We start from the raw sequence: 54,653 nt of genomic DNA, 5'->3' as shown, positions 1-54,653 counted from the left end.
GCCGTCCCATTTGGTCAGGCCCGAGAAGAAGAACGGCACCGCCAGCGCCAATCTGAGGCCCAGCAGCGGCAGGGCGGGCGGGATCGCCGCCAGCAGTCCCTCCGCCCGGCCCACCAGCCTTGGCAGGGCGGTACGCGGCGCCGGGGGCGCGGAGGCCGAAGGGCCGGAGGCGGAGGAGCGCTCAAAGGCGGAGGTCATGGAACGTCCCCTTGCAAATCGGCGAAGGCGCCGAGGGTGAGAAGGCCGACAAGTGCGGCACCGACATCAAAGTCCGGCCCGGCCGCCAGCGCGGCCTCCGCCGCGACGCCGAGCGCTTCGCCCGCGAACAGGGCGGCGGCGAAGGGCGCGTCGGCGGGCGGCAGCACATGGATGTTCACCGCGAGTTCCGGCCGCACCACCAGCATGGTCTCGGCCTCCCACGCCTCCAGCGGAGTGATCGCAGCCGACTGATGCGCCGCCCAGATCGAGCCGGCGGGATGGGCGGAGCGTAGCAGCGTCGCCGAGGGGTGCGGGACGAGCACCAGCCCCGCCAGTCGCTCGGGCGGCACGGCGGCGAGCCGCCCAGGCGCCAGCGGCGCGGCGTCGGCGGCGTGGTAGGCCCGCGTCCAGGCCACTTCCAGCCGGGCGACATCGGCGAGATAGGGCACATCGTCCGCCGGTGCGAAGCCGGCGATGAAATCGGGGAAGTCGTCGCCATAGGCGAGTATCAGCGGCGAGGCGGGCTTGTGCTGGCGCACATAAGCCTGTGCCATCCCCGCGAAGAAGGCGGAGCCGACCAGCTTTTCCGTGACGGGAAAGCGCTGCGCCAGCGCGCGGGCGAGGCCGACATGCACATTGTTGCGATAGACGGCGAAGCGGGCGGCATCCGTCGTGCCGGACGCGCCGGCAAGGCCCGGCGGCGGGGGAACATCGGCATCGAGCAGCGCCTCGGCGAAGGCGTTCTGGCGGGCGGCGGCATCCATGGGTCAGGCGGCCTCCACCCGTGCGTTGCGCCGGGCGGTCTCGGCGGCGATCCGCGCGTCCACCCGCACCGCTTCGGCGTGCAGCGTGGAGAAGTCCGGCACGTCATTGTCCCATTCGATCAGCGTCGGCCGCGCGCCGCTGCGCGCCAGCGTGTGGTCGTAGAGCGCCATCACATCGGTGCGGATCGCTGAGCCATGGGTGTCGATCAGCAGCCGGTCGCCGGCGCCGTCCACCGTCTCGTCATAGCCGGCAAGATGGATTTCCCCGACGCGCTCGACCGGGAAGCGGTCGATATAGGCGGCGGGGTTGATCCGGTGGTTGACGCAGGAGACCATGACATTGTTCACGTCGAGCAGCAGGCCGCAGCCGGTGCGCGCCGCGACGGCGTCGAGAAAGTCGATCTCGTCGATCGTGCTCTCGGCGAACAGCACATAGGTGGAGGGGTTTTCCAGCAGCAGCCGGCGCCCGATCGTCTGCTGCGCCTCGTCGACATGCGCGCTCACCCGCTCCAGCGTCTCCGGCGTGTAGGGCAGCGGCAGCAGGTCGTTGAGAAAGCCGCTCTCATGCGTCGACCAGGCGAGATGTTCGGAAAAGCTCTGCGGCCGGTAGCGGTCGATCAGCCCGCGCAGCCGGCGCAGATGCGCCTTGTCGAGCGGGCCCGCCCCGCCAATGGACAGGCCGACGCCGTGCAGCGACAGCGGGTAAAGGCACGCCACCGCTTCGAGATAGCGGTGCGGCGGGCCGCCGGCGCCCATATAGTTCTCGGCATGAACCTCGAAGAAGCCGATGTCAGGCCGCTTCTCCAATATGTCGCGGTAATGTTCGGGCTTGAGGCCGAGCCCGGCGCGGGCGGGCAGGTGATCGGCGGGGGTCATGGCGTGTCTCGCGGCGTGGGGTGCGGGAGGGGAGGCCCGCCGGGGCGAGCCTCCTGAGCCGGCTCAGCTCTTGATCGGGGTCAGCGAGCCCATATGACCGCCGCCCTTCATGGTCACGCAGGTACCCTTGGGAACCGCCTTCCAGGCATTGCCCTGATAGTCCTTGGTCGAGGTGCCGGCGCAGGTGGTGCCCGGCCCGGCGGCGCAGTCATTCTGGCCCTTGAGGGCGATGCCGTAGCACTTCTCGTTGCCGGCCATCTTCTCCGGCGGCAGCGGGCCGGCGGCAGCCGCCGTGGCGAGGGCGGTGGCGAGCGAGCCGGCGAGGGCGAGAGCAAGGGTCGAGCGGTTCATCAGTGGTCTCCTGAGGGCTGGGCGCGGCCGACCTCGGCCGTGCCCTCAGCCTTTCGGGACCGGCGCCGGCGATGTTACGCTCCACCCTGTCACGAGGCCGTGATCGGCTGTGGCCGGCTCTTGGCCAATCTTTGCGCCGCGCCGTAACAAATCGCCCCGGGCGTGCGAACAGGAGAGACCGTGAACGGCCGGAAGGAGCGCGACCACGAACGCGAGCTCGCCGATCTGCTGCGCGCCGCGCTGGCGGGTGACGAGCGCGCCTATGCGGCGTTTCTCGCGCGTGTGGCCGGGCTGGTCCGCGCCTATGTGCGCGGTCGGATCAGTCATGGCGGGGTCGAGCCGGAGGATGTGGTGCAGGAGGTGCTGCTGGCGATCCATCTGAAGCGGCATACATGGCTGCCCGAGGCGCCGGTGCTGCCCTGGGTGTATGCCATTGCGCGCTTCAAGCTGATCGACGCCTTTCGCCGGCGCGGCCGGCGGGCGGAGATCGACGTTGATGACATCGCCGAGACGATTCCCCAGCCGGAAGTCGAGACGGTGAGCGCGCGCGACATCGGCCGGGCGCTGGACGGTCTCGCCCCCGGCCAGCGCTCGGTGGTGGCGGCGATCTCGGTCGAGGGACAGTCGGTCGAGGAGGCGGCGCGGCGGCTGAAGATGACGGAGACGGCGGTGCGGGTGGCGCTGCACCGGGGACTGGCCGCGATCGCGCGGCGATTTGGAAGCGACTGACATGAAGACCGACGATCTCATCCGGGCGCTCGCCGCCGATACACGCCGCTCCGCGCCGCCGCTCGGCACCGTCCGGCGCGCGGCGCTCGTGCTGGCGGTCCTGCTGGCGGGGGCGGTGTTCTCGCTCAGCCTCGGCCCGCGCCCGGATGCACTGGCGGCGCTGGAGACGGTGCGCTTCCTGTTCAAATTCGTGGTGACGCTGGCTCTCGCGGCGAGCGCCTTCGTGCTGCTCGGCCGGCTGGTGCGGCCGGGGGAGGCGGCGCGCGCCCCGCTCGGCTGGCTGCTGGCCGGGCCGCTGCTGCTCGTCATCGGCGTCGGGCTGGAACTGCTGGCGGTGCCGGCCGCCGAGTGGAGCACGCGGCTCGTCGGCGTCAATGCCCGCACCTGCCTCACCTTCATTCCGCTGATCGGCGCCGCCCCGCTCGTCGTCTTCCTCGCCGTGCTGCGCCATGGCGCGCCCACCCGGCCGGTGCTGGCGGGAGCGGTGGCGGGGCTGCTGGCCGGGGGGCTGGCGGCGGCGTTCTACGCCGCCCATTGTCCCGACGATTCCCCGCTCTTCGTCGCGAGCTGGTACAGCCTGGCGATCGCCGGCCTCGCCGCGGCGGGGGCGCTGATCGGCCCCCGCGTGGCGCGCTGGTAGGCGCCGCTCTAGCCGCGTATGTCCGGCTCGACCAGCCGGGCGAGATTGTCGAGCGATTGCTGCCAGCCCAGATAGCAGGCTTCGGGCGGGATGATGTCGGGCACGCCCGCCTGCACGATCTCCAGTTCGGTGCCGACCGACACCTCCCGCAAGGTAACGCTCACCTGCATCTCGCCGGGCAGCGCGGGGTCGTCGAAGCGGTCAGTGTAGCGCAGGCTCTTGCCCGGCACGAGTTCCTCATAGGTGCCGCCGAAGGCGTGGCTTTCCCCGGTGGTGAAGTTGCGGAACGACATGCGGAAGCTGCCGCCCACCCTCGCGTCCAGTTCGTGCACCGTACAGGTAAAACCGTGCGGCGATATCCATTTCGCCTGCGCGTCCGGCTCGATGAAGGCGCGGTAGAGCTTCTCCGGAGAGGTTGCGAGGACACGGTGCAGGCGTATCGTGCTGGGCATGCGGGTGGGCCTCCTGTGGGACATCCTGCCCGAGGACGAACGACCTTCGCCAGCGCCGACACGGCCGGCACATTTTTTCCCGGACGCTGTCGGTTCGCGCCGCCGCCCTTCGTCCTTGGGCCGTCAAGGACGGACCACAGGGAGAACCCGTGATGAACGTGCAGGCCTATCTGATGTTCAACGGCCGCACCGAGGAGGCGCTGGCGTTCTACGGGCGCGCCATCGGGGCGGAGGTCACGGCACTGATGCGCTTTGGCGAGGCGCCGGAGGCGCCGCCGCCCGGCATGATCCCGGAAGGCTGGGACGACAAGGTGATGCATGCCAGCTTCCGCGTCGGCGCCGCCGAGCTGATGGCGTCCGATGGCTGTCAGTCGGACGGCGCGGGCTTTGCCGGCATCTCGCTGGCGCTCTCCGTCGCCTCGCCGGCGGAGGCGGAGCAGCGCTTCGCCGCGCTGTCCGAGGGGGGCACCGTGACCATGCCCCTCGGCCCCACCTTCTTCGCTCCCGCCTTCGGCACCCTCACCGACCGGTTCGGCGTGTCGTGGATGGTTGTCGTGGCGACGGCTTGAGGGAGGCGAAGATGGCCCGGCAGGTCTTCCTTCTCGTCGGCACCCGCAAGGGCGCCTTCCTCGCCGAAAGCGACGCGGCTCGCCGCTCCTGGGCCCTGCGCGGCCCGTTCTGCGAGACATGGCCGACCAATCATGTCGTCGCCGATCCCGCCAGCGGCACGCTCTATGCCGGTGGCGGCAATGAATGGTTCGGCCCGGCGGTGTGGAAATCCACCGATCTCGGCGCGAGCTGGACCCATTCGAGCCAGGGCCTCGCCTATGAGGGCGGCGAGGCGCCGGTAAAGGCGGTGTGGAGCCTGGCGGTGGCCGGCGACGGCACGCTCTATGCCGGCGTCGAGCCGGCCGGCCTGTTCCGCAGCACCGATGGCGGGGAGAGCTGGACCCATCTCGACGGGCTGCAGAAGCACCCGACCCGGCCGGAATGGCATCCCGGCGGCGCCGGGCTGATCCTGCACTCGCTGGTGCTCGATCCCGCCGATCCGAACAAGCTCTGGGTCGGCATCTCCGCCGCCGGCGTGTTCGCCAGCGAGGATGGCGGCCTCACCTGGGAACCGCGCAATCGCGGCACGCGGGCCGATTTCATGCCGGAAGGGCAGAACTACCCGGAATTCGGCCAGTGCGTGCATTGCCTCGTCATGGCGCCGGGCGGGCGGGGGCGGCTCTACCAGCAGAACCATTGCGGCATGTACCGCTCCGACGATGGCGGCCATAGCTGGCAGAGCATCGAGCGGGGCCTGCCCTCCTCCTTCGGCTTTCCGGCGGCGGTGCATCCGCGCGACCCGGACGGGCTCTATCTCATCCCGCTCAACGGCGACATCAAGGGCCGGTTCATGCCGGAGGGCAACGCCGCCGTCTGGCGCACCGGTGATGCCGGCGCAAGCTGGCGGGCGCAGCGCGCCGGGCTGCCACAGGGCGGCGCCTATTTCAACGTGCTGCGCCAGGCGATGGCCACCGACACGCTGGAACCCGCCGGGGTCTATTTCGGCAGCAATGCTGGCGGGCTCTATGCCAGTGCCGATGAGGGCGAGACCTGGGACTGCATCGCCCCGCATCTGCCGACCATCACCTCGGTCGAAACGCTGGTGCTGGAGCGGTGAACGCGCGGGCGGGGGAGTGGCAGGACGAGGCGCCGGCGCCCGTGCTGGTGCGCCTGCCGCCGCATCTCGTCGTGCTGTTTCCCGGCGCCGAGCGGCTGGTGGCGCTTCCCGCCGCCAGCGTCGCGGAAATGGTCGACAGGCTCGACGCGCTCTGGCCCGGCATGCGCGAGCGCCTGTGCGACGAGACGCCGGCGATACGGCGCCACATCAACGTCTTCGTCGAGGGAAGGCGCGCCCGGCTTTCCACGCCGCTCGACCCCGGGGCGGATGTCTTCGTCATCACCGCGATCAGCGGTGGCTGATCTTTAGCATATCAGAGGTACCCCATGTTCTACGCCCTGCTTTGCTACCATAGGGAAGATGTCGTCTGCGGCTGGACCAAGGAGGAGGACGACGCCGTCATGACGAGGCTCGGCGTCGTGCACGAACGGCTGGCGGCGGCTGGCAAGCTCGGCCCGGCCGCGCGCCTGCTGCCGACCACGGCCGCCACCACGCTGCGCAAGGACCAGGATCCGCCCCTCATTCTCGACGGACCCTTCGCCGAGACCAAGGAGCAGCTTCTGGGCTTCTACGTGCTCGACTGCGAAAATCTGGAGGAGGCGCTCGACATCGCCCGCCAGCTCGGCGTGGCCAATCCCGGCGGTTGCTATGAGGTGCGTCCGGTCGGCCTGTTCCTTGACGGCGGCGCGCGGGCCTGATGGATGCGGCGCGCAGGATCGGCGCTGTGCTCGCTGCGGCGCGCCCGCAGGCACTCGCGGCGCTGCTGCGCTATTTCCGCGATCTCGACCTCGCCGAGGAGGCGTTTCAGGAGGCGTGCCTGCGCGCGCTGAAAAGCTGGCCGCAGAACGGCCCGCCGCGCGATCCCGCCGCCTGGCTCATCTTTGTCGGGCGAAATGTCGCGCTTGACGGCGTGCGGCGCCAGGCGAAGCAGACGGCGCTGCCGCCGGAAGATGTCCTCTCCGACACCGGGGATGCCGAGGCGGAAGCGGCGGCGCGGCTCGACGGGGCGCATTATCGCGACGACGTGCTCCGCCTGCTGTTCATCTGCTGCCATCCCGAACTGCCGGCAACGCAGCAGGTCGCGCTCGCTTTGCGCATCGTCTCCGGGCTCTCGGTCGGCCAGATCGCCCGCGCCTTCGTGGTCAGCGAGGCGGCGATGGAGCAGCGCCTCACCCGGGCCAAGGCGCGCATCGCCCGCGCCCAGGCGGGAGAGGGCGGCGTGCCCTTCGAGCCGCCGGGGCCGGTGGAGCGGGCGGAGCGGCTCGGTGCCGTCGCGGCGATGCTCTATCTCGTCTTCAATGAAGGCTATTCCGCCGCCGGGGACGCCACGGCCGCGCGCGACCCGCTGTGCGAGGAGGCGATCCGGCTGGCGCGGCTGCTGTTGCGTCTCTTTCCGTCCGAGCCGGAAATCATGGGGCTGACCGCGCTCATGCTGCTGCAGCACGCCCGCGCCCCCGCCCGCTTCACCGCTGACGGGACGGTGATCCTGCTGGAGAACCAGAACCGCGCGCTGTGGAACCGGGCGATGATCGGCGAGGGGCTCGCGCTTCTCGACAAGGCGATGCGCCACCGCCGGCCCGGCGCCTATCAGGTGCAGGCGGCCATCGCCGCGCTGCATGCGCGGGCCGCCACCGCCGAGGACACTGACTGGGCGCAGATCGACCTGCTCTACGGCACGCTGGAAATAATGACTCCCTCGCCGGTGGTGACGCTCAACCGGGCGGTGGCGATTTCCAAGCTGCGCGGCCCCGAGGCGGCGCTGGCCATGGTAGAACCGTTGGGTGAGCGGCTGTCCGACTATTTCCATTATCACGGCCTGCGCGGCGCGCTGCTGATGCAGCTCGGCCGCAAGGCCGAGGCGCGCGCGGGCTTCATGGCGGCGATCAGCCTCGCCACCACCCCGGCCGAGGCCGCCCATATACGCAGCCATCTCGACGCTCTCGCCTGAGGCACTATTCGCTTTTCCGCCGGGGGCGCCGGGAGCGGGCGGGGGTGAGTTCGATCCAGGCCGGGGCGTGGTCGCTCGCCTTGTCCCAGCCGCGCACCGCACGGTCGACCCCGGCGGCGACGAGGCGCGGCGCCAGGGAGGGGCTGAGCAGGAGATGGTCGAGCCGCAGCCCGGCGTCGCGCTCGAAGGCGCGGCGGACATAGTCCCAAAAGGTGTAGAGGCGCTCATCGGGATGCAGCGTCCGCAGCGCGTCCGTCCAACCCTGTGCGGTGAGAGCGTGAAAGGCCGCTCGCACCTCCGGCCGGAACAGCGCGTCGTCGGTCCAGCGCTCGGGCCGGTACACGTCGAGTTCGGTCGGCATCACATTGTAGTCGCCGGCGAGAACCACCGGCACGTCGAGCGCCTTCAGTTCCGCCGCATGCGCGACGAGCCGGGCGAACCAGCGCTGCTTGTAGGTGAATTTCGGCCCCGGCGCCGGGTTGCCATTGGGCAGATAGAGGCAGGCGATGACCATGCCCTCCACCGCCGCCTCGATATAGCGGGCCTGGCGGTCCTCCGTCTCGCCGGGCAGGCCGCGCCGGATGAGCACCGGCTCGCGGCCGCGGGCGAGGATGGCGACGCCGTTCCAGCTTTTCTGTCCGTGCCAGAGCGCGCCATAGCCGGCCTGCTCGACGGCGCGGATGGGAAAGCGGGCGTCGGCGGCCTTGAGTTCCTGCAGGCACACCACATCCGGTCGCGCCTCCTCCAGCCAGCGCAGCAGCACGGCGAGGCGGCCATTAATGCCGTTGACGTTGAAGGTGGCGATCTTCACCGCCGGTCCTCCATCAGCGCCATTGCTCCAGCACCTCCTCGGTGCGGGCGACCTCCACCTGCTGGCTGAAGCGGCGGGTGTAGAGCTCCATCAGCGCGTCATGGGTGGAATCGGAGGAACTGCACAGCGCATCCGTGACCAGAACCACGCGAAAGCCCCGGTCGATGGCGCCGAGCGCGGTGGCGAGAACGCACACATCCGTCTCGCCGCCGGTGACGACCAGCGTGTCCACCCCGGCGGGAGCCAGCAGCGCATCGAGCGCGCCCTCGGTCCAGGGCGAGTAGACGCGCTTGTCGACCACCCGCGCCGGCGGCACGAAGCGCTCCAGCGTCGGCACCAGGCGCGTCATGTCGGCGCCGATCGCCTCGCCGGTGACGGCCTCCCAGCGCTGATAGTAGCGCGCCCAACTCCCGATAGCGTCGCCCGGGCGCGGGGGCGGGATGAAGCGGGTGAACGCGGTGCGCTCCGGTTTATGGGTGCACAGCGCGTCGACCTTCGGCAGCACCTTTTCCAGCCAGGGCACCGCCCAGGGCGAACCGGGGCCGAACAGGCGCTGCATGTCGACGCACAGATGCAGGGCGTTCGCGCCGAGCGGACCGTGAACGAGGCCGAGCGCCGCCATGGCTTGCTCCTTCCGCCTGCGGGCCGTCGGGCCCGTCCTGCCCGGTTAATCCCGCGCCCGGCATTTTGTTGCCGGCAAGGCATCCCTCCGGTCAGGGAAAGCGGCGGCTGAGGAAGGGCGAGCCGCGCAGGCCGAAACGCCAGGGGGCTTCCATGGCCTTGCTGATACCGATGCGCGGTCCCGTCACGATGTCCGGCGCGCCCTCGCGCTCGCGCCAGTCGAAGGGCGGAAGGTCGAGCGGTGCGCCGTCGAGGGCGCCGGTGATGGCGAGCGCCTGCGTCAGCCGGCCGGGGCCGGCGCAGAGAAAGGCGGGGCCGCCCCGGCGCTCCGCCATGCGCTCCAGCCCCGCCACCGGCGCCAGCGCCCGCACCAGCACGGCGCCATGGTCCTGCGCCACGATGTTGAAGCACCAGTGCAGGCCATAGGAGCGGTAGACATAGGCATGGAAAGGCGGGCCGAACATAGCCGCATTGCGCGGCGTCGGGCCGGGATAGCTGTGCGAGGCGGGATCGTCGCGCCGATAGGCCTCGGTCTCGACGATGAGGCCGCCGACGCCGTCGACCAATAGTGTCACGCCGATGAGGCGCGGGGCGAGGGCGAGCGCGTCGCCTTCAAGCGGGATCATGAGTTCCGTCTAGCATAGCCGGGACCGGAGGGGGCAGGCCCCTCCGGCGGTCGGCGGCTCACCGCCCGGCGGTTCAGAACGGGCTGTCGGGGAAGTAGAATTGCGCCGCATTCTCCGGCGTGATCAGCGTCGAGCCGATGATGAAGCGGCCATAGACCGGCGTGTCGGAGACGAAGCGCAGAGCGGTGACTTCGAGCGCGGTGGAGATCTGCGCCGGGGTGTAGGATACGTCGACCGGGATCTGCGGGTCCTTGTCCATCACCCGCTTGATGATTTCCTTCATGCCGGCGCCGCCGACGATCCACATTTCCTTCTGCCGCCCGGCCTGGGCGATGGCCTCCATCACGCCGATGGCCATGTCGTCGTCCGCCGCCCAGACGGCGTCGATCTGCTTGTGCTTGGACAGGTAATCCTGCATCACCTGGAACGCCTTGTCGCGGTTCCAATTGCCGTGCTGCATGTCGAGGATTTCAATCCCCGAGCCGGCGATGGCGGCCTGGAAGGCGTCGACGCGCTCATTGTCGAGCGTGGTGGGAATGCCGCGCAGCACCACGATCTTGGCGCCGGGCTTGAGGTTCGCCTTGAAATATTCCCCCGAGACCCGGCCGAAGGCGGTGTTGTCGCCGGCGACATAGAGGTCCTCGATGCCGGGCTGGGACAGGCCGCGATCGACAACCGTCACCCATTTGCCGGCGTCCTTCACCGCCTTGACCGGGCTGGTCAGCGGTTCGGATTCGAAGGGCAGCACCACCAGCGCGTCGATGTTGCGCGTCGCCACCATGTCCTCGATATCGTTCACCTGCTTGCCCACCGCGCCGGCGGTGGCGAGCACGAAGTCGAGGTTCGGATAGGTCGCCTTCAGCCGCTTGATGGTTTCCTGCGCGTGCCAGTTCAGCCCGCCCATGAAGCCATGGGTGGCGGAGGGGATCGAGACACCGATCACCGCTTTCTTGCCCTGCGCGAGCGCGGGTATTGAGACGCCTGCGGCAGCCGTGGCCGCGCCGATGGCGGCGGTGGTAAGGAAGGTCCTGCGTTCCATTGTCGTTTCTCCCATGGTCTCCGCTCTCAGGCGGATGATGATTTGCCGCGCTGGAGAACCACCGCGAGCACGATGATGACGCCCTGGATCGTCCCGTTGAGGTACGGGGAGACGAGGTCCGCCAGGATGAGGATGTTGTCGATCGGGCTGAGGATGAGCACGCCGATCACCGTGCCCCAGACGCGGCCATAGCCGCCCTTCAGCGCCGTGCCGCCGATGATGACGGCGGCGATCGCCTCCAGCTCCCACAGCATGCCGGTGGAACCGGAGGCCGAGCCGAGGCGCGGCACATACATGATGGTGGCGAGGCCGACGAGCAGGCCGAGCAGCACATAGGTCATCAGCCTTATGCGCTCGACATTCACCGCCGAATACAGCGCCACCTTGTCGTTGGAGCCGATGGCCTCGCAATAGCGGCCGAAGCGCGTGTGCCGCATGGCGATCTGCCCGGCGACCGCCACGATGGCGAAGACGAGGATCGGCCAGGCGATGCCGAACAGGCCGGAATAATAGACCGGCCGGTAGAACTGCCGCACGCCGAAATCGAGGCTGATCGTGCCGCCATCGGCGAGCCAGGTCACCAGTGAGCGGAAGATGCCCATGGTGCCGAGCGTGACGATGAAGGGTTCGATCCGCGCTTTCGTCACCAGCAGCCCGTTGCCCAGCCCCGCCAGCAGCCCGAGGCCGAGCGCCAGCCCCATGCCGGCGAGGATCAGCGGCACGCCGACGCCCATGGTGGGCAGCAGCGCGTTCATGCCGAGAATCATCACCCCGGCGATGAAAGCCGCCATCGAGCCGACGGAGAGATCGAGCCCGCCGGAGGTGATGACGAAGGTCATGCCCACCGCGATCATGCCGATGAAGGCGGAGCGGGCGAGCACATTGGTGATGTTTCCGGCCGAGAGGAAATTCTCGTTGAGATACGCCCCCAGCGCCACCAGCAGGATCAGCGCCAGCAGCGGGCCGAGCGCGGAAAGACCGGGCAGGCGCGCGGCGAGGGAGGGCGCCGTCGCTTCCCGGCCGGCACCGGCGCGCGTGGTGTCAGACATGCGGGGCGCTCCCTGTCGGCTGTTCATTGGTGCCCATGACGAGGCGCACCACGGCGTTCTCGGTCAGGCGTTCGCCGTCGAGTTCGCCGGCGATCCGGCCGTGCCGCATCACCAGCACCCGGTCGGACAGGCCGAGGATTTCCGGCATGTCGGAGGAGATGACGATGACGCTGCGCCCGTCATTGGCGAGCGTGTCGATGAAGGCGTAGATCTGGCTCTTGGTGCCGACATCAATGCCGCGCGTCGGCTCGTCGATGATGACGATTTCGGGGTCGCCAAGCATGGTCTTGGCCAGGAGCAGCTTCTGCTGGTTGCCGCCGGAGAGATTGCCCACCTTCATGTCGCGGCGCGGGGCGCGGATGTCGAATTCGCCGATGGCGCGGGTGAGCGCCTCTTCCTCGCGCCGGCCGTCGATGAACAGGGCGCCGAAGCGAGCGAGGGTGGAGAGGGTGAGGTTCTCGGTGAGGTTCTTGTCGAGCAGCAGGCCGCGTTCCTTGCGGTCCTCGGTGAGATAGGCCATGCCGCTGGCGGCGGCGTCGCGCACCGAGCCGATGGTGACAGGGATGCCGTGGCGCAGCACCTCGCCGGTCACTGGGCGCAGCCCGACCAGCCCTTCGGCGAGTTCGGTGCGGCCGGAGCCGACAAGGCCGGAAATGCCCAGCACCTCGCCGCGCCGCAGGGTGAAGGAGATGTCCCGAACCAGCGGCGGCACGGAAAAGCTCCGCACCTCCAGCGCCACGCTGCCGGCATGGTGGCGCTTCTGCGGATAGATGTCGGCGAGTTCGCGCCCGACCATGGCGGTGGCCATGCCGTCCTCGCTGAGTTCCCCGCGTCCGGCCCGGCGCACCACCGCGCCGTCGCGCAGCACGGTGACGCGGTCGGCGAGGCGGGTGATCTCCTCCAGCCGGTGCGAGGTGTAGAGCAGCGCCACGCCCTGTGCCCGCAGCCGCTCGATCTGGCGGAACAGCACCTCCACCTCCCGATGCGTCAGCACGGCGGAGGGCTCGTCCATGATCAGCACCCGCGCCTTGCGGGAGAGGGCCTTGGCGATCTCCACCATCTGCCGGTCGGAGACGGGCAGGTCGCGGATGCGTGCCTCCGGCCGGATCGTGCTGCCGAGTTCGTCGAGCAGAGCCTGTGTCCCCTCCCGCATGGCGCGATGGTCGAGAAACAGCCGGCCCTTCTCGCGCCCGAGCCAGATATTCTCGGTGACGGTGAGATCGGGGGCGAGGTTGAACTCCTGGTGGATGACCACGACGCCGGCCGCTTCGGCCTGCGCGCCGGTGGCATAGGGGGCGGGCGCCCCGTCCAGCCGCACCGCGCCGGAGGTCGGCGCGAGGAAGCCGCCGAGGATTTTCATGATCGTCGACTTGCCGGCGCCGTTCTCGCCGATCAGCGCATGCACCTCGCCGGCACGGAGCGCGAAGTCGATGCCGTGCAGGATCTCGATCGGGCCGAAGCTCTTGCGGACATCAACGAGTTCCAGCACCGGGGCGGTCGCGCGCTCCGGGGCGGCGCTCACAGCGTCACCCAGCCGGCATTGCGGCGGGAGGACTGCACGCAGGCTTCAACGAAGCGCATCCCCGCCAGCCCGTCCGCCAGCGTCGGGAACAGCACGCCGTCGGGCACCGCCTCGCCCGCCTGACGCGCGCGGATGGCTCGTGCCGCCTCGGCATAGATGTTGGCGAAGCCTTCGAGATAGCCTTCCGGGTGGCCGGGCGGAATGCGCGAGACGCGGCCCGCCTCCGGCCCCGCCCCGGCGCCGTTGCGGGTGATGCGGCGCTTCGGCTCGCCGAAGGGGGTGAACCAGAGATAGTTCGGGTCCTCCTGCGCCCATTCCAGCCCGCCCTTGTCGCCATAGACGCGCAGGCGCAGCCCGTTCTCATTGCCTGGCGCCACCTGGCTCGCCCACAACATGCCGCGCGCGCCGCCCGCAAAGCGCAGCAGCACATGGGCATTGTCATCCAGCGCTCGGCCGGGCACGAAGGTCTGGAGGTCCGCCGCCAGTGCTTCCGGCGTCAGGCCGGAGACGAAGCAGGCGAGGTTATAGGCATGGGTGCCGATGTCGCCGGTCGCCCCGCCGGCGCCGGAGCGCTCCGGGTCGGTGCGCCATTCCGCCTGCTTGGAGCCGGATTTCTCCGCCGCCTCGGTCAGCCAGTCCTGCACATATTCCACCTGCACCAGTCGAACGCGGCCGATCTCGCCCGCCGCCACCATGGCGCGGGCCTGCCGGATCATCGGGTAGCCGGTGTAATTGTGGGTGAGGATGAACAACGCCTTGGACTGTTCCGCCGCCTTGGCCAGCTTCTTCGCCTCCGCCATGGTCGCGGTCAGCGGCTTGTCGCAAATGACGTGCACGCCGCGCTTGAGGAACTCGATCGCCGGGCCGGCATGCATGTGGTTGGGCGTGACGATTGCCACCGCCTCGATACCGTCCTTGCGCCGGACCTCGCCCTTCGCCATGGCGAGGTAGTCGTCATAGACGCGGGTAAGCCCGAGCGCCTCGCCCGAGGCGCGGGATTTCTCCGGCGTGGAGGAGAGGGCGCCGGCGATGAGGGTGAACTCGCCGTCGAGCCGGGCGGCGATGCGGTGCACGGCGCCGATGAAGGCGCCGGCTCCGCCGCCGACCATGCCGAGCCGCAGCGGGGCGTGGGAGGAGGGGGCGCTCATCGGTCCAGCCCCAGCAAGGCGCGGTTGGCGGCGCGGTCGGTGGCACCGGCGGCGAAGTCGTCAAACGCCTTCTCGGTGACGCGGATGATGTGGTTCCTGACGAATTGCGCGCCCTCGCGCGCGCCATCCTCGGGGTGCTTGAGGCAGCATTCCCACTCGACCACCGCCCAGCCGTCGAAATCCATCGCGGCCAGTTTCGAGAAGATGGCGCCGAAATCCACCTGCCCGTCGCCCGGGCTGCGGAAGCGCCCGGCGCGCTTCAGCCAGGGCTGGTAGCCGCCATAGACGCCCTTGCGGCCGGTCGGGTTGAACTCGGCATCCTTCACATGGAACATGCCGATGCGCTCGGCATAGATGTCGAGATGGTCGAGATAATCGAGCTGCTGCAGCACGTAATGCGAGGGGTCGTAGAGCATCTTGGCGCGGGGATGGTTGTCCACCCGCTCCAGGAACATCTCGAACGTGTCGCCGTCGTGCAGATCCTCGCCCGGGTGGATCTCGAAGCAGAGGTCGACGCCGCATTCATCCGCGTAGTCGAGCAGCGGCCGCCAGCGGCGGGCCAGTTCGTCGAACGCCTCCTCCACCAGCCCCGCCGGGCGCTGCGGCCAGGGATAGACATAGGGCCAGGCCAGCGCGCCGGAAAAGGTCACCATGGCGGTGAGGCCGAGATGCCTGGAGGCGGTGAGCGCCTTCTTCATCTGGTCAACGGCCCATTCCTGCCGCGCCTTCGGGTTGCCGCGGACGGCAGGCGCGGCGAAGCCGTCGAACATGGCGTCATAGGCGGGATGCACCGCGACAAGCTGGCCCTGCAGATGGGTGGACAGTTCGGTGACGACGACGCCGTTCTGCGAGCCTTTTCCCGCCCATTCCGAACACCAGTCGCGCGAGGCCGCCGCCTTGTCGAGGTCGAGAATGCGCGGGTCGTTGGTTGGCACCTGCACGCCTTCATAGCCGCACTCGGCGGCCCAGCGGGTGATGTTGTGCCAGCTATCGAAGGGCGCGTCAGTGCCGATGAACTGGGCCAGAAACAGGCCCGGTCCCTTGATGGTCCGCATGGTGTCCTCCCGACCGGCGTGCCGGCCAACCGTTGGTTTTTGTAATCGGTTGCAGCGAGCCTAGCGGAGGCGTGTAATCGTTTGCAAGAGGTGATCGGCAGATCCTGCCGTAACGGCATCGCGAGGCGATTGCCAGCGAGGGCCCGGCGCGGCTATGGAGGGGCCATGCAGCACCAGAGACCGAAGATCGTGGACGTGGCGCGGCTCGCCGGCGTTTCCACCGCCACGGTCAGCCGCGTGCTCTCCAACCCCGACGTGGTCAGCGCCGAGACGCGGCGCAGCGTCGAGGAAGCCATCCGCCAGACCGGCTATCGCCTCAACCACGCGGCGCGCAATCTGCGCCACCGTCGGACCGGCGGGGTGGTGGCCCTGGTGCCGAACCTGTCCAACCCGTTCTTCTCGCAGATCCTCGCCGGCATGGCGGCGGTGCTGGCGGGGGCGGGCTATAATCTGCTGATCGCCGATAGCTGCGTCATGGGCGGGGAGGCGCTCATCGCCTATGCCGAGCCGAGCCGCGCCGACGGGCTGATCGTGCTCGACGGCTCGCTGCCGGCAGAGGAGTTGAAGCGCCGTGTGCCCGTCGTGCTGGCCTGGGAATGGATTCCTGGCCTGCGCGCGCCGCGGGTGAAGATCGACAATCGCGCGGCGGCACGGGTGGCGGTGGAGCATCTCATCGGCCTCGGCCACCGGCGCCTCGGCCATGTCGCGGGTCCACCGGGCAATGTGCTGAGCGAGGCGCGCCTCGCCGGTACCGAGCAGGCGCTCGCCGCGCGCGGCCTGCCGCCGCCTCTGGTGCTGCCGGGTGATTTCAGCCTCGACTCCGGCCGTCGCGCCGGGGAGATGTGGTTGGCTTTGCCGGCGCAGGAACGTCCCACGGCGGTGTTCCTCGCCAGCGACGCCATGGCCTGCGGCTTCATCGGCGAGGTGCAGCATCGCGGCCTCGCCGTTCCGCGCGATGTCTCTGTCATGGGGTTCGACGATATCGAGTTGGTCTCGCACATGACCCCGGCGCTTTCCACCATCCGCCAGCCGCGCGAGGCGATCGGGCGGCGGGCGGCGGAGTGCCTGCTGGCGATGATCGGCGGCGAGACGCGCGAGGACGACATCGTCCTGCCGACCGAACTGGTGCTGCGCGCCAGCACCGCCCCGCCCATTACCGCCGATGCTGACGGGGCTGCGCTATCGTAAGCTGGCGGGCATTGCCGCATGGGTCATGCCTGAGGGAACAGGCGGGGAAGGCGTGGCGTGGTGCGTGTGAGCTTCGGACGAGCGGCGGCGTCCCTCTTCCCCCGGCGCCATGTCGGCGCCCTGGCCGCCGTAGCGTGCGGCGCATTTGCCGGTGCCCTCGCCGGCACCCCGGCCGGCGCGATCTATCTCAACGATGTCGATGCCGAGGCGGTCGGCGGAGTGGAGAACTGGTATGACAGCGCCAACCACTATCCCAATGTGGTGTCGCTCTCGATCGACGGCCTGTCGCACTGCACCGGCACGCTGATCAATTCCCGCACCGTGCTCACCGCCGGCCATTGCGTGCTGAACGACGATACTGGCCACCTCTACACAATGCTGGAGGAGGCGGAGATCCGCTTCTCCCCCGATTCCCCCAGCCCGACCGCCAATGATCGCGCGCTGACAGGCGTGGCGGTCAATCCGGCCTATGTCCCCTTCGGCTACCCCTCCAACGATGTCGCCCTCATCTCGCTGGCGCGGCCGGTGACGGAAATCGCGCCGGTGACGCTCGCCACCTCGCCGGAGCAGATGCCCGCCGCCGGCGAGGTGGTCTGGCTCGCGGGCTATGGCGAGATAGGCACGGGAACGGCGAGCAATCTCGGCTATGACGAGCGCCGCCGCGCCGTCGCCAGCTTGCTTGGCACTGCCGAAACCCTTCCCGATGGCACGCTCATCTTCGACCTGCAGTTCCGCGATCCGCTGAACCCTGACGATCCGAACTATTATGGTCTCACCGCGCCGGTGCCGGCCTGGCAGGGCACCGGCGCGCCCGGCGACAGCGGCGGGCCGCTGTTCATGGTCGGGCCGGGCGGGGAACGCATCCAGATCGGCGTGATGTCGACGGGGGGCATCGAGGATCCCGACAATCCCGGCACCTATATCTATACCTATGGCTCCTTCGCCACCTATGGCGCGGTCTCCGACCATGCGGAATGGCTTGCCGCCCTCGACCCGCTGCGCGCCACCACCGCTGCCGCCGGCGCCTTCGCCTGGAGCGAGGCGGCGAACTGGACCGATACGCAAGGCCGCCACGAGGTGCCGGACAATGGGGACGGGAATTTCGACGGCTATGGAAATCTCGGCCGCTATTATGAGGTGACGCTCGCGCAGCCCTCGCAGATCCGCCTCGACATGTCGCCGACCATCGACCGGCTGACCCTCGCCCATGCCGGAGCGGGGCTCGACATCGCGGCGGAGCGCCGGCTGGACGTGCTGCTCGACACGGTGCTCATCGGCGGCGGGCTGCATATTGACGGCGCGCTGACGACGGCCCGCCTGCTGCAGGCCGGCGGCGTGCTCTCCGGGACCGGAACCCTCGGCGCGGCCGGCGGCTATGTCCAGACCGGCGGCGCGCTGGCGCCGGGAACGGCCGGCGCGCTGGGCACGCTGGTCCTTACCGGCGATTACCGGGCGGAGGCCGAGGCCCGGCTGGATGTGCGGCTCGGCACGGCGGGGGTGGACCGGCTGGCGGTGAGCGGCACCGCCAGCCTCGGCGGCACGCTGGCCTATCGCCTGTTCGATCCCGCGCCCTTCGGCAGCTACACCATGCTCACCGCCGGCGCCGGGGTCGAGGGCGAATTCGCCGCGCTGGAGGGGCCGGCCTCGGCCTTCGCCGCTGTCAGCGCGGTGACGGGCGACGACGCGGTGAGCCTCGTCGTGGCGAAGTCCCGCTCCTTCGCCTCCGCCGGCCTCACCGCCAATCAGCGCGCGCTCGGCGCCGCGCTGGACGCGCTCGGCCCCGGCGAGCCGCTGGTCGCCTCCGCCGCCTGGCTGCCGAGCCTCTCCGCCGCGCGCGGCGCGTTCGACCGTCTGTCGGGCCAGAGCTACGCCTCGCTGGAAACCCTGTTGCTGCAGGATTCCCGCTTCGCCCGCGCGGCGGCGCTCGACCGGCTGCGGGCCGCTTCCGGCGCGGGCGGCGGACCGGGCGCGCAGGTGGCGAGCTATGCCGATGACGGCACCCGGCTCGCCGATGCGGCCTCCGGCTCGGGCGCGGCGCTGTGGCTGCAGGGGTTCGGTTCCTTCGGCACGCTCGACAGCGCCGGCGCCGCCCTGTCGCGTGACATTGGCGGCTTTCATGCCGGGCTCGACCGGCTGGTGTTCGGGGACTGGAGGCTCGGCGCCTTTGGCGGCTATAGCCACAGCGCGCTCGGTGCCGGGAGCCTGGCCGCCTCCTGGGGGGTCGATAGCTACACGCTCGGCCTCTATGGCGGGCGCCGCTGGGGGCCGCTCGCGCTCAGTCTGGGCGGCGCCTATGGCTGGAACAACGTTGCAGCCAGCCGCAGCCTGGCCCTGCCCGGCCTGCCGCAGACGCTCACCGCCGATTTCAGCACTGGCACGGCGCAGCTTTTCGGCGAGATCGGCTATGAGATCGCGCTCGCCGGGGCGCGGCTGGAGCCTTTCGCCGGTCTCGCCTATGTCGCGCTGGAGGGCGGCCGCTTTCGCGAAACCGGCGGCGCGGCGGCGCTGGCGGTGTCCGGAGCGGACGCCGATGCCAGCTTCGGCACGCTCGGCGCGCGCTTCTCGCTGCCGCTCGCCACGCCGGCGGGGGTGGACCTGCGGGTCGACGCCTCCGCCGCCTGGCAGCATGTGTGGGGCGGTACCCCGACGCTCGCCGCCGCCTTTGCCGGCGCGCCGTCCGGCGGCTTCGCCAGCGGGCCGGTTTTCGCCGTCAGCGGGGCGCCGCTGGCGCAGGACACCGCGCTGCTGGAGGCGGGGCTGGTCGCGCAGGCCGGCGCCGACCTTGAGCTCGGCGTGCGCTACACCGGCCAGTTCGGCGACGGGCTGCGCGACAACGGTTTTCAGGCCAGCCTGCGGTTGCGCTTCTAGGCGGCGGCCCGTGCGCGCCGGCCATGACGATTGACCGCACCGGAAATTCCCCGCAGGTTCGCCCTGGGGCACGGGAGACCTGCGCCGGATCGGTCCGGCGCGTGCGCGAACAAGATCGTCCTTCAAGGGACGAGAGTTGGGGGTAACGTCATGAGCGACGATGGAGACCTGATACCGCCCGGTGGCCCCGGCGGCCCGGCACGCTGGACCTCGAGCGCCAAGGTGGGCGTCGGCACCGCCCGCACGGCCGCGAGCCGGCTGTGGTTCACGCTGAGCCACGGCATTCTCAACGAAATCTACTATCCCCGGGTCGATACCGCCTGCACCCGCGATTTCGGCTTCCTCATCACCGGGCCGGACGGCTATTTCGCCGAGGAGAAGCGCGATGCCGACCACGAGGTCGGCGTGCTCGAACACGGCGTGCCCGCCTATCACCTGCTGAACACCGCCCGCGATGGCCGCTGGCGCATCCAGAAGCAGATTCTTACCGATTCGCGCCGCGAGGTGCTGGTCCAGAAGGTCACCTTCGAGGCGCTGATCGGCGATATCTCGGATTATCGCCTGTTCGCCCTGCTGGCGCCGCATCTCATCAATGCCGGCGCCGACAATACCGGCTGGGTCGGCGACTATAAGGGCACGCCGATGCTGTTCGCCTCCGGCCGCCGGGGCCAGTCGCTGGCGCTCGCCTGCTCGGTGCCGTGGAAGGCGCGCTCGGTCGGCTATGTCGGCACCTCGGATGGCTGGCAGCAACTGAACCACCATGGCTGCCTCGAAGAGCGCTACCGCCGCGCCGAATCCGGCAATGTGGCGCTGAGCGCCGAGGTCGATCTGGAAGCCAGCAATGGCGAGATGCTGGTGGCGCTGGGCTTCGGCGCCCGCCCGGAAGAGGCGGGCTTCCGCGCCGTCTCCAGCCTGCAGGAAGGCTTTGACGAGCTGCGCCGCAGCTATGTCCAGGGCTGGCGCGCCTGGCAGAACACGCTGATCCCGCTCGACCACCCGCAGGGGCGCTCCAACATCAACGCCTACCGCGCCAGCACCATCGTGCTCGCAACCCATCAGCCCAACTCGATGCCGGGCGCCATCATCGCCAGCCTGTCGATCCCCTGGGGCTTCAACAAGGGCGACGAGGATCTCGGCGGCTATCATCTCGTCTGGCCGCGCGATCTCGTCGAGAATGCCGGCGGCCTGCTGGCGGCGGGCGCCTATGACGAGGCCAAATCGGTGCTCGGCTATCTGCGCGCGATCCAGGAGCCGGACGGCCACTGGTCGCAGAATGTCTGGCTCGACGGCGTGCCCTATTGGGGCGGCGTGCAGATGGACGAATGCGCCTTCCCGATCCTGCTCGCCGACATGATCCGCCGCAGCGGCCATTTCGCCCATGGCGAGCTCGATGGCTACATGGACATGATCACCCGCGCCGCGCGCTTCATCGTGCTCAACGGCCCGGTGACCGGCCAGGACCGCTGGGAGGAGGATGCCGGCTACTCGCCCTTCACCCTGGCGGCGGAAATCTCCGCCCTGCTCGCCGCCGCCGACATGATGGACCTCGCCGGCCGCGCCGCCGACGCGCATTATCTGCGCGAGAAGGCGGATGCGTGGAACGACTCGATCGAGCACTGGACCTTCGCCACCGGCACCGATCTCGCCGACAGGCTGGGCGTGCAGGGCTATTATGTGCGCGTCGCGCCGCCGGAGACGGCGGATGCCGCCTCCCCGCTCGACGGCTTCGTCCCGGTGAAGAACCGCCCGCCGGCGGATACCGACCAGCCGGCGGCGCAGCTCATCTCCCCCGACGCGCTGGCGCTGGTGCGCTTCGGCCTGCGCGCCCCGGACGATCCGCGCATCCTCGACACCATCAAGGCGATCGACGCCATCCTCAAGGTGGAACTGCCGCAGGGCCCCGTCTGGTACCGCTATAATGGCGACGGCTATGGCGAGCACGAGGACGGCTCGCCCTTCGACGGCACCGGGGTGGGCCGCGCCTGGCCGCTGCTCACCGGCGAGCGCGCCCATTACGAGATCGCCGCTGGCAATCTGGTGCGCGCCGGCCAGCTTCTGGTGACGCTGGAGGACTGCGCCGGGCCGGGCGGGCTGCTGCCCGAACAGGTGTGGGACCAGGACGACATTCCCGAGCGCGAGCTTTATAAGGGCCGTCCTTCCGGCAGCGCCATGCCGCTGGTCTGGGCGCATTCCGAGCACATCAAGCTGATGCGCTCGCTGCATGACGGCAAGGTGTTCGACACGCCGCCGCAGACCGTGCAGCGCTATCTCGTCGACAAGGTCACCTCGCCGCGCCGGCTCTGGCACTTCAACCAGAAGCTCCGCTCGCTGCCCGCCGGCCTCGCCTTGCGTCTCGAACTGCCGGCGCCGGCCATCATCCACTGGTCGCTCGACGGCTGGACCACCAGCGAGGACACGCCGACGCGCCCGACCAGCTTCGGCCTTCACATCGCCGATCTGCCGACCACGCTGCGCCATCATGGGCGTCATCTGCGCTTCACCTTTTTCTGGCCAGAAGCCGAGAAGTGGGAAGGCGAGGATTTCAGCGTCGTCATTGATGGCGACGGCGCGCTGTTCCACGCGGCGGCCGACGAGCCGGCGGTGAGCCGACGGGTCGCCGAGCCCGCGCGCAGCGATGTCGAAGGAGGGCAGACATGACAGAGGCGAACAAGACGGCCGAGACGGGCAAGCCGGGCATTCTGGCGGCGGATATCGGCGGCACCGGGCTCAAATGCGCCCTCATCGACGATCACGGCACCATGCTGTCCGAGCGGGAGAAGGTCGACACGCCCCATCCCTGCCATCCGGAGGCGCTGCTCGATGCCTATGCCGGCATGGCGGCCAAGCTGCCGGCCTTCGACCGCATTTCCATCGGCTTTCCCGGCGTGGTGCGCAATGGGCGGGTGCTCACCGCGCCGAACCTCGGCACCGAGCTGTGGGCCGGTTTCGCGCTGGCGGACGCCATGGCGGCACGGCTGAAGGCGCCGGCGCGGCTGATCAACGATGCCGAGATGCAGGGCTATGGCATCGTCTCCGGCACGGGGCTGGAACTGGTGATGACGCTCGGCACCGGCTGCGGCACCGCGCTGTTCCGCGACGGCGAACTGATGCCGCATATGGAGCTGGCGCACCACCCGGTGCACGACAATCTCACCTATGACGAATATCTCGGTGTCGCCGCCTATGAGACGCACGGCAAGCACCACTGGAACCACCATGTGAAGCGGGTGATCGAGCTGCTCTACGTACTGCTGCACTATGATCATCTCTATCTCGGCGGCGGCAACGCCAAGCATGTCGAGATCGAGCTGCCGGCCAATGTCAGCCTGGCCAGCAACGATGCCGGCCTCACCGGCGGCGCCGCGCTCTGGCGCAAGGGGTGAGCGGGGGCCTCTCCCTCCTGTGCACCCTCATCCCCGGGCTTGACCCGGGGATCCGGCCTTTCCAACTGCCACACGGCAGATCGCCAAGCCCATCCCCCGCCGCCCGAGCCTCTGGAAGCCCGGCTCAAGCCCGGGCATGAGGGCGAGGCGCGACCCCTATTCCACCACTTCCGCGGCCTGCAGCACGGCCTGCAGCAGCACGTCCGCGCCGGCGCCGGCCCATTGCGGGCTGATCTCCTCCGCCTCATTATGGCTGAGCCCGCCGACACAGGGGCAGAACAGCATCGCCGCCGGCATGACCTTGGCCACCCAGCACGCATCATGCCCGGCGCCCGACACCATGTCGCGGTGGGAATAGCCGAGCCGCTCCGCTGACGCGCGCAGGCTCGCCAGCAACACCTCGTCAAACGCCGTGGGGTCGAAGGCGCCGACCTCCTCGATCGCCACCCCGATGCCGAGATCGGCCGCCACCTCGCGCGCCGCCTGCTTCACCTGCTCCGCCATGGAGGTGAGCGTCGCCAGTTCGGGATGGCGCAGATCGGCGGTGAACACCACCTTACCCGGCAGGATGTTGCGCGAGTTCGGCGCGAACACCAATTGCCCCACTGCGCCCACCGCCTTCTCGCCATGCGCGCGGGTGATCGACTCGATGCGGTCGATGATGCGCGCCGCGCCGAGGCTGGCATTGAGCCGGCGGTCCATCGGCGTCGTGCCGGTATGGGCCTCGCGACCGGTCAGCGTCACCTCCACCCAGCGCAGCCCCTGGCCATGGGTGACGATGCCGATATCGACGCCTTCCTCTTCGAGGATCGGCCCCTGTTCGATGTGAAGTTCGAAATAGGCGTGGCCCTTGCGCTGGCCCACCGGCTCCGCGCCCCTGAAGCCGATGCGCTCCAGTTCGTCGCCGAAGCGCAATCCCTGCGCGTCCATGCGGTCATACGCCCAGTCGAGCGTATGGACGCCGGCATAGACGCCGGAGGCGACCATGGCGGGGGGAAAGCGCGAGCCTTCCTCATTGGTCCAGTTCACCACCTCGATCGGCCGGCGGGTGCGCAGGCCGAGATCGTTCAGGGTCCGCACCACTTCCAGCGCCGCCAGCACGCCGAGCACGCCGTCGAACTTGCCGCCGGTCGGCTGGGTGTCGAGGTGGGAGCCGACGAGGATCGGCAGCGCCTGCGGGTCGGTTCCCGCGCGGCGGGCGAACATCGAGCCCATCGCGTCGATGCCGACGGAGAGGCCGGCCTCTTCGCACCAACGCTGGAACAGCCGCCGCCCCTCGCGGTCGGCATCGGTCAGCGCCTGCCGGTTATTGCCGCCGGCGATGCCGGGGCCGATCTGCGCCATGTCCATGAGGCTGCCCCATAGCCGGCTTCCGTCCACGCGCATATTGCCGGTCTGCTGGTTCATGAGGGGGCTCCTGGGCAGGGGCCGGCAGGATCGCCGGCGAAAGCCGCGCATGTTAGGGGCGTGGCGCGCCGCCACCAAGCCGGCGTGGCGAGAATATTTGCGTGCCTTTTTTCGCGGCGCCCGTGGCTGCGGCTTCGGCTTTTCCGATCCAGACCATGACCATTTAATGGTTTGCGCCAGCGGCAATGCCCTTCATCCTGCCGCCCCGCTCTCCTGCCTCGGCCTGCCCATGCCCCTTTCCCGCCCGCTCGCCCTTCTGGACCGGCTGATCGCCTTTCCCACCGTCAGCCGCGAATCCAATCTCGCCCTGATCGACTATGTGCGCGACCTCCTGGCGCCGCTCGGGGCGCGGCTGACGCTGGTGCCCAATGCCGAGGGCAGCAAGGCCAATCTCCACGCCGTGCTCGGCCCTGCCGGCGGGGGCGGGGTGCTGCTGTCAGGCCATACGGATGTGGTCCCGGTCGAGGGGCAGGCCTGGACCAGCGATCCCTTCCGGCTCACCGCCCGCGGCGACCGTCTGCTGGGGCGCGGCACCTGCGACATGAAGGGGTTCCTGGCCTGTGCGCTGGCGGCGGCGGAACAGGCGGCGGCGCGCCGCCTCACCCGGCCGCTGCACCTCGCCTTCAGCTATGACGAGGAAATCGGCTGCGTCGGCGTGCGCGGGCTGATCGAGCGCCTCGTCGGGGCGCCCGATCTGCCCGCGCTGTGCGTCATCGGCGAGCCGACTCTGCTGGAGACCGTCATCGCGCATAAGGGCAAGCTGGCGGCGCGCGTCACCTGCCGGGGGCGGGAATGCCATTCCTCCCATGCGCCGGAAGGGCTCAATGCCATCCACCTCGCCGCCGACATGCTGGCGGAGATGCGCCTGATGCAGGACGAACTCGCCGCCGGCCCGCGCGACGAGGCCTATGCCGTGCCCTTCACCACCGTGCATGCCGGCACCATCCAGGGCGGCACCGCGCTCAACATCGTGCCCAATGGCTGCACGATGGAGTTCGAGATCCGCAACCTGCCCGCCGATGATCCCTCGCTCCTCATGGATCGGCTGTTCGACAAGGCGGCGGCGCTGACGCGGGCGGCAGAGGCGCGCTTTCCCGGCACCGGGGTCAGCGTCGACATCGTCAATGCCTATCCCGGGCTGGAGACGCCGCCGGAGGCGGAGGTGGTGACGATGCTGCGCCGGCTCAACGGCGAGGGACCGTTGCGCAAGATCGCCTTCGGCACCGAAGGCGGGCTGTTCCGCGAAAAGCTCGGCATTCCCACCGTGGTCTGTGGGCCCGGCGACATTCGCGACGCGCATAAGCCGGACGAATATGTCAGCCGCGACCAGCTCGCCCGCTGCGCGGGGATGCTGGGGCGTCTCGTGGACGAGATCAGCGCCTGAACCGCCCGCTCACCGCACCCGCGCCAGCCGGGTGCGGGCGACGAGAAGCGCCAGCACCGCCGAGGCGGCGCAGGCGAGCGCGGCGAGGTCGACCGCATGGGAAAAGGCGTCATGGGCGGCACGCAGCAGCGGCGCGCCCAGTGCCTCGGGCAGCGTCGCGGCGGCGATCACGGCCGCGTCGAGCGTGCGCTGCGCCGGTTCCAGCAGCGCCGGGGGCAGGCCGTCCGGCAGGGGGGCGGCCTCCATGCCGAGCCGGTAGCTCGCCGCCACCAGGCTGCCGAGCGCGGCGATGCCGAGCGCGCCGCCAAATTCGAAGCTGGTCTCGGAAATGCCCGATGCCGCTCCCGCGCGCTCGGGCGGGGCGAGGCGCATCACCAGATCGGTGGTGATCGTGCCGGCCGGCGACAAGCCGAGGCACATCAGCACGATGGCCGCCATCAGCAGCCCCATTGAGGCGTCGGCCCGCAACTGGGTGAGCAGCAGGAAGCCGAGAATGGCGCTGACGAGGCCGACCGAGAGCACATCCACCGCCCGCCAGCGGCGCACCAGGCGCGGTGTCGCCATGGAGCCGATGGCGAAGCACAGGCCCGACGGCGCGGTCCACAGCCCTGCTTCCAGCGGGCTCATGCCGAGCACGAGCTGCAGATATTGCGAGATGAACACGAAGATGCCCATCACCCCCATCATCGCCAGCACATTGATCGCCAGCGCCGCGCCGATGCCGGGATGGGCGAACAAAGCGAGGTCGATCATCGGGTCGGCGAGGCGCCTCTGCCGGGCGAGAAACAGCCCGGCGACCACCAGCCCCAGGGCGAGCGCGGCGCCGGCTTCCAGCCCCGGGCCGTGCTCGGCCACGCGCTTCATGCCATAGACCAGGGTCAGCACGGCGACGACCGACTGGACGGCGCTGACAATGTCGAGCCGCCCCGCCGCCTCGTCGCGAAATTCCGGCAGCAGCAGCGGCCCGGCGACCAGCAGTGCCAGCATAACCGGCACCGCGGCGAGAAACACCGCGCTCCAGCCGAAATAGGTGAGGATCACTCCGCCCACCAGCGGCCCCAGCGCCGCTCCGGCGGAAAAGCAGGCGATCCAGACGCCGATGGCGAAGGTGCGCTCGCGGTCGTCGAGAAAGATGTTGCGGATCAGCGAGAGCGTCGAGGGCGCCAGCGTCGCTCCGGCGAGGCCGAGCAGGGCGCGGGCGAGAATCAACTGTTCGGCGCTGCGCGCCATCGCCGCCAGCACGGAGGCGGCGGCGAAGGCCGCCGCGCCGGTGAGGAGAAGCCGGCGCCGGCCGATGCGGTCGCCCAGCGTGCCCATCAGCATGAGCGCCCCGGCGACCATGAAGCCGTAAATGTCGATGATCCACAAAAGCTGCGCCGCCGAAGGGGCGAGGTCGAGCGCGAGATGCGGCACGGCGAGGTTCAGCACCGTGAGGTCCATCGCATAGACGGCGCAGGGCATGGCGATGACGCCCAGCGCCACCCAGTCGCGCGGACGGGCGCGGAGATCGGAGGGAGAGGTCGCAAGCGTCATGGTCTGGTCCTGCCCGGCACGGAGGGCCGCAGGTCCTTTGCCCGCAGCGGACCGGACGCAATAGCCGATCGCCCGCCGCACGGCCAGTTCGGTATCGTCCGCATGCCCGCGTGCCGGCGGCGCACGGTGCAAAACCGCCATCCGGGCGGGGCTGTGTCGAGACGAAATCGCAGGGCGCGGTGGAGACCGGCGCCGGGTTAACCGATCATTAACCAAGGTTAACCGAATCTCTCCCTTCGTTGGGGAGATTCGCGCCATGAGCACTATCAGCCAGACAGGACCGTCGATCCGCTTCCGGGGACGCTCGTTCATGGCGATGACGCTGGTGGCGGATGTGCCGATCGAGGCGTGGCTCGCCAATTTCGATGTCTGGCTGCAGCGCTCCCCCGGCTTCTTCAACGGCCGCACCGTGGTGCTCGATCTCGCCGACACGGCGCAGAACAAGGCGGGCGTCGAGCGCTGGATCAGCGAACTCGCCACGCGCGGCGTGCGCCTCATTGGCCTCGAAGGCGTCCGCCCCAGCCTCGTCGATGCCGGCATGCCGCCGATTCTGCGCGGCGGGCGCGACGCCACGCTGGTGATCGAGGATGTGGCCGCGCCGGCACCGCGCAAGCCGGCCGAGCCGGTCAATCTGATCATCGAGCGCCGCGTGCGCTCCGGCCAGTCGGTTGTCTGCCTTGAGGGCGACGTGACGATCATCGGCTCCGTCGGCGCCGGGGCGGAGATCATCGCCGGCGGCTCGATCCACGTCTATGGCACGCTGGCCGGCCGCGCCATCGCCGGAGCGACCTTCGGCGCCGCCGCGCAGATCTTCTGCACCAGCCTCGATGCCGAACTTCTCGCCGTCGACGGCACCTACCGCACGGCCGAGGACATTGACGACGCCTTTCGCGGCAAGGCGGTCCGGGTCTCGACCGCCGACGCCGCCCTGCAGATCACCGCGCTTTAGGAGCGAAGAAAGACATGGCTAAGATCATCACGGTCACGTCGGGCAAGGGAGGCGTCGGCAAAACCACGACGACCGCCGCCATCGGCGCCGCTTTGGCCCGCACCGGCGACAAGGTCGTCGTCGTCGATTTCGACGTGGGGCTTCGCAATCTCGACCTCATCATGGGCGCCGAGCGCCGTGTGGTGTACGACTTCGTCAATGTCATCCAGGGCGATGCCCGCCTGCCGCAGGCGCTGATCAAGGACAAGCGGCTGGAATCGCTGTTCCTGCTGCCGGCCTCGCAGACCCGCGACAAGGACGCGCTCACCGAAGAGGGTGTCGACCGGGTCATCGGCCAACTCGCGCAGCATTTCGACTGGGTGATCTGCGACAGCCCGGCCGGCATCGAGCGCGGCGCGACGCTGGCCATGCGCCATGCCGAGATCGCCATCGTCGTTACCAACCCGGAAGTCTCCTCGGTCCGAGACAGCGACCGCATCGTCGGAATTCTCGACGCCAAGACGCTGAAGGCCGAGCGCGGCGAGACGGTCGACAAGCGCCTGCTGCTGACGCGCTACGACCATGCCCGGGCCGCGCGCGGCGACATGCTGAAGACCGAGGACGTGCTGGAAATCCTGTCGCTGCCCCTGCTCGGCATCGTCCCGGAAAGCGCCGACGTGCTCAAAGCGTCGAATATGGGCGTGCCGGTCTCGATCCACGAGCCGAACAGCGCGCCGGCGCGCGCCTATCAGGACGCGGCGCTGCGTCTCAAGGGCGAGAGCATCGCCATGGAGATTCCGCGCCAGCGCAGCGGCCTGTTCAGCAAACTCCTGCGGAGGGCGGCATGACACTGTGGAAGCGGCTATTCTCCAGCTCCAGCGCGCCGCAGGCGCGCGAGCGGCTGCAGATCCTGCTGTCGCATGAGCGGCAGGTGCTGGGCGGCAGCGATCTTCTGGCGCGCCTGCGCGAGGACATTCTCGCCGTCGTCGCCAAGCATGTGCCCTGCGAGCAGGACAATGTGAAGGTCCGGCTGGAACGCGGAACCCCGATGTCGGTGCTGGAGATCGAGGTCGAGGTGCGGGGCGACCTCACCCTTCCGGTCGGCCGCGCCGCCTGACGCGGCGACGAAGGCGCGGGCGCCAGGGCCCTGCCGGGCCCGCCCGCGCCGCCCGCCGTCAGAACCGGTAGTTGAGGCCGATCTTGACGGCCTGGAACGACGCCGAATTCGAGGCGTCGCGGCCGTCCTTGATGGTGGAGGTGCCGATCACGTTCTCATAGACCGCCCGCGAGACCAGGTCGCACCAAATGCCTCCAAGAGTGCCGCAGAGCGTCTCGTTGCGAACCACCAGTGCCGTGCCCACCTTCTTCGAATAGGTTTTGGTCACGCCCGAGCGCGCCTTCCAGAACATGAAGCTCTTGGGATCGAAGCCGGCGAAGGAATACTCGGCCTTGACCGACCAGCGGTCACTAATGGCGTATTCCGCGCCGCCGCCGGCCACGAAGCCGGTCCGGGTCTGGCTCGCGGATTCCGTGAAGTTCAGATTGGTCCGGCTGCCTCCCGGATTGGAGGTGGTGGCAGAGGCCGAGATGTACTGGGCGCGGTCCTCGGTCTCATGAAGGAAGGCCACGCCCGCCGTACCGTAGACCAACCACTGGTCGTTCAAGGCGTAGCCGAATTTGGCGCGTACCGTACTCATCCAGTCGAAGGAATAGTCAGTCTGCGCTTCCGGCATGCGGTTGTTGATCAGGTTAGGCCCTTCGGTCGCGCCGAGCACGCTGGAACTGCCGATGTCGAGATAGCTGACATCGGCCTCAATGCCGAACACGACGTTGTTGGCGAACTGGTAGTTATAGCCGACCTGCCCGCCCCACAGACCGCCGCTGAAGTCTTCATTGGCGGACTCATTGAACGCGCGGGGGGCGTAGCTGCCATCCGCCAGCGTGGTGGTGCCGCTGACCGAGCCGAAGCCATAGCCGAACGAGCCGCCGGCATAGAGTCCGGTCCAGCGCGCGCCATTGCCGCGCAGGCCGACGGGCAGCGGAGCGATCGGCTCGTCGCTGCCGAAGGTGCCGGTGAGCGTGGCCATGAAGGTGCGGCCGGGGGCCGGCATGTCGGTGTTGTTCAGCGCGTCGACATAATAGGCGTCGAGCAGGTTCTGCACGCTGATATCGAGAGTCAGGTGGCTGTTCAGCTTCCACTGGGCGAAGGCGTCGACCACGGTGTAGGGCTCCCACACCTTCGTAACCCAGGTGAAGTACTCGCCATCCTCCGCCACCGGCACCAGCCGCTCGCTCATATAGGTGACACGTCCACCCAGCGTCAGCCGCTCGTCGAAGAAGCGGGCGCCGGCCGTCAGCGAGGCGGTGAAGCGCGGCGGGATCTGGTTGGTGAGGTAGTCGGCGGAAAGGGTGTAATCGGTGCAGACGCCGTTCTGCTGGCAGGACTCGAAGTCGGTGTAGTAGTTGAGACCGAACTCGGTGAAGACGGCACCGGCATCGTAGCGTCCGGAGAATTCGACACCCTTGAAGCGGACATAATCGTAGTTGAACAGCCCCATACTGCCGTCGAACTGGCGCCCGATATAGTTTTCGGTGGTGTTGTCGAAATAGGCGAGCTTCAGCCGTAGCTTGTCGCCCGGCAGAAGAACGTCGTCCCGTAGCAGGTTGGTGCCGAACTCCCAGTTGCTCGCCTCTTCCGCCTGAAGGTCCGGGTTGAAGACCTGGTCGCTGCGGGTCTGGCTGGTTTCGCGCACGCTCGGCGGGCGGATGCCGCTCTGGTACTGGCCGTAGATCTGCCAGCCTTCAAGGGGAGTCACCATCACGCTGGCGCTGGGGCTCAGTCCGTCGCCGGAATAGCCGGAGAACAGCTCGCCCTTAACGTTGTAGGAGGTGATGCCGTTGAAGGAGGTGTTGTAGGTCAGATATTCCAGCCCGGCCGAAAGTTCGAGCCAGGTGGCGGGCTCCCACTTCACCCGCGCAAAGAGCGCGCCGACCTCCCGCTCGCCATTGGCCGGAATGGCCCAGAGCGCCACGTCCGAGAAGTCGTAGAACTGCGTCGGCCGGGCATTCTCATAGACATAGGAGCCGCCATAGCTCACCGCGACCGGCATGCCTCCCACCGAGAAGCGCGAGGTGTTGCTCGCGTTCACGCCGACATTCTGCGACTGCTGGTCGAGTTGCTCCACCTCGTTGAGCACCATGAAGACATTCGTCTCCTCCGTGTTCGAGACGTAGGCGTCGATCTTGAAATCGACGAGATTGGTACTGGTCGGGGTGTAGTGATAGCGCAGCGTGGCCTGGTTGATGTCGACCGAGGAGAGCGGCAGCTGGTCCGTAACCCCGTTGCCCGCCGTGATGACAGAGGGCGACACCTCGCCGAACTCGTTGCCGTAATAGAGATAGCCGATCTGCAATTGCTGCTCGTCGGTGGGGCGGAACGTGGCTTTCAGCAGCGCCGAGGTCACATCCTCCGAGGTGTTGTAGACAAGCTGGCCATGGCCGTAATTCGACAGCGGCACCTCCTCGCCGAGATAATCGGTCGTGGTGAGGGAGCCCTGCGTGCCGGCGAAGTAATTGCCGGTCTTGCGCCGCACCACCGCGCCGATCACGTCGACATTGTCCTCGCGCACGGCGAGGGCGAAGCTGCCATTGGTGAGTTCCGCGCCGTCGCCGCCGCCGAACACCGCCGCTGTCTCCCCCACCACCGGAGCGACCGAATTGGTGGCGAGCCCGCCGCGCACCCGCACCCCCCAGCGCTCGCCGGCCTTGAGAATGTCCTCGACATTGAGCGTCTCCATGGCGATGGTGCCGCCAATGGCGCCGGCCACCGCGCCGTCGGGTCCCTTGGTGATGGTGATGCCGGAAATCATGTCCGGGTCGACATAGGCGCGGCTGTCGATGCCGGAATAGCCGCGATAGCTCGATGTCGATTGCTGCGAGCCGTCAATGGTGGTGGCGACGCGGTTCTGCCCCTGCAGGCCGCGAATATTGGGGTCGATCGAGGCGCCATTATTGCCGCCGCCGGAAATGACGCCGGGCGTGCCCTGGAACAGGGCGCCGGCGGTCTGCGGCGGAAAGCGCTCGATTTCCTCCGAAGAGATGTAGTTGGTGGAGCCCGGCGTCTCGAAGGGCAGGTCGGCGGCGGCGCGAGCGCCGGACACGTCGATGGCGTCGAGCGCGATGGCGCCGTCCGCGCCGCCCTCGGCAGCCGACAGGGTGGCGCCGGCGATGGTCACCGTATCGGCACTGGTGAACGACCAGACGAGGCCGGTACCGGCGAGCAGCCGGTCGAGCGCCGCCGCGCGCGTATAGCTGCCGGTCAGCGCCGGGCTGGTGCGGCCGGCGACGAGATGCGAGGGAAACAGCAGGCGCAACCCGGCGCGGTCGGCGAAGGTGGTCAGCGCCGCACCGAGATCCTGGGCGCGGATGTTCAGGCTGACGCTTTGCGTCGTCCTGTCCTGCGCCCGCGCCGGCGCCTGCGCACCGAGGACGGCGCAAAGGGCCACCGATGTCAGCAGCGCGAGGCGCAGAGAGAGAGCGCCGTTCCGGTTTCGCCTCGATATCCTGACCTTCATGCCATCCGCCCCATTGCCTCGCTGAGATCCGGGCATGGCCGGGGTGCCGAAGGCGCCGGAGCCGCATGCCGTTCATGAGCAAGGACGAAGCGAGGCGAGGAATCTTGCACCGGCACCGCGCGCTTTTTTTCAGCGCACCGGCCGCGCGCCGGCGGGAGCGTCAGCGCAGGATCGTCACCAGCGGCAGCCTTGTGATGCGGACCGGCAGCGTCTCCTCGATGGTGCCCAGAATGGCGTCGGGATCGCGCAGGTCGAACACGCCGGTGACAGCGAGGCCGCGCAGAGCCGGATCGGCGATGACGATGACGCCGCTGCGGTGGCGCTCGATCTCGGCGACGACATCGCCGAGCGGGCGATGGTTGAAGATCAGCTTGCCGCGGCGCCAGGCGGTGGCGGCCTCGCCATCGGCGGGCTCGATGCTGCCGACGCCCGTACCGGGCGCGTAGCTCACGCGCTGATCGGCGCCGACCGCCACGCTGTCCTGCCCGGGACCGCCGGAGGACACGCTCACGGTGCCCTCCACCACGCTGACCACCACCGCGCGGGTGCGGATATCCACGTCGAATACTGTGCCGAGGGCGCGCGTCGTGCCGCCTTCCGCCTCGACGAGGAAGGGGCGGTCCGGCGCAGGGGCGACGCTGAACACGGCCTGGCCCTGGTAGAGGATCAGCCGGCGCTGGTCGGTGTCGTAATCGACGGACAGCGCGGTCGCCGCATTGAGCGCCACGGACGACCCGTCCGGCAAGGTCACGGTCCGCTGCTCGCCGGTTCCGGTCCAGTGGTCGGCGAAAAGACGCGGCGGGATCGCCCCGGACCGTTCCAGCGCGATGCCGCCGCCGATGGCGGCGAGGCCCCCGATCACCGTGCGCCGTGTCACCCGCAGCCGCCGCTGTGCGGTCTCGCGCAGCCCGGCCTCCGGCGCACCGACGCCCTGCCAGATGGACTCGGCTTCCAGCGCCGCCCGTTCATGCGCCGGGCTGAGCGAACGCCAGCGGCCGAAGGCGGCCCGGTCCGCCGGCGCGGCATGGCCCGAATGCAGCCGGACGATCCATTCGATCGCCTCGTCGCTGAGGGCGGTGTCGGCGTCCGGCTGTCCGTTACGCTTGCGCATCGTTGCGTCCATCACGCGCCTTGCCGAGGGGAATAAGGTCAGGCACGAGCCTTCCCGGGCGCATCCCGTCGCATGACCCGGCCACGGGCCTCAAGCGGCCTCGCGCAGATGGTCGCGGCAATGGCGCAGCGCCTGCGCGAGATAGCGCGCCACCATGCTGTCGGAGACGCGCAGCCGCGCGGCGATCTCCCGGTGCGAAAGCCCGTCGCAGCGGTTCAGCAGCAGCGCCTGGCGCGGCTTGGCCGGCAGGCGGGCGAGCGCGACGGCGAGCCGGCGCAGCCGGTCGCGGTCGATGGCCACCACCTCGGGCGAGGGGCCGGCATCGGCAATCGCTTCCAGCACGACGTCATCGCTGATGCAGCGCGAGCGGTGCCGCCTTTCGCGTCGCTCCAGGTCGATGGCGATGTTGGAGGCCACGCGCAGGATGAACGCCTGGCGGTCATGGATCGTCCCCGCCTTCTCGGTCATGCCCGCCAGCCGCATCCATGTTTCCTGCAGCGCGTCCTCGGCGAGTTCGCGGGAGCCGACGCGATTTCTGAGCGCCTGCCGCAAGGTTTTCCACTGCAGCACGTAGAAGGATATCAGGTCGCTGGCGGGGGGTGCTGCCGTTGTCATCGCCGGATGCAGAGGTGTCGCGTCATCGGATGGTTGATGAGGCTCCTCTAGCTTCAATAAAAAAGTCTAGCAATAACAATATATTATATGAGTTCTAAAGCATTGCCGCGCGCAAATCAGGAATGATTCCAGCAATGGCGAACTCCTGTTGTTTTTCCGGGCATTGCGCACGCCCGCCGCCCGGCATCCTCACGCAAACATCCCCGCCGCCCGCCAAGATTTGCGCGGCCCGTGTGGCGCCGCAGTAACGACCAGGCCGCGCCGGACCCGCAGTCCCCGGTCGCGTCAGCGGCTCTGTCGCAGGGGCTGCAGGAGTATGGGAGGTGGCGCCCGCGCGCCCGACAGGCGGCGGGCCGTCGCGCGGACCCGACGTGGCTCTGGATGGACATAAAGGACCCAACGTCAACATTTTTTCTATCTGTTGCGCGCGCTCGCTTGTCAGCGGGTAGTCGGGCGCGCATAGCTGCTGACGCAGCGGGCAGCCAGAGGCGTCGGACGGATAGGCCCTCGTTTGGAGTCAGGGGAAGCTGGGTGAGGGTAGCTATTCTTTCGTCGTATGCGCTGGCCACTTTTCCGGGGCTCTACAATGTCGCCCTGGGGCTGGCGGCTGAGGGGGCCGATGTTCTCGTCGCATCACGAGACCGTCCGGAAGACCTGCAGCCACCCCTCCCAAAAGGCATCACCCATACGCGCCTGCCGCGCAAAGCGAACCGAAAGGGCCTGCGTGCCCTCGCCCTTTTGCATGGCGATGGGCTGTCAATCCTCGCCCGCTTCCAACCGGACTGGATCATCGCCGAGCACGAACTGGTAGTGACGGCACTCGCCTATAAAATGGCGCTTCCGTTCCGCCGTACCCGTATCGCCGCCTTTTTCTGCGACTACTATGACAATCGCCACATGAAATTCATCGGCCGGTTGGCGTCACTTCTCGACGCCTATGTCGACGTGTGCGATCTGCGGCATAGCTGGCGGCGGCGGGACTGGCCGAAGTTGGTGGCTCCGGGCTTCGTCATCCGCCTTTCACCGGTGCTGACCACGCCCCCGCCGGCTGTCGACCGACCGCCGTCAAGTCCGAGAGTGGTGTTTACCAGTTCCTTCCATGTTCTGACCTCGATGGATCGCGATCGGCTGACGCGGTTCTTCGACCGTCTCTGTTCCCGCGGTATCACTCTCGACTGGTACCTCTACGGTGCCCCCAACCAGCCCGAGGCCACGCGGCGCATGGTCGAGATCGCGCGTGGGATCATTGTGCATCCCGGCTACCGGGTGCTGGAGCAACTGCCGAAAGCCGAGCTCTACGCCCTCCTGCCCTCCTACGATGCGGGGCTGCACTGGGCACCGGTGGCGGAGGCGGAGAACGCCAATGCCTTCTGGAAGGCCTATTTCCTCTCCGCCGCGTCGAACAAGGTCGGCGAGTACATCGCCGCCGGGCTCGCCGTCGCCTATGCCGGCAATCCGGGCCTGCGCTACCTGCCGGACTCGCTGTCCATCGCCTTCGATCCGACCGATCCGGAACAGGGGGCGGACCAGCTCGCGGACCGCCTGCTCGATGCGGCCTGGCTCAAGAGCGCAAAGGAGGCGGCGCGACGCTATCATCGCGAGGAGATGAATGCCGAGGCGCAGACGGCCCCTCTTGTTCGGCATATCCTCGGTCAACCGTCCAAGGCTTGACGCGCCGCCTCACATCGGCGCGCGCAGGCCCTCGACGATCAGCAGCAGCCCGCCGAGCACCATCACGGCGTGTCGCCCCGCACTGATAGCGCGAAGAACAACTCCATCGCCGTTGAGGGCTCTTTCCCGCGATAGTAGCATTTAACACCGTAGCGTCCCTGCGGTACGGCGACGTCCGCCATGCTCGCGGTCGTCACATTGCCAACGGTGAGGCCCCTGTCGCCCACGTCCATGTCGCCGGACGTAAGAAGAACATATCCGTCATCAATGGCGGTGGGTTCGACGGCGACGCAGACGGCGACGTCGCCATCATCGCGCGCTGGCACCACGACGCCCTTCGGCCCCCACCACGGGAGGGGGCCGTTCGGGACTGGATATGCCGACAGGTCCGCCTTGTCCCACAGGCCGATCTGGCCATAGTTGACGTAGTGGGTGCCGGCATAAAGTCGCTCAGTTGCCGCCATAACAGACGTTCACTCCATTCACGACGGCGAGGTTCAGCTGGTTCGCCTGCGGTATATTGGTGAGGGCGACATTGAAATTGGTGCCGTCACCAATGTTATTTTGAGTGTAGAACCCGGACAAAATACCTCCCTGGCTATTATTTTCAATCAACGGAACGATCATCGACTGGTTGCCAGCCCCGCCCTGGACCGTGCTGGCGAAGGCGTATTCATCGCACGACAACACGGTCCCGCCCGCCAGCTGGTTGAGCTGCGTGACGGTCTGGGCATAGACACCGCCGCAGGAGGCCTGCCGGTTTTGGGTAATGACCTGCTGATTGGTGGTCCGCGTCAACTGCGCCGGCCGGCCGGCCGGCCTGCAGAGCGGTTGCGATATTGTAGGTGATGCAGGGCAGATTGACACCATCAAAGGTAACCGTCTGGGCTGCGACTGTCGTGCTCTGGGCCGCTGCGAGGATGAACAGGAGCGTGGAGCCGAGTGTTCGGGCAGTGAAGCGGCGGCGGGTGGCCGATATAAGTGCAAGATTCAGTTTGTTCATCTGAGTTTTCCGAGGCAAAAGTCTTCCCATTCCCGCACCAGAATTGATGCAAGCCGGGTTGAGGACGGTTGGTTTACTGATGCTTCAGGCGACACTGTCGCGTTCCGCGAGAGCTCGTCGCAGAGGTCAGCGGTTCAGGCAGTTCTGGCGATTCAGGTGCGAAGCGGGTGCTTCTAGGCGTCTACCGTCACGGTGAATGTGCCATCCGGGTTGTATTCGACCGATATAACTCGCGCGCCGGAGGTGAAATCACACGGCCCGGCGTTGCCAGTGTCGTAAATTATGATCTGTCCGACCGGTATTGCGCCGATCTTGACGTAGAAGATAGGCAGAGGTGCGCAGTAGAGCTGGCTGCTGGGCTTCGGCGTCAGGAAACTTGACAGGACGATACTGCTGTCCTGGTTGATCATCGCGCAGCCGCAAAAGAGGTCTTCGACATCGCTCGGGCCGAAGATCGGCACCTGGAAGCCGAAGCAGCCAACCGAAAGCCCCGCTTGGTTGTAGGGAGCGGACAGCCCGAGAGGGTTGAGCAACAGGTTTGTGTAGTTGGCGGACGTATTCACCCCCACCGTGGTCAGGCTGATGGGCTGCACAGCCGCCGACAAGCTCGCCGTGTTGAAGGCGGTGCTGGTCAACGTGTTTGCAGATTTAACGGCTAAAGAAGTCGTCGGATTTCGGCAGACGGCCCCGGCATAAACCTGAATGTCGAAGCCAAACTCCAGTTGCGCTCCCGAACTCGCGCTGGGAGCAAGCTGTCCGGTGGCAAGGCTTGATGAATACACGGTCGCGCCCGAGCCTGATCCCGTGAAGCTTGCCTGCCGCTGGAAGACATAGAAACTGGCGTTGTTGCTCGTCATGTTCTTGACGATGATTTTGTATTGCGCCCCCATCGTCTGCTCCTCAGCCCATGCGGATGGCTTCTGTTCAGCTTGACTTGAGTTTGACGGGTGAGCGGCGGCCGCCGCAGGAGGGTGCGGGGTACTCCATCCAGAGCGGCCGCCGAACCGGGATGCGTTACTGGATGATCTGCGTCGACCAGCTGCCGTCAGCTTTCAGGGTAACGTCGATGATGGTATGGCCGCCGGTGAAGTCGCACTTCGCTGCGCCGACGCTCGACTGCGTGAAGTTCATCACCGTGCCGGGCGTGTAGCTGCCGGTCTGCACATAGTAGGTGAGAATCGGCTGGCAGTCGGTGTTGCTCGCCGGGTTGGCGACAACGAAGTTCGACAGCACGACACCGCCGTTCACCTGCACCGCGGAGCCGACATTGTAGACGGCGGGCGGCTGATAGATCGGGGTGATGATGCGGAAGGCGCCCTCCTGCACACCCTGTCCCACCGTGGGCGGCGACAGGCCGAGGGGGTTCACCGAGGCGGTGGTGCAGTCATCGGCGGTGCCCGACGCCGGCGCGAGATCAATCGCGCGGATGGCCGACGCGAAGCCCGAGCTCTGGCCGACCTGCGGAACCTGATTGCTCGCCTGCTGAATGCCGGCGTAGTACTGCAGGTTGACCTGGAAGGTCAACAACCCGCCGGTGGACTGATAGTTTCCGAGGCTCTGCGTGTAGAGCGCGTTGCTGTAAACCGCGCCGCCGCCGGTGTAGTTGGCCGGTTGCTGGAAGAAATAGAAGTTCTGAGTCGCGGCTTCGAGGTTCTTGACGTTGATCGTCAGTAGCGTCGACATGAGTGTTGCTCCAGAAATAGCGTTGCATCGTCATTGGCGACAACGATCAACTGGCGCACGGGTAAGAGCGACGCCAGGTGATAACGTATCGTGGGTAGAAATGAATTGTTACGCAACTTCAAGTTGTTTCACAGTGCTCAAAAGATGCCGCTTTTGTTGCGCTCAGCGCAATTGCCGGCTCGAGGCCAGGGCCTCCACGAGATCGCGAAGGGCGGTGCGGATCGCAGCGGGTTGGTCGCGAACGGATTCCAGAAACTGCATTTCGATGGCCGTGACGCGGTCATGCTTGTGCCAGTCGAGGCTGCCGCGATCGAGCAGGAGCCAATCCAAGGATACATCGAGCCGGGCCGCGAATTCGCAGGCGCGCTGTAATGAGACGTGTCCTCCGTTCTGCCATCGCGAAATTGCCGCGACCGAAACGTTCAATTCCCTTGCCAGTGCCTGTGTCTTGCTGAAGTTCCGGACAAACATCGCGTGCCGAATCCGCTCGCCGCGTGCGGGATCTTCACTCATCGTCTTCTCCATGTTCTGAGATCAACGCGCTCAGGGCGCTCTGCGCCAGCGGATTTTTCGATTATGTCGAGAACAGGGAGCGTTCACATCTGAGTTGAAGGGGAGGTCGACCAAAGAACATCATATGAATGACGCGGGCAGATAGATATCTGACGCGCATCTTCCGAGCAAAATGTATAAATTATTTATTTTATGAACCAGAAGGCCGACATATACATGAGGGAGGTCCGTCGATGGCCGTCCGTGCGGCAGCCGATGGTGCGATCGTAACCGCTCGCTGACATCGCCCGGCGCGTCAGTGAAGCTGGCGACGCCGACATCGCGGCGCCGTCCGAACGGCTTTTGGTGGACAACCCGCGGCGCATCGGCGATTTCGTGCAAGCGCCCGTGCAAGCGCGCCCGGCGCGCCCGCCGCGCGGCGCGGGCGATGTGAGCCGCCGGCCGCGCCAGAGTCTTGTCGAGAGCCATTCCCACAAAGGGGCCGCGCGGTTTTGCGATAGGAATTGCGTGTAATCAGTGAGTTAGAGCACTTCCCGGGGTGGGAGGAGGGCGCGGGCCATCCGCGCCGTCCGATATGCGCGCAGAGGCCATCATACGCGCAGAGGCCATGGACGGCCCTGCCAAAGGCCCGTCAATGGCCTCGTCGCCGGCGGTTACTTCACCGCGCCGGTTTCCTTCAGGAACGCTTCGGTCGTGTCGGCGAAATGGGTGATGAACGCCTGGTACTGCGCGTGCGGGATGTAGTTCGGCACCAGCACCTCCTCGGTGTAGCGCGCCTTGTAGTCGGGGTCGGCGAGCACGTTCTTGATCGCCTCGTCCCACAGCTTGGTCACGTTGTCCGGCAGTCCCTTGGGGCCGGCAAGGCCGCGGAACTTCACCACCGTCACATCATAGCCGCTTTCCTTCACCGTCGGCACGTCAGGCTTTTCCGGGATGCGCTGCGGGTTGAAGGTGGCGAGCAGGCGGATCTTGCCGGCGTCGAGCTGCGAGCGGATCTCCTGGATTTCGCCGATGCCGATATCGAACGTGCCGTTGAGCACGTTGAGCATGATTTCGCCGCCGCCCTCATGGGTGACGAGGGTGGCGTCGACGCCGGCGGCGCGCTTGAGCCGTTCCGCCGCCTGGCTCTCCAGCGAGGTCGGGTTGGAGGCGCCCCAGCGGACGCGCTCCTTCTTCGCCCTGTCGATCACGTCCTTGAGGCTGGTGAGCGGGCCGTCGGCGCGGGTGTAGATCACTTCGCTGTCGGCGAACAGATTGGCCAGCGGTTCCAGGTCTTTATAGGTGACGGACGGCTTGGAGAGCAGCGAGGTGTGGATATAGGTCGGCGTGGCGGCGTAGAACACGCTGCCATCGGCCGGGGCCGCCGCCACGCGGGCCATCGCCTTGGCGCCGCTGCCGCCATGCACATTCTCCACGACGAAGGTGGCGCCGATATATTTGCCGAGATATTTCGACAGCTGGCGCAGCAACAGGTCGCTGCCGCCGCCTGGGCTCGAATGGGTAACGAGGGTAACGACCTTGTGCGGGTAGGGGAGGGGTTCGGCAGTGAGGCTGAGCGTTCCCAGCCCCAGGGCCAGCACGGCGCTCAGAAAGCCGGTCAGGGTCTTTCGCATGGTTTCCTCCCAGGGATGCGGGGCCGCCTCTGACGGGCGGTCTCCCGGCGATGTGTCAGGGGCGGGCGGCGCGGCTCCCTTTGGCGCGGGATGCGTCGCCTTGGCTCAGGCGCGCGATCAGGCGCGTCGTTCCTCGGCCCGGCCGGCGGGCGCGGAGCGGAGCGGGCGAGTAGCGGCGCCGTGCGGGGTTCGACATGGGCGAAGCAGGGCGCTCGACCTGGGACAGGCCGGCCATAAAAAAGACCCCGGCGCGGGGGCGCCGGGGTCAAAGGAGGGCCTTCCGGCAGGAAGACCCTGGGGAACGGGGAGAGTCCGCCTCAGCCGCAGGAGGCGGGGGCGTGATGGTCGAGCGCGTCGAGATCGAGGAAATGTCCGGCGCGGTCGCGCTTGGCGGCGAGATAGCGGATATTGTCCGCCCCGCGCCGCCCATAGAGCCGCTCGACACCGGAAACCTGCAGCCCGGCGCGGGTGAGCGCGGCGATCTTTTCGGGGTTGTTGGTCATCAGCACCACGCGCTCATAGCCAAGCTGGCGCAGCATGGCGGCGGCGAAGTCGAAGCGGCGGGCGTCGAGATCGAAGCCGAGCGTCTCGTCCGCCTCATAGGTGTCGAGCCCGTCGCTCTGCAGCCGGTAGGCGCGCATCTTGTTGGCGATGCCGTTGCCCCGTCCTTCCTGGTCGAGATAGAGCAGCACCCCGCCGCCGGCCTGCGCCATGGTCGCCACCGTGGTGCGCAACTGGTCGCCGCAGTCGCAGCGCAGCGAGCCGAACAGGTCGCCGGTCAGGCAGGCGGAATGCAGCCGCACCAGCACCGGCCGCGCCGGGTCCGGCGCGCCCACCACCACCGCCACCTGTTCACGCAGGCCCTCGCCGCCGCGGAACACGACGAATTCGCAATTGCGCGCGGTGAGCAGCGGCACAGGCGCGCGCGAGACGATCTCGACATGGGTGGCGCGGTCTTCGCCATAGCGGGTGATCGCCTCGGCGCGCACGGTCAGCGCCGGCAGGGTCAGCGCCGCCGGGGCGAGCGGGCCGACCAGCACCGCTGGCAGCATCAGCGCCAGCGTGGCGAGCTGCAGCGCCGCCGCGCCGGCCGCGTGCGGGGCCGCCAGTTCGTCCGGCAGGGCGGTGCCGGCGCGTGTCCTCGCCTCCTCGCCGCTCGCCTGGCGCGCGCTCAGCGCCTCGATCCGCGCACTGCCGAGCCCGGCGGCCGGCAGCGCCATCGGCTCGCTCCATTCCGGCCGGCCGAGGGCGCGCAGCCGCGCCGGGGTCAGCACCAGTTGCAGCGTGCCGCCGGTCAACTCGTCCAGCGCCGCCAGCCGGCCGGCATCGGCATATTCCGCGCTCGCCGCCAGAAACAGCCGCCCGGCCTGCGCGATGACCACCGGACGCCCGGCGCGCATCTCGGCGATGGCGCGCTCCGCCTCGGTGAGGGAGGTGTCGCCGAACAGGCTCGTCATCGTGCCGGCGGTCGTCGCGCTGCTGCTCATTTGAATTTTCTCCCGCTGCACCATTTCCGTGAGTTGCACGTAGTAGCTACGGATGTAGGGCGCCAACGGACCAGCAACGCCGCCGGCCTCTCATCGTTCAGTGCGCGAACAGCAAGCAGCGGGGGGCCTTTACGTGAATCGTCGTGAGCTACCGACCGACCCGCTGGCCGCGCTCTATGAGCCGCTGCTGCGGCCGCGCGCCACGCCCTATGTCGTCGCCCAGCTCGGCCAGTCGCTCGACGGCCGGATTGCCACGCCGACGGGAAAATCACGCGATATCAACGGCCTGTGTGGGCTCGACCATCTCCACCGGCTGCGCGCTCTGGTGGATGTGGTGGTGGTCGGCGTCGGCACGGTGGTGGCGGACAACCCCCGCCTGACCACCCGCCGGGTGCCGGGGCGCAGCCCGGCGCGGGCGGTGATCGACCGCACCGGCCGCTCGCCGCGCGACGCCAAATGGCTCGCGCCGGACGGCTGTCACAGAATCGTGTTCACCCATAATGACGCCGGCTGGCCGGAGGCGGTCGAGCGGATCGGCGCGCAGGATGAGCCCGATATCTTCGAGCCGGCTAAGCTCATCGCCGCGCTGGCGGCGCGCGGCCATCGCCGCATTCTGGTGGAGGGCGGCGCCTCCACCGTCTCGCGCTTCATCGACGCCGGGCAGGTGGACCGGCTGCATGTCTGCGTCGCGCCGATCATTCTCGGCTCCGGCCGGCCGGGCCTCGCCTTGCGGCCGATCGACGGGCTGGACGGCGCGCTGCGGCCGCGCGTCGATACCTATCTGCTCGACGATGGCAATATTCTCTGCGACTGTGACCTGCGCGGAACCGGCGAGGGAGAGACGGATGTCGGCGTCTGATCGGAACGTGCTGGCGGCCCGCTATCGCTACGCACCCACCGCCCGTCTGCTGCACTTTGTGGTCGCGCTCCTCGTCATCGGTCTCATCCCGCTCGGGCTCTATATGGTGGCGCGCGGGGAAGCGACCGGCTTCGACGCGCTGACCGGCTCGCTCTACAGCCTGCACAAATTCGTCGGCTTTCTGGTGCTGTGGCTGGTGGTGCTGCGGGTGCTGGTGCGGCTGCGCCGGGGCGAGCCGGCGCGGGCGGAACCGCTCACCCCGTTCGAGCGGGTGGTCTCAAGCCTCGTGCATGCCGCGCTGTATCTGTTGCTGCTTGTCGTGCCGCTGCTCGGCTGGGCCGGGGTCTCGGCCTATCCCGCGCTCAACGTGTTCGGCCTGTTCGATCTGCCGGCGCTGCTGGCGCCCGACGAGGCGCTGGCCAAGCGGATTCTCGGCCTGCACGGCCTGCTGGCGCAGCTTCTCGGCGTGCTGGCGCTCGCTCATATCGCTGCCGCGCTCTATCACCGTCTGATCAAGCGCGACGGGGTGATGGCGCGGATGTGGCCCCCGGTCTGAGCCGGCGCCCGCGCCGCCTCAGAGGTGGCCGAACACATCGCGATGGCCGATCCGCACCGTCTGCGCCGCGGCCTGCGCGCGCGCCCAGGCGGCGAAGTCCGCCCGCCGCTCCGGCTCGATCGCGCCCGCCGCCTGCGCGAAGCCATCGGTGAGGGCGCCGATCAGCGCCGCCTCGCCAGGGCCGAGCACCCACGGGCTGGTGAGCGAGCCATAGCGGTAGCCATGCTGGCGCAGCAGTTGGGCCAGCGCCTCGCTGGCGGCCGGCCCGAGCGCCGGCCCGAAGCCCTTGTCGCCGCGCTGGTGGCGGTTGAAGGCGGCGATCACCCGGCCGTCCAGCGGCTCGGCGGGCGACCATTCGGCCTCGCCATCATAGTTGAGCACGGCATAGAGCGGCAGGCGGCGCGCGGCGAGGCCGGCGACAAGGCGTTCCAGCCAGTCCTCGGAGACGAGGTCGAACAGCGCGGCGGCGGTCACCAGCTCGGCGCCGAGCGCGGCGAAGTCGAGGCTGCGGCGGGTCAGGTCGGCCTGTTCGAAGCTCACCTCGATCACCCGCCCGTCCCGGTGCAGCACGAGCCGCTCGCCCGCCCTTTCCGCCCGATCGGCCCAGGAGGCCAGGGCCGCGCGCGCCCGGTCCAGCAGCAGCCTGTCGCCGTCGATCAGGTGCCAGTGCTGGCGGGGCGGCAGGTCGGCGGCGAGGCCGCGAAGATTGGAGCCGGTGCCACAGCCGAGATCGACAATGGTGAGCGCGTCACGCCCGGCGAAATGCGCCTTCACCCGCGCCAGCAGCGCCGGGTTGCGGGAGGCATGGTCCACCGGCTCGCGCAGGGCCAGCCAGTCGGCAGCAAAGCCGCTCATCGGGGCATCTCCTTCAGGGCGGCGAGCACCGTCGCCGCGGTCTGGGTCCAGCTCGGCAGGTTCTGGCCATGGCGCCACGCCGCTTGCGCGAGGCGCGCGCGGGTGTGCGGCGCCGCGATCAGATCGCGCAGCGCTTGCGCGAGGCCTGCCGCGTCGCCCGGTTCCACCAGCAGGGCGGTCTCCGCCGGCACGGTGTCGGGAATGGCCCCGGCGCGGGTGGCGACAAGCGGCAGGCCGCGCGCCAGCGCTTCCGTCAACCCCATGCCATAGCCCTCGAACAGCGAGGCGGTGACGAACAGATCGGCGTCGTCGAATACCTCCGCGAGGAGTTCCGGCGCCAGCGCCCCGGTGAGCCGGATGCGGTCGCCAAGGCCATGGGTGTCGATCAGCCCGGAAACACGCGCGGTCTCCGCGGGATCGCGGTCGGTGGCGCCGACGATGCGGCAGTCCCAGGCGAGATCGGTCAGCCGCGCCAGCGCCTCCACCAGCACGCCATGCGCCTTGCGCGGAATCACCGCGCCCACCGCCAGCAGACGCGGCGGCTGCCCGCTGCCACGGGCCCGGGGGGCGGGGTCGGTGCCCGGCAGGGCGACGCAGAGCCGCCCCGGCGGCACGCCGTAATCCTGCACCAGCCGCCGCGCGGTCGCGGGGCTGGTGGCGATCACCGCCTGCGCCTGGGCCAGCGCCGCCTTTTCACTGGCGAACAGCGCCGCCCGCTGCCCCTCGCCGAGCCCGCTTTCCAGTGCCAGCGGATGGTGCACCAACGCCGCCAGCGGCCGCCCCAGCGCCTGCAGCAGGTCCACCGGCAGCGCGCCGAAGGCGAGCCCGTCGATCAGCACCTTCTGGCCGGGCGGCAGGGCGGCGAGCGCCTGCGCGCTCGCCTCCAGTTCCGCGCCGGTGGGAAAGGGGAAGCCGGGCGGCAGGGCGAGCGGGGTCAGCATCCCGCCGGCGCCGGGCGCCTCCTCGATCACCCGGCGGTCATAGGCATAGCCGCCCGTCGGCAGGCTCAGATCACCGGGAATGGCGAAGGTGAAAGCGTCCACGCCGCCGCCTCAGCCGAGGCCAGCTTCGAAGCTGGCGCGGGCGAGGTCGGTCTCGTGCAGCGTCACCTTGATCTTTGCCAGCCCGTGCCCGTCCTCTCCCAGCGCGCCGCTCCGCGCGGCGGCGGCGATGGCGTCGAAAATATAGCGGGCGAGAAATTCGGTCGTTGTGAGTTTGCCGGCAAACTGAGGCAGCGTGTCGAGATTCTGATAGGCGAGCGGCGCCAGCGTCGCCTTCAACACGTCGAGCGCGGCGCCGATATCCACCACCACCTGCGTCGCCGTCAGTTCGGCGCGGAAGAAGGCGACATCGACCACGAAGGTCGCGCCGTGCAGGCCCTGCGCCGGGCCGAAGAACGGGTCGGGCAGCGAATGGGCGATCATGATGCGATCGCGGACTTCGACACAGTACATGGCATCCCTCATCGGTAATCGAGCAGGATCGCCAGCGCGTCCTCGCCCCCGGTCAGAAGTGGCGGCAGCCGGTGCGGCGCCTCGTCAAAGGCGACGACATGACTGACCAATTGGTCGAGCCGCGCATCGTCGAGCAAAGCGAGAGCCTTGGCCAGCCGGCGCGCATGCGGCCAGCGCGGCCGCCGTGAAGGAGATACGCAGCCGACCTGCGAGCCGATCAGTTGCAGCCGCCGGCTGTGAAAGGCCTCGCCCAGCGGCACGGCGGGGGCGTGGCCGCCAAACCAGCTCACCTCCACCACCTTCGCCTCGAACGCCGCCGCCGAAAGCGCGGTGGCGAGGCCGGCGGCGCTGGCGCTGGTGTGGAAGACGAGGTCGGCATCGTCGCCGATGGCGTCCGGCATGGCGAAGGCCGCGCCGAAGGCGCGCGCCAGCCCTTCGCGCGCCGGGTTCACATCCACCAGCGTCACCTCGGCGCCGGGAAGCCGTGCGGTAAGCGCGGTAAGCAGCAGCCCGACCACCCCGCCGCCGACAATGGTGATGCGGTCGCCCGGCCCGGCGCCGGAATCCCACACCGCGTTGAGCGCGGTCTCCATATTCGCGGCGAGGGCCGCCCGCGCGGGCGGCAGGCCCTCCGGCACCGGCATCGCCGCCGCGAGCGGGAGACGGTAGCGGTCCTGATGCGGAAAGAGCGCGAAGATGGTGCGGCCGATCCAGTCCGCCGGCCCGTCCTCGACAACGCCGACGCTCTGATAGCCATAGTGGACGGGGAAGGGGAAATCCCCATTCTGGAACGGCGCCCGCATGCGCCCCCGCTCGCCCGCCGGCACCGCGCCGTCCAGCACCAGCCGCTCCGTGCCCCGGCTCACCGCCGAGACGAGGGCGCGTATGGTCAGCGTTTCGCCCGCGTCGTCGCTGTCGCCCGCCCGCGCGGGCAGCGGGGCGCGCCGCAGCTCGTAGCGGCCCGGGCCGGCGCACCAGAGTTGCCGGCTCATCTCCGATCTGTCGTCCATCGCGGATGCCACCCCTGCCGCTCTTTCCGCGTGCATAACAGCATCACGGTCCGGTTAGATCCCCAAAAGCGCGTGAACCACCCGCCACGGGGCGCGTACAAGCCTGCGGAGCGCGACCATGGTGGCCGCTCGCCAGCGCCGATCCGGGGACCCGCATGAGTGTGGACGAGAACATCGCCGAAGGACGCTTCACGCTTGGTGAGCGCGCGCGGCTCACCCCCACCGGCGTGCAGACGGTGCGGGAACTGGCCCGGCGCCGGGCGCTGGTGTTCACGCTGATCGGCGTGACCTATTTCGGTCTCATCGGCCTTTTCATCCACCTCATCGGTCATGGCGGCATCACCGTGCTGGACGGGCTGCTGCTCGTCGCCTTCTGTATCTCGACGCCCTGGACCATCCTCGGATTCTGGAACGCCATCATCGGCTTATGGCTGTTGCACGGGCCCGGCGACGCGCGCCGCTCCGTCTATCCCTATGCCGTCCGCGCCACGGATGACGCGCCGATCACCGCCCGCACCGCGATGGTGATGACGCTGCGCAACGAAGATCCCGCCCGCGCTTTCGCCCGCCTGCGGGCCATGCAGGGCGAGCTTTCGCAAATTCATCCGGGAGACGCCTTCGCGTGGTTCGTGTTGTCTGACACAAATCAGCCGGAAATAGCGACGGAAGAGGAGCGATTATTCGCCGCCTGGCGGGCGGAGAGCGGCGGAACGTCATCGCTTCACTACCGCCGCCGCACCAGCAATGAAGGCTTCAAGGCCGGTAATATACGCGATTTCCTTGACCGCTGGGGGGATGACTACGACTACATGATCACGCTCGACGCCGACAGCTTCCTCGGTGCCGGGGCGACGTTGCGCCTCGTGCGGATCATGCAGGCCAATCAACAGCTTGGCATTCTCCAGAGCCTGGTGGTCGGCCTGCCGTCGCCCTCGCCCTTCGCCCGCATCTTCCAGTTCGGCATGCGCCACGGCATGCGCTCCTACACGATGGGCGCCTCATGGTGGGCGGGTGATTGCGGTCCCTATTGGGGGCACAACGCCGTCATCCGCATCGCCCCGTTCAAGGCGCACTGCCGCCTCCCGAACCTGCCCGGCAAGGGCCCGCTCGCCGGTCCCATTCTCTCCCACGACCAGATCGAAGCCGTGCTGATGCGCCGCGCCGGCTATGAGGTGCGGGTACTGCCGGAAGAGATGGACAGCTACGAGGAAAACCCGCCGCATCTGACCGAATTCACCCGCCGCGATCTGCGCTGGTGCCAGGGCAACATGCAGTATTGGCGCCTGCTCACCCTGCCTGGCCTCAAGCCGATGAGCCGTTTCCAGATTGCCTGGGCGATGCTGATGTATCTCGGCGCCGTCGCCTGGATGGCGTTCGTCGCCGTGGCGGCGCTGAAAGTATTCGACACGGAAACGACGGACGCCCCCTTTCCCGCCGCTCTCGGCCTGACCCTGTTCGCCGCCATGTTCGCGATGAGCCTCGCGCCCAAGATCGCCGGCCTGCTCGACGTGGTGCTGCGCGCCGGCGAGCGGCAGCGTTATGGCGGAACCGGCCGGCTGGTAGGCGGCGCGCTGGCGGAATTCGTGTTTTCGGTTCTGCTGGGGCCGGTGGTGGCCTTCCGCATCGCGCTTTTCATGCTCGGCCTCTTGTTCGGCCGCACGGTGACGTGGGAGGCGCAGGCGCGCGATGCCGAACGGCTGTCCTGGCGCACCGCTCTCGCCGGCCTGTGGCCGCAATTCCTGTTCGGTGCCGCGCTGGCGGCGCTGCTCGCCGGCTTCGCGCCGGGTGCGCTGCCTTGGGCGCTGCCCATGCTGGTGGCGCTGCTCGCCGCCGTGCCCTTCGCGGTGCTCACCGCCGAGCCGGCGCTCGGTCGATGGCTAACCCGCCGGGGCCTGTGCGCGACGCCGGAGGAGGCGTTCCCGACGGGAAGCCTCGGGGCGCTGCAGGCGCAGCAAGTCGGGGCCTAGCCGGCGCGGCGGGCGCCGCCCCTGCGCCATTCTTGGAATGGCTGAAAAGCAGCCCGCGCCGCCTGTCGTCTCTCATGGGGTATTCATGTAGTGCCTGTCGGGCTGACAGGGCGCGGCGGCGCGCCTGCGCCGGGCTCATCGCCGTTCGGCGTGTCCCGAGCGGGAGTGTCGGCGCACGTTTTCTCGGTTGATCCATGCGTTTCCGTTTCCGCAAGGCCTATGTCGATCTGGTCGATTACCGGCTGCATGTCCTGCGCGCCCGCCTCGCCGGTGCCTTGCGTCTGGAAGCCACGCCGGTCGAGGTGCCGGGCGAGCGGCACCATCCCGGTAATCTCCACGCGATCTTTCTCATCTGGCAGCCGCGCGCGACCCCTGGTATGTGCGCAACGCGCTCGACGCTCTGGCGGAAGTCGGCGTCAATGTGACGCTCGTGGTCAATCATCCGCTCGGCGAGGAGCGGCTGGCGGAGCTTCTGCCGCAGGTTCACCGCGTGCTGCTGCGGAACAATGCCGGCCGCGACATGGGCGGCTACCGTGACGGCATTCTCTCCTTGCTCGACGATCCGCCGGAACGCCTGCTGATCATGAGTGACAGCGTCTATTATTTCCGCTCAGGTCTCGCCGAGATGTTCCGGAAGCTCGCGACCTCCTCCTGCGATGTCTGCGCGACCTTCGAGAACTGGGAGCTTCGCCACCACATCCAGTCCTTCTGCTACTCGATCTCGCGCCACATGCTGGAGCGGCCGGCCTTCCAGGCGTTCTGGCGCAATTATCTGCCGGTCAACGCCCGGCCTTGGCCATCGGCAAGGGCAAGGTGGGCAGCTCCCGCTGCATGCTGCGTGAGGCCAGGTCGGTCGAGGTGGTCTTCAACCTGACCGATTTGCGCGCGGTCCTTGCTGGCCTCGACGTGCCCACCCTGCGCAGCCTCGCCGCCCATCTCCCGCTCGATCTGCGTGCCCCGGTGCTGAGCGCTGCGCCGGAGCGGGAAACGGTCCTGACGCGGCTGCTGGAAGCGGTTCTCGCCCGCTCGCAGATTCACTCCGGCGGCTTTCTCTTCCGCCGCTTTCTCTTCCGCCGCTTTCTCGGGTCGCCGCTGATCAAGCGCGATCTTCTGTTTCGCCAGCAATATCACCTTTATGAGCTGGAAGCCCTGCTGCGGGCGGGCGACACGGAAGGGCGCGAGACGGAGATCCTGGCCGAGTACGGCGCCAAGGGCATAGGCTACCAATTGCAGGGCCGGGCGCGGCTGCGCTTTCTGCTGGAACTCTAGCCACCGCGCGCCGCGCTCGTCATAAGGAGCGGATGGAGCCTTCTGGACCGCCACCGCGCCGGAACCGCACCGACCCCGGGGGCGGCCCCGGTCGGCGCCCCCTGCGCGCGGCGCTGGGCGTGCTGTTCCGCCTGCTCTGTGCGCCGCTGATCCTGCTCGACGAGCTGGTGCGCCCGTTCTATCGCCCGCTCATTGCCCGCCTGGCGGCGCTCGGCATCATGCGGGCCTTCGAGCGCTGGATCGCCGCGCGCTCGGTCTGGACCATCCTGGTGCTTCTGGCCGTCCCCTATGTCACCATCGAGCCGTTGAAATTCGTCGCGCTGGTGTGGATCGCCGATGGCTGGCCGAAGGCCGGCACCGTGCTGTTTCTCCTGGCCTATCTCGTCAGCTTCGTCGTCATCGAGCGCATCTATTCCGCCGGCAGGCCCAAGCTGATGACGCTTCCCTGGGTGGCGTGGGTCATCGTCACCCTCACCGCCCTGCGCGATCGCGTGGTGGCGGCGCTTCGGCTCGATCGGCTGAAGACCACGCTGCGTCGCGCCGTGCGTGATCTGCGCCGCCGGCTGCGGCGATGGTTCTGATGCCCGCGTTTGCTCCCCCCATCCCAAAGCATGGGCGTGATCATCTCAATCGCCTAACCGGCTGAGCCTAGGCGTGATACCGGGCAAGGGGGTCGGGCGCCTAACCTTTCGGGGTGATGAGGCCACATGCCGTGGCGTCGAAACCCGGAGAAGACCGATGAACAAGTTCCTCACCCTCGCCGTTCTGTCCACCACCCTCGTGCTCGGCGCGGTTTCGGCCGAGGCGGCGGCCACCCGCCCGGCGCCTGCGCCCGCCCAGACCCTCGTCGAGGGCCGCAACACCACCGAGACCGTGACCGCGCGGAACGCCGCCGCCGCCATTCGCGAGCAGGTTGAAGGCAATATGCGCTCCGCCAACTGAGCGCAGCGCACCGTCGACACCCTGTCGGCCCGGCCCGCGGCCGGGCCGAACGCCTTTCGCACCGCGCCGGGCGCGTTCCGCCCGATTGTCTCCGGCCCCCACCGGTCAGCTATACTGACGCAAAAAGCGGGGATGGCTTCAACCGTCGCCCTGATGCGCAGGGGGGCGGGAGACAGGAGAATGAACGACAGCGAGGCGCATCCGGTAGCAATCACCTGCCGGGACGGCGTAAGGCTCGGGGGCCATGTCTGGACGGCAGCCGAGCCTGGGCCGCCCCATGGCGCCGTCGTCATCAACCCGGCAACCGGCGTCGCGGCGCGCTATTACCACCGCTATGCCCGCTTCCTGGCCGGCCACGGTTTCGAGGTGCTGACCTTCGATTATCGCGGCATCGGCCTCTCGCGCCCGGCGCGCCTGCGCGGCTGCGGCTATCGCTGGCGCGATTGGGGCGAGCGCGATGTCGACGCCGCATTTGGCTTCATGCTGGCGCGCTCCGATGCGCCGCTCATGGTGGTGGGCCATTCCATCGGCGGTTTCCTGCCTGGTCTCGCCGAGCGGGGCGCGCGCGTCACCCGCCTGCTCACCATGGGCGCGCAATATGCGTGGTGGGGCGATTATGCGCCGCGCCAGCGCGCCGCCCTGCTGCTGAAATGGCACGTCGCCATGCCGGTGCTCACCGCGCTGTTCGGCTATTTCCCCGGCAAGCGGCTCGGCTGGCTGGAAGATCTGCCGGCCGGAGTCGCGCATGAATGGAGCTTTCGCGGCCCGCGCTTCGAGGCCAGCCACCCGCGCCCCGAGCGCGCGGCGGCGTGCGCGCGCATGGCGATGGTGCGGGCCGACATCCTCGCCGTGGCGATGAGCGACGATCCGCTCGGCACGGTACCGGCGCTCACCCGCACGCTCGGCTATTACACCGGCGCCCGCCGCACGCTGGTGCGCCTCGCTCCCGCCGATTACGGAAGGGAGACGATCGGCCATTTCAGCCTGTTCCACGACAGCCACGCGGCGGGCTTCTGGCGCGACACGCTCACCTTTCTGCGCGAGGGACGCAACCCCTGGCCGGATCATGTGGTGGCGGCGCTGCCGGGCGGTTGAGCGTCAGCCGGCTTCGATCAGCGCGGTGATCTCCGCCACGCGCCGGGCGACCTCGTCCGGCGCGCCCCTGGCCTCGACATTGAGCCGCAGCAGCGGCTCGGTGTTGGAGCGGCGCAGGTTCAGCCGCCACGCGCCGAAATCGAGCGAGAGCCCATCCGTCTCGTCCCGCGCCGGGGTCGCGCCGACGAAGGCGGCTTCCACCCGTGCGACCGCCGCGGCGGGGTCGGCGAGGCGGAAATTGATCTCGCCGGAGGAGGGAAAGGCCGCCATCCGCGCCGAAACCAGCGCGCTCAGCGTCTGCCCGCTCCGCCCCATCAATTCGGCCACCAAGAGCCAGGGGATCATGCCGGAATCGCAGCACATGAAGTCGCGGAAATAGTGATGCGCCGACATTTCACCGCCATAGACCGCGCCGGTGTCGCGCAGCGCCTGCTTGAGAAAGGCGTGGCCGGTGCGCGCCTGCACGGCCCTCCCTCCGGCGCGGGCGACGCAGTCGCGCGTGTTCCACACCACGCGGGGATCATGCACGATGGTGGCGCCGGGCTCCTTGGCGAGGAAGGTCTGCGCCAGCAGCCCGACAACATACTCGCCGGGAATGAACCGCCCGGTCTCGTCGAACAGGAAGCAGCGGTCGAAATCGCCGTCCCACGCCACCCCCATATCGGCCCCTGCGGCCACCACCGCCTCTGAGGTGACCGGCTGGTTCTCGGGCAGCAGCGGGTTGGGAATTCCATGGGGAAAGCCCCCGTCCGGCTCATGGTGCAGGCGGATGAAGCGGAGCGGTGCCCCGCGCGCCTCCAGAGCGTCCGCCAAGGCGTCGAAGGTCGGCCCCGCCGCGCCGTTTCCGGCGTTCACCAGCACGGTGAGCGGGCGCAGTGCCCGCGTGTCCACAAAGGAGAGCACGCGCTCGACATAGGCCGCGCGGGCGCCTTCCGCCGGGACGACCCGACCACCCGGCCGGTCCGGCAGTTCGGGCCCTTCCGCCAGCGCCTTTATCGCCGCCAGCCCCGTCGCGGTGTCGAGCGGGGCGGAGCCGGCGCGCACCAGCTTCATGCCGTTATAGTCCATCGGGTTGTGCGAGGCGGTCACCTCGATGCCGCCATCGGCGGCAAAGTCGGTGACGGCGGCGTACATTTCCTCGGTGCCGCACAGGCCGAGGTCGAGCACCTCCACCCCGCCGGCCACCAGCCCCTCGGTGCAGGCTGCCGCCAGCGCCTCCGACGAGGCGCGGCAGTCGCGCCCAATCACCACCCGCCGCGCGCCAAGCCCTTCGGCGAAGGCGCGGCCGATGCGGCGGGCGATGGCCTCGTTCAGTTCCTCGCCGAGCCGGCCGCGAATGTCATAGGCCTTGAAGCAGGTGAGCATGAGCGAGCCTTTCGCAGCGGAGCCGCGCAACGGCGGCGTTCGCCGGCGATACGGACTTCGCGGGGAGAGATCAAGGCGCTTGATCCGCCTTGCCTTTCAGCCATGGCCCGCCCAAACTCCGCGCCCTGGTGCCGGCGTGCGGTGCCATGTCGTTAGCGTGACGTGCAAGGCTCCATGGCTCACCTCTATCCCGTTCTTCTCTGCGGCGGCTCCGGCACGCGCCTGTGGCCTCTGTCGCGCAAGAGTTTCCCCAAGCAGTTCGTCAAGCTCGGGGACGGTGAAACGCTGTTCCAGGCGGCGGCCCGGCGCCTGTCCGGCCCGGACGTGTGCCCGCCGCTCATCGTCACCAATGCCGATTTCCGCTTCATCGTCACCGAGCAGCTCGACGAGGCCGGCATCGCGCCCGGCGCGGTGCTGATCGAGCCCAGCGCCCGCAACACCGCTCCCGCCATCCTCGCCGCCGTGCACTATCTGGCGGCGCGCGATCCCGACGCGCTGCTGCTGGTGATGCCCTCCGACCAGGTTGTGCCCGACAGCGCGGCGTTTTCCGCCGCCGTGCGCGCCGGCCTCCCCGCCGCGCAGGCCGGGCGCATCGTCACCTTCGGCATCCGCCCGACCCGGCCGGAAACCGGCTATGGCTGGCTGGAGCTTTCCCATGCGCCGGATGGCGAGGCCCTCGCCCCGGTGCCGCTGCGCCGCTTCGTCGAGAAGCCGGATGCCGACCGCGCCGGCGCCATGCTGGCGGACGGGCATTATCTATGGAACGCCGGCATCTTCCTGTTCTCGGTGGAGACGGCACGGCGCGCCTTCGCGGCGCATGCTCCG

General features: G+C 68.8%; 56 protein-coding genes (2 of these 56 running past the window's edge). 26 read left to right on the top strand and 30 right to left on the bottom strand.

Annotation, left to right across the window (positions count from 1 at the left end; all coding sequences use genetic code 11):
* From AAC979_RS17605 to AAC979_RS17590, 4 genes are all read right to left on the bottom strand, one after another.
* Positions 1-198: the beginning of a DoxX family protein gene (locus tag AAC979_RS17605; RefSeq protein WP_371348193.1), read on the bottom strand. The gene continues 330 nt to the left of window position 1, outside the view; 198 of the gene's 528 nt are visible here — the first part of the coding sequence; it begins with the start codon at positions 196-198; its stop codon lies off the left edge, out of view.
* Complete coding sequence (locus AAC979_RS17600) at positions 195-962, bottom strand: DUF2063 domain-containing protein (protein WP_371348192.1); 768 nt, start codon at positions 960-962, stop codon at positions 195-197. The genes AAC979_RS17605 and AAC979_RS17600 overlap by 4 nt, the downstream gene beginning before the upstream one ends.
* Before the next feature lie 3 nt (positions 963-965).
* Complete coding sequence (locus AAC979_RS17595; RefSeq protein ID WP_371348191.1) at positions 966-1,838, bottom strand: DUF692 domain-containing protein; 873 nt, start codon at positions 1,836-1,838, stop codon at positions 966-968.
* Positions 1,839-1,901: 63 nt separating this feature from the next.
* Entirely contained in the window at positions 1,902-2,189 is a 288-nt protein-coding gene (locus AAC979_RS17590) for a DUF2282 domain-containing protein (protein WP_371348190.1), read from the bottom strand.
* A gap of 180 nt (positions 2,190-2,369) precedes the next feature.
* On the opposite strand from AAC979_RS17590, the gene AAC979_RS17585 reads away from it, so the two are divergent.
* A complete protein-coding gene (locus AAC979_RS17585) occupies positions 2,370-2,918 on the top strand; it encodes a sigma-70 family RNA polymerase sigma factor (protein WP_371348189.1) in 549 nt (182 codons plus the stop codon).
* Between the two features lies 1 nt (position 2,919).
* Positions 2,920-3,558 (top strand): NrsF family protein, encoded by a 639-nt coding sequence (locus AAC979_RS17580; RefSeq protein WP_371348188.1) that lies wholly within the window; start codon positions 2,920-2,922, stop codon positions 3,556-3,558.
* 8 nt (positions 3,559-3,566) lie between these two features.
* Here AAC979_RS17580 and AAC979_RS17575 read toward each other — a convergent pair whose 3' ends face one another.
* Positions 3,567-4,010, bottom strand: a complete 444-nt coding sequence (locus tag AAC979_RS17575; RefSeq protein ID WP_371348187.1) for an SRPBCC family protein — start codon at positions 4,008-4,010, stop codon at positions 3,567-3,569.
* A gap of 152 nt (positions 4,011-4,162) precedes the next feature.
* Here AAC979_RS17575 and AAC979_RS17570 point away from each other — a divergent pair, with 152 nt between their 5' ends.
* Genes AAC979_RS17570 through AAC979_RS17550 form a run of 5 tightly spaced genes read left to right on the top strand, consistent with a single transcriptional unit; the run spans position 4,163 to position 7,624 of the window.
* Positions 4,163-4,579 carry a VOC family protein gene (locus tag AAC979_RS17570; RefSeq protein WP_371348186.1) on the top strand — a complete coding sequence of 139 codons (417 nt, stop codon included), beginning with the start codon at positions 4,163-4,165 and terminating at the stop codon, positions 4,577-4,579.
* An 11-nt stretch (positions 4,580-4,590) separates the two neighbouring features.
* A complete protein-coding gene (locus AAC979_RS17565) occupies positions 4,591-5,676 on the top strand; it encodes a WD40/YVTN/BNR-like repeat-containing protein (protein ID WP_371348185.1) in 1,086 nt (361 codons plus the stop codon).
* On the top strand, positions 5,673-5,978 hold the full coding sequence (locus tag AAC979_RS17560; RefSeq protein WP_371348184.1) for a MoaD/ThiS family protein: 306 nt from the start codon (positions 5,673-5,675) through the stop codon (positions 5,976-5,978). The genes AAC979_RS17565 and AAC979_RS17560 overlap by 4 nt, the downstream gene beginning before the upstream one ends.
* A gap of 24 nt (positions 5,979-6,002) precedes the next feature.
* Positions 6,003-6,374 carry a YciI family protein gene (locus AAC979_RS17555; protein ID WP_371348183.1) on the top strand — a complete coding sequence of 124 codons (372 nt, stop codon included), beginning with the start codon at positions 6,003-6,005 and terminating at the stop codon, positions 6,372-6,374.
* Entirely contained in the window at positions 6,374-7,624 is a 1,251-nt protein-coding gene (locus tag AAC979_RS17550; protein ID WP_371348182.1) for an RNA polymerase sigma factor, read from the top strand. Before AAC979_RS17555 ends, AAC979_RS17550 begins: the two co-directional genes overlap by 1 nt.
* Before the next feature lie 4 nt (positions 7,625-7,628).
* Here AAC979_RS17550 and xth read toward each other — a convergent pair whose 3' ends face one another.
* The 8 genes from xth to AAC979_RS17510 form a co-directional block, all read right to left on the bottom strand.
* Positions 7,629-8,435 (bottom strand): exodeoxyribonuclease III, encoded by an 807-nt coding sequence (xth, locus tag AAC979_RS17545; protein WP_371348181.1) that lies wholly within the window; start codon positions 8,433-8,435, stop codon positions 7,629-7,631.
* Positions 8,436-8,448: 13 nt separating this feature from the next.
* Entirely contained in the window at positions 8,449-9,057 is a 609-nt protein-coding gene (locus tag AAC979_RS17540) for a cysteine hydrolase family protein (protein WP_371348180.1), read from the bottom strand.
* A gap of 91 nt (positions 9,058-9,148) precedes the next feature.
* The gene (locus AAC979_RS17535; RefSeq protein ID WP_371348179.1) at positions 9,149-9,682 is read right to left on the bottom strand and encodes a DNA-3-methyladenine glycosylase; all 534 of its coding nucleotides are present in this window, start codon (positions 9,680-9,682) and stop codon (positions 9,149-9,151) included.
* A 73-nt stretch (positions 9,683-9,755) separates the two neighbouring features.
* Positions 9,756-10,721, bottom strand: coding sequence for an ABC transporter substrate-binding protein (locus AAC979_RS17530; RefSeq protein WP_371348178.1), 966 nt, complete (start codon positions 10,719-10,721; stop codon positions 9,756-9,758).
* A 26-nt stretch (positions 10,722-10,747) separates the two neighbouring features.
* Complete coding sequence (locus AAC979_RS17525; protein WP_371348177.1) at positions 10,748-11,770, bottom strand: ABC transporter permease; 1,023 nt, start codon at positions 11,768-11,770, stop codon at positions 10,748-10,750.
* Positions 11,763-13,292 carry a sugar ABC transporter ATP-binding protein gene (locus AAC979_RS17520; RefSeq protein WP_371348176.1) on the bottom strand — a complete coding sequence of 510 codons (1,530 nt, stop codon included), beginning with the start codon at positions 13,290-13,292 and terminating at the stop codon, positions 11,763-11,765. The genes AAC979_RS17525 and AAC979_RS17520 overlap by 8 nt, the downstream gene beginning before the upstream one ends.
* On the bottom strand, positions 13,289-14,440 hold the full coding sequence (locus AAC979_RS17515; RefSeq protein WP_371348175.1) for a Gfo/Idh/MocA family protein: 1,152 nt from the start codon (positions 14,438-14,440) through the stop codon (positions 13,289-13,291). The genes AAC979_RS17520 and AAC979_RS17515 overlap by 4 nt, the downstream gene beginning before the upstream one ends.
* Complete coding sequence (locus AAC979_RS17510; protein ID WP_371348174.1) at positions 14,437-15,495, bottom strand: sugar phosphate isomerase/epimerase family protein; 1,059 nt, start codon at positions 15,493-15,495, stop codon at positions 14,437-14,439. Before AAC979_RS17510 ends, AAC979_RS17515 begins: the two co-directional genes overlap by 4 nt.
* A 165-nt stretch (positions 15,496-15,660) precedes the next feature.
* On the opposite strand from AAC979_RS17510, the gene AAC979_RS17505 reads away from it, so the two are divergent.
* The 4 genes from AAC979_RS17505 (at position 15,661) to AAC979_RS17490 (ending at position 22,934) form a co-directional block, all read left to right on the top strand.
* Positions 15,661-16,683 (top strand): LacI family DNA-binding transcriptional regulator, encoded by a 1,023-nt coding sequence (locus AAC979_RS17505; protein ID WP_371348173.1) that lies wholly within the window; start codon positions 15,661-15,663, stop codon positions 16,681-16,683.
* Between the two features lie 57 nt (positions 16,684-16,740).
* Positions 16,741-19,551, top strand: coding sequence for an autotransporter domain-containing protein (locus AAC979_RS17500; RefSeq protein ID WP_371348172.1), 2,811 nt, complete (start codon positions 16,741-16,743; stop codon positions 19,549-19,551).
* Positions 19,552-19,701: 150 nt separating this feature from the next.
* Positions 19,702-22,209, top strand: coding sequence for a glucan 1,4-alpha-glucosidase (locus AAC979_RS17495; protein ID WP_371348171.1), 2,508 nt, complete (start codon positions 19,702-19,704; stop codon positions 22,207-22,209).
* The gene (locus AAC979_RS17490) at positions 22,206-22,934 is read left to right on the top strand and encodes an ROK family protein (protein ID WP_371348170.1); all 729 of its coding nucleotides are present in this window, start codon (positions 22,206-22,208) and stop codon (positions 22,932-22,934) included. Before AAC979_RS17495 ends, AAC979_RS17490 begins: the two co-directional genes overlap by 4 nt.
* A 156-nt stretch (positions 22,935-23,090) precedes the next feature.
* Here AAC979_RS17490 and AAC979_RS17485 read toward each other — a convergent pair whose 3' ends face one another.
* Complete coding sequence (locus tag AAC979_RS17485; RefSeq protein ID WP_371348169.1) at positions 23,091-24,341, bottom strand: Zn-dependent hydrolase; 1,251 nt, start codon at positions 24,339-24,341, stop codon at positions 23,091-23,093.
* Positions 24,342-24,570: 229 nt separating this feature from the next.
* Here AAC979_RS17485 and argE point away from each other — a divergent pair, with 229 nt between their 5' ends.
* Complete coding sequence (argE, locus tag AAC979_RS17480) at positions 24,571-25,725, top strand: acetylornithine deacetylase (protein WP_371349092.1); 1,155 nt, start codon at positions 24,571-24,573, stop codon at positions 25,723-25,725.
* A gap of 9 nt (positions 25,726-25,734) precedes the next feature.
* Here argE and AAC979_RS17475 read toward each other — a convergent pair whose 3' ends face one another.
* Entirely contained in the window at positions 25,735-27,258 is a 1,524-nt protein-coding gene (locus tag AAC979_RS17475) for an MFS transporter (RefSeq protein WP_371348168.1), read from the bottom strand.
* A 256-nt stretch (positions 27,259-27,514) separates the two neighbouring features.
* Between AAC979_RS17475 and minC the strand changes: the two genes are divergently transcribed.
* From minC to minE, 3 genes are read left to right on the top strand one after another with little or no spacing between them, the layout of a single operon-like run.
* Positions 27,515-28,207 (top strand): septum site-determining protein MinC, encoded by a 693-nt coding sequence (minC, locus tag AAC979_RS17470; RefSeq protein WP_371348167.1) that lies wholly within the window; start codon positions 27,515-27,517, stop codon positions 28,205-28,207.
* 14 nt (positions 28,208-28,221) lie between these two features.
* Positions 28,222-29,034: a septum site-determining protein MinD gene (gene minD, locus AAC979_RS17465; protein WP_371348166.1), complete on the top strand. Its 813-nt coding sequence runs from the start codon at positions 28,222-28,224 to the stop codon at positions 29,032-29,034.
* On the top strand, positions 29,031-29,303 hold the full coding sequence (minE, locus tag AAC979_RS17460; protein ID WP_371348165.1) for a cell division topological specificity factor MinE: 273 nt from the start codon (positions 29,031-29,033) through the stop codon (positions 29,301-29,303). The genes minD and minE overlap by 4 nt, the downstream gene beginning before the upstream one ends.
* 58 nt (positions 29,304-29,361) lie before the next feature.
* On the opposite strand, the gene AAC979_RS17455 is transcribed toward minE, so the two are convergent.
* From AAC979_RS17455 to AAC979_RS17445, 3 genes are all read right to left on the bottom strand, one after another.
* Positions 29,362-32,760, bottom strand: coding sequence for a TonB-dependent receptor domain-containing protein (locus AAC979_RS17455; RefSeq protein WP_371348164.1), 3,399 nt, complete (start codon positions 32,758-32,760; stop codon positions 29,362-29,364).
* Positions 32,761-32,920: 160 nt separating this feature from the next.
* Positions 32,921-33,871: a FecR domain-containing protein gene (locus AAC979_RS17450; RefSeq protein WP_371348163.1), complete on the bottom strand. Its 951-nt coding sequence runs from the start codon at positions 33,869-33,871 to the stop codon at positions 32,921-32,923.
* 90 nt (positions 33,872-33,961) lie between these two features.
* Positions 33,962-34,486 (bottom strand): RNA polymerase sigma factor, encoded by a 525-nt coding sequence (locus AAC979_RS17445; RefSeq protein ID WP_371348162.1) that lies wholly within the window; start codon positions 34,484-34,486, stop codon positions 33,962-33,964.
* Positions 34,487-35,017: 531 nt separating this feature from the next.
* Between AAC979_RS17445 and AAC979_RS17440 the strand changes: the two genes are divergently transcribed.
* Entirely contained in the window at positions 35,018-36,157 is a 1,140-nt protein-coding gene (locus AAC979_RS17440; RefSeq protein ID WP_371348161.1) for a hypothetical protein, read from the top strand.
* A gap of 62 nt (positions 36,158-36,219) precedes the next feature.
* Here the strand turns inward: AAC979_RS17440 and AAC979_RS17435 are convergent, their stop codons facing one another.
* The 7 genes from AAC979_RS17435 to ribA all read right to left on the bottom strand — a co-directional run bounded on the left by AAC979_RS17435 (position 36,220) and on the right by ribA (position 42,456).
* Entirely contained in the window at positions 36,220-36,621 is a 402-nt protein-coding gene (locus AAC979_RS17435) for a hypothetical protein (protein WP_371348160.1), read from the bottom strand.
* Positions 36,608-37,027, bottom strand: coding sequence for a NucA/NucB deoxyribonuclease domain-containing protein (locus tag AAC979_RS17430; protein ID WP_371348159.1), 420 nt, complete (start codon positions 37,025-37,027; stop codon positions 36,608-36,610). Before AAC979_RS17430 ends, AAC979_RS17435 begins: the two co-directional genes overlap by 14 nt.
* A 306-nt stretch (positions 37,028-37,333) precedes the next feature.
* Positions 37,334-38,050, bottom strand: coding sequence for a hypothetical protein (locus AAC979_RS17425; protein WP_371348158.1), 717 nt, complete (start codon positions 38,048-38,050; stop codon positions 37,334-37,336).
* Positions 38,051-38,174: 124 nt separating this feature from the next.
* Positions 38,175-38,843 carry a hypothetical protein gene (locus AAC979_RS17420; RefSeq protein WP_371348157.1) on the bottom strand — a complete coding sequence of 223 codons (669 nt, stop codon included), beginning with the start codon at positions 38,841-38,843 and terminating at the stop codon, positions 38,175-38,177.
* Between the two features lie 162 nt (positions 38,844-39,005).
* On the bottom strand, positions 39,006-39,356 hold the full coding sequence (locus AAC979_RS17415; RefSeq protein ID WP_371348156.1) for a helix-turn-helix domain-containing protein: 351 nt from the start codon (positions 39,354-39,356) through the stop codon (positions 39,006-39,008).
* A 653-nt stretch (positions 39,357-40,009) separates the two neighbouring features.
* Entirely contained in the window at positions 40,010-40,969 is a 960-nt protein-coding gene (locus tag AAC979_RS17410) for a tripartite tricarboxylate transporter substrate binding protein (protein ID WP_371348155.1), read from the bottom strand.
* Positions 40,970-41,286: 317 nt separating this feature from the next.
* Positions 41,287-42,456 carry a GTP cyclohydrolase II RibA gene (ribA, locus tag AAC979_RS17405; RefSeq protein ID WP_371348154.1) on the bottom strand — a complete coding sequence of 390 codons (1,170 nt, stop codon included), beginning with the start codon at positions 42,454-42,456 and terminating at the stop codon, positions 41,287-41,289.
* A 133-nt stretch (positions 42,457-42,589) separates the two neighbouring features.
* On the opposite strand from ribA, the gene AAC979_RS17400 reads away from it, so the two are divergent.
* Positions 42,590-43,315, top strand: a complete 726-nt coding sequence (locus tag AAC979_RS17400; protein WP_371348153.1) for a RibD family protein — start codon at positions 42,590-42,592, stop codon at positions 43,313-43,315.
* Positions 43,302-43,871: a cytochrome b gene (locus AAC979_RS17395; protein ID WP_371348152.1), complete on the top strand. Its 570-nt coding sequence runs from the start codon at positions 43,302-43,304 to the stop codon at positions 43,869-43,871. Before AAC979_RS17400 ends, AAC979_RS17395 begins: the two co-directional genes overlap by 14 nt.
* 18 nt (positions 43,872-43,889) lie before the next feature.
* On the opposite strand, the gene AAC979_RS17390 is transcribed toward AAC979_RS17395, so the two are convergent.
* From AAC979_RS17390 to AAC979_RS17375, 4 genes are read right to left on the bottom strand one after another with little or no spacing between them, the layout of a single operon-like run.
* Positions 43,890-44,726 (bottom strand): class I SAM-dependent methyltransferase, encoded by an 837-nt coding sequence (locus AAC979_RS17390; RefSeq protein WP_371348151.1) that lies wholly within the window; start codon positions 44,724-44,726, stop codon positions 43,890-43,892.
* A complete protein-coding gene (locus AAC979_RS17385; protein WP_371348150.1) occupies positions 44,723-45,769 on the bottom strand; it encodes a glycosyltransferase family 4 protein in 1,047 nt (348 codons plus the stop codon). Before AAC979_RS17385 ends, AAC979_RS17390 begins: the two co-directional genes overlap by 4 nt.
* A 9-nt stretch (positions 45,770-45,778) precedes the next feature.
* The gene (locus AAC979_RS17380) at positions 45,779-46,180 is read right to left on the bottom strand and encodes a 6-pyruvoyl tetrahydropterin synthase family protein (RefSeq protein WP_371348149.1); all 402 of its coding nucleotides are present in this window, start codon (positions 46,178-46,180) and stop codon (positions 45,779-45,781) included.
* Between the two features lie 8 nt (positions 46,181-46,188).
* The gene (locus AAC979_RS17375; protein ID WP_371348148.1) at positions 46,189-47,190 is read right to left on the bottom strand and encodes a zinc-binding alcohol dehydrogenase; all 1,002 of its coding nucleotides are present in this window, start codon (positions 47,188-47,190) and stop codon (positions 46,189-46,191) included.
* A gap of 155 nt (positions 47,191-47,345) precedes the next feature.
* Here AAC979_RS17375 and mdoH point away from each other — a divergent pair, with 155 nt between their 5' ends.
* The 7 genes from mdoH (at position 47,346) to AAC979_RS17340 (ending at position 52,463) form a co-directional block, all read left to right on the top strand.
* Complete coding sequence (mdoH, locus tag AAC979_RS17370; RefSeq protein ID WP_371348147.1) at positions 47,346-49,157, top strand: glucans biosynthesis glucosyltransferase MdoH; 1,812 nt, start codon at positions 47,346-47,348, stop codon at positions 49,155-49,157.
* 194 nt (positions 49,158-49,351) lie between these two features.
* A complete protein-coding gene (locus tag AAC979_RS17365) occupies positions 49,352-49,582 on the top strand; it encodes a hypothetical protein (protein ID WP_371348146.1) in 231 nt (76 codons plus the stop codon).
* Positions 49,537-50,031 carry a rhamnan synthesis F family protein gene (locus AAC979_RS17360; protein WP_371348145.1) on the top strand — a complete coding sequence of 165 codons (495 nt, stop codon included), beginning with the start codon at positions 49,537-49,539 and terminating at the stop codon, positions 50,029-50,031. Before AAC979_RS17365 ends, AAC979_RS17360 begins: the two co-directional genes overlap by 46 nt.
* Positions 49,989-50,426, top strand: a complete 438-nt coding sequence (locus AAC979_RS17355) for a hypothetical protein (protein ID WP_371348144.1) — start codon at positions 49,989-49,991, stop codon at positions 50,424-50,426. The genes AAC979_RS17360 and AAC979_RS17355 overlap by 43 nt, the downstream gene beginning before the upstream one ends.
* Before the next feature lie 32 nt (positions 50,427-50,458).
* On the top strand, positions 50,459-51,007 hold the full coding sequence (locus tag AAC979_RS17350) for a hypothetical protein (protein ID WP_371348143.1): 549 nt from the start codon (positions 50,459-50,461) through the stop codon (positions 51,005-51,007).
* Positions 51,008-51,164: 157 nt separating this feature from the next.
* Positions 51,165-51,368: a hypothetical protein gene (locus AAC979_RS17345; protein WP_371348142.1), complete on the top strand. Its 204-nt coding sequence runs from the start codon at positions 51,165-51,167 to the stop codon at positions 51,366-51,368.
* A 180-nt stretch (positions 51,369-51,548) separates the two neighbouring features.
* Positions 51,549-52,463: an alpha/beta fold hydrolase gene (locus AAC979_RS17340; RefSeq protein WP_371348141.1), complete on the top strand. Its 915-nt coding sequence runs from the start codon at positions 51,549-51,551 to the stop codon at positions 52,461-52,463.
* Positions 52,464-52,466: 3 nt separating this feature from the next.
* Here AAC979_RS17340 and AAC979_RS17335 read toward each other — a convergent pair whose 3' ends face one another.
* A complete protein-coding gene (locus AAC979_RS17335) occupies positions 52,467-53,828 on the bottom strand; it encodes a phosphomannomutase (protein ID WP_371348140.1) in 1,362 nt (453 codons plus the stop codon).
* Positions 53,829-54,002: 174 nt separating this feature from the next.
* Between AAC979_RS17335 and AAC979_RS17330 the strand changes: the two genes are divergently transcribed.
* Positions 54,003-54,653 carry the 5' portion of a mannose-1-phosphate guanylyltransferase/mannose-6-phosphate isomerase gene (locus tag AAC979_RS17330; protein WP_371348139.1) on the top strand. The gene runs 792 nt beyond the window's last position, so only the first 651 of its 1,443 coding nucleotides appear in the window; it begins with the start codon at positions 54,003-54,005; its stop codon lies off the right edge, out of view.

The organism is Ancylobacter sp. IITR112 (assembly GCF_041415945.1).
GTDB lineage: Bacteria > Pseudomonadota > Alphaproteobacteria > Rhizobiales > Xanthobacteraceae > Ancylobacter.
Note: the sequence above shows the minus strand (reverse complement) of the source record. Positions and strands in the feature narration are given on the sequence as shown.

Coding starts and splice junctions, on each gene's coding strand:
- AAC979_RS17600 (WP_371348192.1), bottom strand. CDS start 962: ATGGATGCCGCCGCCCGCCAGAACGCCTTCGCCGAGGCGCTGCTCGAT.
- AAC979_RS17595 (WP_371348191.1), bottom strand. CDS start 1,838: ATGACCCCCGCCGATCACCTGCCCGCCCGCGCCGGGCTCGGCCTCAAG.
- AAC979_RS17590 (WP_371348190.1), bottom strand. CDS start 2,189: ATGAACCGCTCGACCCTTGCTCTCGCCCTCGCCGGCTCGCTCGCCACC.
- AAC979_RS17580 (WP_371348188.1), top strand. CDS start 2,920: ATGAAGACCGACGATCTCATCCGGGCGCTCGCCGCCGATACACGCCGC.
- AAC979_RS17575 (WP_371348187.1), bottom strand. CDS start 4,010: ATGCCCAGCACGATACGCCTGCACCGTGTCCTCGCAACCTCTCCGGAG.
- AAC979_RS17570 (WP_371348186.1), top strand. CDS start 4,163: ATGAACGTGCAGGCCTATCTGATGTTCAACGGCCGCACCGAGGAGGCG.
- AAC979_RS17565 (WP_371348185.1), top strand. CDS start 4,591: ATGGCCCGGCAGGTCTTCCTTCTCGTCGGCACCCGCAAGGGCGCCTTC.
- AAC979_RS17555 (WP_371348183.1), top strand. CDS start 6,003: ATGTTCTACGCCCTGCTTTGCTACCATAGGGAAGATGTCGTCTGCGGC.
- AAC979_RS17550 (WP_371348182.1), top strand. CDS start 6,374: ATGGATGCGGCGCGCAGGATCGGCGCTGTGCTCGCTGCGGCGCGCCCG.
- AAC979_RS17540 (WP_371348180.1), bottom strand. CDS start 9,057: ATGGCGGCGCTCGGCCTCGTTCACGGTCCGCTCGGCGCGAACGCCCTG.
- AAC979_RS17535 (WP_371348179.1), bottom strand. CDS start 9,682: ATGATCCCGCTTGAAGGCGACGCGCTCGCCCTCGCCCCGCGCCTCATC.
- AAC979_RS17530 (WP_371348178.1), bottom strand. CDS start 10,721: ATGGAACGCAGGACCTTCCTTACCACCGCCGCCATCGGCGCGGCCACG.
- AAC979_RS17525 (WP_371348177.1), bottom strand. CDS start 11,770: ATGTCTGACACCACGCGCGCCGGTGCCGGCCGGGAAGCGACGGCGCCC.
- AAC979_RS17515 (WP_371348175.1), bottom strand. CDS start 14,440: ATGAGCGCCCCCTCCTCCCACGCCCCGCTGCGGCTCGGCATGGTCGGC.
- AAC979_RS17510 (WP_371348174.1), bottom strand. CDS start 15,495: ATGCGGACCATCAAGGGACCGGGCCTGTTTCTGGCCCAGTTCATCGGC.
- AAC979_RS17505 (WP_371348173.1), top strand. CDS start 15,661: ATGCAGCACCAGAGACCGAAGATCGTGGACGTGGCGCGGCTCGCCGGC.
- AAC979_RS17495 (WP_371348171.1), top strand. CDS start 19,702: ATGAGCGACGATGGAGACCTGATACCGCCCGGTGGCCCCGGCGGCCCG.
- AAC979_RS17490 (WP_371348170.1), top strand. CDS start 22,206: ATGACAGAGGCGAACAAGACGGCCGAGACGGGCAAGCCGGGCATTCTG.
- AAC979_RS17485 (WP_371348169.1), bottom strand. CDS start 24,341: ATGAACCAGCAGACCGGCAATATGCGCGTGGACGGAAGCCGGCTATGG.
- argE (WP_371349092.1), top strand. CDS start 24,571: ATGCCCCTTTCCCGCCCGCTCGCCCTTCTGGACCGGCTGATCGCCTTT.
- AAC979_RS17475 (WP_371348168.1), bottom strand. CDS start 27,258: ATGACGCTTGCGACCTCTCCCTCCGATCTCCGCGCCCGTCCGCGCGAC.
- minC (WP_371348167.1), top strand. CDS start 27,515: ATGAGCACTATCAGCCAGACAGGACCGTCGATCCGCTTCCGGGGACGC.
- minD (WP_371348166.1), top strand. CDS start 28,222: ATGGCTAAGATCATCACGGTCACGTCGGGCAAGGGAGGCGTCGGCAAA.
- minE (WP_371348165.1), top strand. CDS start 29,031: ATGACACTGTGGAAGCGGCTATTCTCCAGCTCCAGCGCGCCGCAGGCG.
- AAC979_RS17455 (WP_371348164.1), bottom strand. CDS start 32,760: ATGAAGGTCAGGATATCGAGGCGAAACCGGAACGGCGCTCTCTCTCTG.
- AAC979_RS17450 (WP_371348163.1), bottom strand. CDS start 33,871: ATGCGCAAGCGTAACGGACAGCCGGACGCCGACACCGCCCTCAGCGAC.
- AAC979_RS17445 (WP_371348162.1), bottom strand. CDS start 34,486: ATGACAACGGCAGCACCCCCCGCCAGCGACCTGATATCCTTCTACGTG.
- AAC979_RS17435 (WP_371348160.1), bottom strand. CDS start 36,621: ATGGCGGCAACTGAGCGACTTTATGCCGGCACCCACTACGTCAACTAT.
- AAC979_RS17430 (WP_371348159.1), bottom strand. CDS start 37,027: ATGGTGTCAATCTGCCCTGCATCACCTACAATATCGCAACCGCTCTGC.
- AAC979_RS17425 (WP_371348158.1), bottom strand. CDS start 38,050: ATGGGGGCGCAATACAAAATCATCGTCAAGAACATGACGAGCAACAAC.
- AAC979_RS17420 (WP_371348157.1), bottom strand. CDS start 38,843: ATGTCGACGCTACTGACGATCAACGTCAAGAACCTCGAAGCCGCGACT.
- AAC979_RS17415 (WP_371348156.1), bottom strand. CDS start 39,356: ATGAGTGAAGATCCCGCACGCGGCGAGCGGATTCGGCACGCGATGTTT.
- AAC979_RS17410 (WP_371348155.1), bottom strand. CDS start 40,969: ATGCGAAAGACCCTGACCGGCTTTCTGAGCGCCGTGCTGGCCCTGGGG.
- ribA (WP_371348154.1), bottom strand. CDS start 42,456: ATGAGCAGCAGCGCGACGACCGCCGGCACGATGACGAGCCTGTTCGGC.
- AAC979_RS17395 (WP_371348152.1), top strand. CDS start 43,302: ATGTCGGCGTCTGATCGGAACGTGCTGGCGGCCCGCTATCGCTACGCA.
- AAC979_RS17390 (WP_371348151.1), bottom strand. CDS start 44,726: ATGAGCGGCTTTGCTGCCGACTGGCTGGCCCTGCGCGAGCCGGTGGAC.
- AAC979_RS17380 (WP_371348149.1), bottom strand. CDS start 46,180: ATGTACTGTGTCGAAGTCCGCGATCGCATCATGATCGCCCATTCGCTG.
- AAC979_RS17375 (WP_371348148.1), bottom strand. CDS start 47,190: ATGGACGACAGATCGGAGATGAGCCGGCAACTCTGGTGCGCCGGCCCG.
- mdoH (WP_371348147.1), top strand. CDS start 47,346: ATGAGTGTGGACGAGAACATCGCCGAAGGACGCTTCACGCTTGGTGAG.
- AAC979_RS17365 (WP_371348146.1), top strand. CDS start 49,352: ATGCGTTTCCGTTTCCGCAAGGCCTATGTCGATCTGGTCGATTACCGG.
- AAC979_RS17355 (WP_371348144.1), top strand. CDS start 49,989: ATGCTGCGTGAGGCCAGGTCGGTCGAGGTGGTCTTCAACCTGACCGAT.
- AAC979_RS17350 (WP_371348143.1), top strand. CDS start 50,459: ATGGAGCCTTCTGGACCGCCACCGCGCCGGAACCGCACCGACCCCGGG.
- AAC979_RS17345 (WP_371348142.1), top strand. CDS start 51,165: ATGAACAAGTTCCTCACCCTCGCCGTTCTGTCCACCACCCTCGTGCTC.
- AAC979_RS17340 (WP_371348141.1), top strand. CDS start 51,549: ATGAACGACAGCGAGGCGCATCCGGTAGCAATCACCTGCCGGGACGGC.
- AAC979_RS17335 (WP_371348140.1), bottom strand. CDS start 53,828: ATGCTCACCTGCTTCAAGGCCTATGACATTCGCGGCCGGCTCGGCGAG.